The organism is Bacteroides sp. RTP21281st1_H5_RTP21281_210402 (genome assembly GCF_040918965.1).
Taxonomy (GTDB): domain Bacteria; phylum Bacteroidota; class Bacteroidia; order Bacteroidales; family Bacteroidaceae; genus Bacteroides; species Bacteroides congonensis.
In genome coordinates this window covers 346029-403699 of the sequence record NZ_JBCOWR010000004.1, presented here as the reverse complement: position 1 = coordinate 403699, position 57671 = coordinate 346029, and the positions used below count along the sequence as shown (strand labels likewise).

The 57671-nt window shown below is 40.1% G+C and carries 52 protein-coding genes (2 of these 52 cut by a window edge); 18 read left to right on the top strand and 34 right to left on the bottom strand.

Features of this window, described 5'->3' with window-relative positions; all coding sequences use genetic code 11:
* The 24 genes from AB5443_RS08850 to AB5443_RS08735 all read right to left on the bottom strand — a co-directional run.
* On the bottom strand, positions 1-413 hold the 5' portion of the coding sequence (locus AB5443_RS08850) for a chloramphenicol acetyltransferase (protein WP_022137285.1). It extends 211 nt beyond the left edge of the window; only the first 413 of its 624 coding nucleotides appear in the window; it begins with the start codon at positions 411-413; the stop codon falls past the left edge of the window.
* A 124-nt stretch (positions 414-537) separates the two neighbouring features.
* Positions 538-2055 (bottom strand): DUF4301 family protein, encoded by a 1518-nt coding sequence (locus AB5443_RS08845; protein ID WP_368114468.1) that lies wholly within the window; start codon positions 2053-2055, stop codon positions 538-540.
* Positions 2056-2486: 431 nt separating this feature from the next.
* A complete protein-coding gene (locus AB5443_RS08840) occupies positions 2487-3491 on the bottom strand; it encodes a hypothetical protein (protein WP_368114467.1) in 1005 nt (334 codons plus the stop codon).
* Positions 3492-3679: 188 nt separating this feature from the next.
* Positions 3680-4507, bottom strand: coding sequence for a hypothetical protein (locus AB5443_RS08835; protein ID WP_368114466.1), 828 nt, complete (start codon positions 4505-4507; stop codon positions 3680-3682).
* An 82-nt stretch (positions 4508-4589) separates the two neighbouring features.
* Entirely contained in the window at positions 4590-5015 is a 426-nt protein-coding gene (locus AB5443_RS08830) for a hypothetical protein (RefSeq protein WP_048697546.1), read from the bottom strand.
* 484 nt (positions 5016-5499) lie between these two features.
* Positions 5500-6186 carry a hypothetical protein gene (locus tag AB5443_RS08825; protein ID WP_368114465.1) on the bottom strand — a complete coding sequence of 229 codons (687 nt, stop codon included), beginning with the start codon at positions 6184-6186 and terminating at the stop codon, positions 5500-5502.
* Positions 6187-6229: 43 nt separating this feature from the next.
* Positions 6230-6418: a hypothetical protein gene (locus AB5443_RS08820; RefSeq protein WP_008648040.1), complete on the bottom strand. Its 189-nt coding sequence runs from the start codon at positions 6416-6418 to the stop codon at positions 6230-6232.
* A gap of 4 nt (positions 6419-6422) precedes the next feature.
* Positions 6423-7754: a pertactin family virulence factor/autotransporter gene (locus AB5443_RS08815; RefSeq protein ID WP_368114464.1), complete on the bottom strand. Its 1332-nt coding sequence runs from the start codon at positions 7752-7754 to the stop codon at positions 6423-6425.
* A gap of 1 nt (position 7755) precedes the next feature.
* On the bottom strand, positions 7756-10152 hold the full coding sequence (locus AB5443_RS08810; RefSeq protein WP_368114463.1) for a hypothetical protein: 2397 nt from the start codon (positions 10150-10152) through the stop codon (positions 7756-7758).
* A 1-nt stretch (position 10153) separates the two neighbouring features.
* A complete protein-coding gene (locus AB5443_RS08805) occupies positions 10154-11962 on the bottom strand; it encodes a hypothetical protein (RefSeq protein ID WP_368114462.1) in 1809 nt (602 codons plus the stop codon).
* Positions 11963-11968: 6 nt separating this feature from the next.
* A complete protein-coding gene (locus AB5443_RS08800; protein ID WP_032852623.1) occupies positions 11969-12211 on the bottom strand; it encodes a hypothetical protein in 243 nt (80 codons plus the stop codon).
* Positions 12212-12279: 68 nt separating this feature from the next.
* Complete coding sequence (locus AB5443_RS08795) at positions 12280-12576, bottom strand: hypothetical protein (RefSeq protein WP_368114461.1); 297 nt, start codon at positions 12574-12576, stop codon at positions 12280-12282.
* Positions 12577-12626: 50 nt separating this feature from the next.
* Entirely contained in the window at positions 12627-13082 is a 456-nt protein-coding gene (locus AB5443_RS08790; protein ID WP_004308847.1) for a phage tail tube protein, read from the bottom strand.
* Complete coding sequence (locus tag AB5443_RS08785; protein ID WP_368114460.1) at positions 13063-13464, bottom strand: DUF3168 domain-containing protein; 402 nt, start codon at positions 13462-13464, stop codon at positions 13063-13065. Before AB5443_RS08785 ends, AB5443_RS08790 begins: the two co-directional genes overlap by 20 nt.
* Positions 13461-13910 (bottom strand): hypothetical protein, encoded by a 450-nt coding sequence (locus AB5443_RS08780; protein WP_073345687.1) that lies wholly within the window; start codon positions 13908-13910, stop codon positions 13461-13463. The genes AB5443_RS08785 and AB5443_RS08780 overlap by 4 nt, the downstream gene beginning before the upstream one ends.
* Entirely contained in the window at positions 13903-14220 is a 318-nt protein-coding gene (locus AB5443_RS08775) for a phage head closure protein (RefSeq protein ID WP_032855836.1), read from the bottom strand. The genes AB5443_RS08780 and AB5443_RS08775 overlap by 8 nt, the downstream gene beginning before the upstream one ends.
* 11 nt (positions 14221-14231) lie before the next feature.
* Positions 14232-14489, bottom strand: a complete 258-nt coding sequence (locus AB5443_RS08770) for a hypothetical protein (protein WP_008648051.1) — start codon at positions 14487-14489, stop codon at positions 14232-14234.
* Entirely contained in the window at positions 14486-14791 is a 306-nt protein-coding gene (locus AB5443_RS08765; RefSeq protein WP_368114459.1) for a head-tail connector protein, read from the bottom strand. Before AB5443_RS08765 ends, AB5443_RS08770 begins: the two co-directional genes overlap by 4 nt.
* 1 nt (position 14792) lies before the next feature.
* Positions 14793-16010: a phage major capsid protein gene (locus tag AB5443_RS08760; RefSeq protein ID WP_368114458.1), complete on the bottom strand. Its 1218-nt coding sequence runs from the start codon at positions 16008-16010 to the stop codon at positions 14793-14795.
* Positions 16010-16561: an HK97 family phage prohead protease gene (locus tag AB5443_RS08755; protein ID WP_055269423.1), complete on the bottom strand. Its 552-nt coding sequence runs from the start codon at positions 16559-16561 to the stop codon at positions 16010-16012. The genes AB5443_RS08760 and AB5443_RS08755 overlap by 1 nt, the downstream gene beginning before the upstream one ends.
* Before the next feature lie 17 nt (positions 16562-16578).
* Positions 16579-18054 carry a hypothetical protein gene (locus tag AB5443_RS08750; protein ID WP_368114457.1) on the bottom strand — a complete coding sequence of 492 codons (1476 nt, stop codon included), beginning with the start codon at positions 18052-18054 and terminating at the stop codon, positions 16579-16581.
* Positions 18029-19261 carry a phage portal protein gene (locus tag AB5443_RS08745; protein WP_070750236.1) on the bottom strand — a complete coding sequence of 411 codons (1233 nt, stop codon included), beginning with the start codon at positions 19259-19261 and terminating at the stop codon, positions 18029-18031. Before AB5443_RS08745 ends, AB5443_RS08750 begins: the two co-directional genes overlap by 26 nt.
* Positions 19261-20883, bottom strand: coding sequence for a terminase large subunit (locus tag AB5443_RS08740; protein ID WP_368114470.1), 1623 nt, complete (start codon positions 20881-20883; stop codon positions 19261-19263). Before AB5443_RS08740 ends, AB5443_RS08745 begins: the two co-directional genes overlap by 1 nt.
* A complete protein-coding gene (locus tag AB5443_RS08735; protein WP_004308833.1) occupies positions 20883-21272 on the bottom strand; it encodes a phage terminase small subunit P27 family in 390 nt (129 codons plus the stop codon). Before AB5443_RS08735 ends, AB5443_RS08740 begins: the two co-directional genes overlap by 1 nt.
* A 154-nt stretch (positions 21273-21426) precedes the next feature.
* On the opposite strand from AB5443_RS08735, the gene AB5443_RS08730 reads away from it, so the two are divergent.
* From AB5443_RS08730 to AB5443_RS08720, 3 genes are read left to right on the top strand one after another with little or no spacing between them, the layout of a single operon-like run.
* The gene (locus tag AB5443_RS08730) at positions 21427-21723 is read left to right on the top strand and encodes a hypothetical protein (protein WP_062694997.1); all 297 of its coding nucleotides are present in this window, start codon (positions 21427-21429) and stop codon (positions 21721-21723) included.
* Positions 21701-22225 carry a hypothetical protein gene (locus AB5443_RS08725; RefSeq protein WP_368114456.1) on the top strand — a complete coding sequence of 175 codons (525 nt, stop codon included), beginning with the start codon at positions 21701-21703 and terminating at the stop codon, positions 22223-22225. The genes AB5443_RS08730 and AB5443_RS08725 overlap by 23 nt, the downstream gene beginning before the upstream one ends.
* Positions 22191-22478, top strand: coding sequence for an HNH endonuclease signature motif containing protein (locus AB5443_RS08720; RefSeq protein WP_081342067.1), 288 nt, complete (start codon positions 22191-22193; stop codon positions 22476-22478). Before AB5443_RS08725 ends, AB5443_RS08720 begins: the two co-directional genes overlap by 35 nt.
* A gap of 15 nt (positions 22479-22493) precedes the next feature.
* Here the strand turns inward: AB5443_RS08720 and AB5443_RS08715 are convergent, their stop codons facing one another.
* A complete protein-coding gene (locus tag AB5443_RS08715; RefSeq protein WP_070750232.1) occupies positions 22494-23537 on the bottom strand; it encodes a RelA/SpoT domain-containing protein in 1044 nt (347 codons plus the stop codon).
* Positions 23538-23601: 64 nt separating this feature from the next.
* Here AB5443_RS08715 and AB5443_RS08710 point away from each other — a divergent pair, with 64 nt between their 5' ends.
* The 4 genes from AB5443_RS08710 (at position 23602) to AB5443_RS08695 (ending at position 27428) form a co-directional block, all read left to right on the top strand.
* Positions 23602-24096 carry a hypothetical protein gene (locus AB5443_RS08710; RefSeq protein ID WP_368114455.1) on the top strand — a complete coding sequence of 165 codons (495 nt, stop codon included), beginning with the start codon at positions 23602-23604 and terminating at the stop codon, positions 24094-24096.
* A 478-nt stretch (positions 24097-24574) separates the two neighbouring features.
* On the top strand, positions 24575-26389 hold the full coding sequence (locus AB5443_RS08705) for a hypothetical protein (protein WP_368114454.1): 1815 nt from the start codon (positions 24575-24577) through the stop codon (positions 26387-26389).
* 256 nt (positions 26390-26645) lie between these two features.
* Positions 26646-27137, top strand: coding sequence for a hypothetical protein (locus tag AB5443_RS08700; RefSeq protein ID WP_368114453.1), 492 nt, complete (start codon positions 26646-26648; stop codon positions 27135-27137).
* An 18-nt stretch (positions 27138-27155) separates the two neighbouring features.
* On the top strand, positions 27156-27428 hold the full coding sequence (locus AB5443_RS08695; protein ID WP_368114452.1) for a hypothetical protein: 273 nt from the start codon (positions 27156-27158) through the stop codon (positions 27426-27428).
* 54 nt (positions 27429-27482) lie between these two features.
* On the opposite strand, the gene AB5443_RS08690 is transcribed toward AB5443_RS08695, so the two are convergent.
* Complete coding sequence (locus AB5443_RS08690) at positions 27483-29117, bottom strand: tyrosine-type recombinase/integrase (protein WP_368114451.1); 1635 nt, start codon at positions 29115-29117, stop codon at positions 27483-27485.
* Positions 29118-29294: 177 nt separating this feature from the next.
* Here AB5443_RS08690 and AB5443_RS08685 point away from each other — a divergent pair, with 177 nt between their 5' ends.
* Positions 29295-31511 carry a bifunctional (p)ppGpp synthetase/guanosine-3',5'-bis(diphosphate) 3'-pyrophosphohydrolase gene (locus AB5443_RS08685; RefSeq protein ID WP_022137287.1) on the top strand — a complete coding sequence of 739 codons (2217 nt, stop codon included), beginning with the start codon at positions 29295-29297 and terminating at the stop codon, positions 31509-31511.
* Between the two features lie 122 nt (positions 31512-31633).
* On the opposite strand, the gene AB5443_RS08680 is transcribed toward AB5443_RS08685, so the two are convergent.
* The 3 genes from AB5443_RS08680 to AB5443_RS08670 all read right to left on the bottom strand — a co-directional run bounded on the left by AB5443_RS08680 (position 31634) and on the right by AB5443_RS08670 (position 34469).
* Entirely contained in the window at positions 31634-32791 is a 1158-nt protein-coding gene (locus AB5443_RS08680) for an MFS transporter (protein WP_022137288.1), read from the bottom strand.
* Between the two features lie 9 nt (positions 32792-32800).
* Complete coding sequence (gene panB / locus AB5443_RS08675) at positions 32801-33622, bottom strand: 3-methyl-2-oxobutanoate hydroxymethyltransferase (RefSeq protein WP_022137289.1); 822 nt, start codon at positions 33620-33622, stop codon at positions 32801-32803.
* A gap of 199 nt (positions 33623-33821) precedes the next feature.
* Positions 33822-34469: an HAD family phosphatase gene (locus AB5443_RS08670; RefSeq protein WP_277135359.1), complete on the bottom strand. Its 648-nt coding sequence runs from the start codon at positions 34467-34469 to the stop codon at positions 33822-33824.
* A 170-nt stretch (positions 34470-34639) separates the two neighbouring features.
* Between AB5443_RS08670 and AB5443_RS08665 the strand changes: the two genes are divergently transcribed.
* Positions 34640-36007 (top strand): MATE family efflux transporter, encoded by a 1368-nt coding sequence (locus AB5443_RS08665; RefSeq protein ID WP_277135357.1) that lies wholly within the window; start codon positions 34640-34642, stop codon positions 36005-36007.
* Positions 36008-36045: 38 nt separating this feature from the next.
* On the opposite strand, the gene AB5443_RS08660 is transcribed toward AB5443_RS08665, so the two are convergent.
* From AB5443_RS08660 to AB5443_RS08650, 3 genes are read right to left on the bottom strand one after another with little or no spacing between them, the layout of a single operon-like run.
* The gene (locus AB5443_RS08660) at positions 36046-38364 is read right to left on the bottom strand and encodes an ABC transporter permease (RefSeq protein ID WP_368114450.1); all 2319 of its coding nucleotides are present in this window, start codon (positions 38362-38364) and stop codon (positions 36046-36048) included.
* 14 nt (positions 38365-38378) lie between these two features.
* Complete coding sequence (locus AB5443_RS08655) at positions 38379-39053, bottom strand: ABC transporter ATP-binding protein (protein WP_044654743.1); 675 nt, start codon at positions 39051-39053, stop codon at positions 38379-38381.
* Between the two features lie 24 nt (positions 39054-39077).
* Positions 39078-41387, bottom strand: a complete 2310-nt coding sequence (locus AB5443_RS08650; RefSeq protein ID WP_368114449.1) for an ABC transporter permease — start codon at positions 41385-41387, stop codon at positions 39078-39080.
* 269 nt (positions 41388-41656) lie between these two features.
* Here AB5443_RS08650 and AB5443_RS08645 point away from each other — a divergent pair, with 269 nt between their 5' ends.
* The 7 genes from AB5443_RS08645 to AB5443_RS08615 all read left to right on the top strand — a co-directional run bounded on the left by AB5443_RS08645 (position 41657) and on the right by AB5443_RS08615 (position 50402).
* The gene (locus AB5443_RS08645) at positions 41657-42460 is read left to right on the top strand and encodes a metallophosphoesterase (RefSeq protein ID WP_277135353.1); all 804 of its coding nucleotides are present in this window, start codon (positions 41657-41659) and stop codon (positions 42458-42460) included.
* Complete coding sequence (locus AB5443_RS08640) at positions 42441-43244, top strand: hypothetical protein (RefSeq protein ID WP_368114448.1); 804 nt, start codon at positions 42441-42443, stop codon at positions 43242-43244. Before AB5443_RS08645 ends, AB5443_RS08640 begins: the two co-directional genes overlap by 20 nt.
* Positions 43245-43320: 76 nt before the next feature.
* Positions 43321-44664, top strand: coding sequence for a sigma-54-dependent transcriptional regulator (locus tag AB5443_RS08635; RefSeq protein ID WP_368114447.1), 1344 nt, complete (start codon positions 43321-43323; stop codon positions 44662-44664).
* Positions 44661-45974 (top strand): PAS domain-containing sensor histidine kinase, encoded by a 1314-nt coding sequence (locus AB5443_RS08630; protein ID WP_368114446.1) that lies wholly within the window; start codon positions 44661-44663, stop codon positions 45972-45974. The genes AB5443_RS08635 and AB5443_RS08630 overlap by 4 nt, the downstream gene beginning before the upstream one ends.
* Positions 45975-46011: 37 nt before the next feature.
* A complete protein-coding gene (locus tag AB5443_RS08625; RefSeq protein WP_368114445.1) occupies positions 46012-46680 on the top strand; it encodes a Crp/Fnr family transcriptional regulator in 669 nt (222 codons plus the stop codon).
* Between the two features lie 250 nt (positions 46681-46930).
* Positions 46931-48391, top strand: a complete 1461-nt coding sequence (locus tag AB5443_RS08620; RefSeq protein WP_044656557.1) for a potassium/proton antiporter — start codon at positions 46931-46933, stop codon at positions 48389-48391.
* Positions 48392-48737: 346 nt separating this feature from the next.
* Positions 48738-50402 (top strand): long-chain fatty acid--CoA ligase, encoded by a 1665-nt coding sequence (locus AB5443_RS08615; protein WP_368114444.1) that lies wholly within the window; start codon positions 48738-48740, stop codon positions 50400-50402.
* Between the two features lie 229 nt (positions 50403-50631).
* On the opposite strand, the gene AB5443_RS08610 is transcribed toward AB5443_RS08615, so the two are convergent.
* On the bottom strand, positions 50632-52641 hold the full coding sequence (locus AB5443_RS08610; RefSeq protein ID WP_368114443.1) for a glycoside hydrolase family 97 protein: 2010 nt from the start codon (positions 52639-52641) through the stop codon (positions 50632-50634).
* 116 nt (positions 52642-52757) lie between these two features.
* Between AB5443_RS08610 and AB5443_RS08605 the strand changes: the two genes are divergently transcribed.
* Positions 52758-53432, top strand: coding sequence for a response regulator transcription factor (locus AB5443_RS08605; protein ID WP_044654072.1), 675 nt, complete (start codon positions 52758-52760; stop codon positions 53430-53432).
* Between the two features lie 23 nt (positions 53433-53455).
* Positions 53456-54787 (top strand): ATP-binding protein, encoded by a 1332-nt coding sequence (locus tag AB5443_RS08600; RefSeq protein ID WP_368114442.1) that lies wholly within the window; start codon positions 53456-53458, stop codon positions 54785-54787.
* A gap of 96 nt (positions 54788-54883) precedes the next feature.
* On the opposite strand, the gene AB5443_RS08595 is transcribed toward AB5443_RS08600, so the two are convergent.
* A protein-coding gene (locus AB5443_RS08595) for an efflux RND transporter permease subunit (protein ID WP_294543538.1) crosses the window boundary here: on the bottom strand, positions 54884-57671 show its 3' portion. It continues 338 nt past the right edge of the window; only the last 2788 of its 3126 coding nucleotides appear in the window; its start codon lies off the right edge, out of view; its stop codon occupies positions 54884-54886.

The following is a 57671-nucleotide window of genomic DNA, read 5'->3' as shown; positions in this document are numbered from 1 at the left end:
TTGGGATGGAATGTCCCCCCTTTGTTCAGTCCGGTGGTGGCTTGCAGACGTTCCATTTCGGCTTTCGCTTTGCGGATGAAGGTAAGTTCGTCCGGGTCATATTCGAAGGCGGCGAAAGAAAACGTATGGTCGGCACGGCCTACGGTGGCTTCGGGCAGAAGGCTGTCATAGCACACTACCCTATCCCCTTCGATACGGTAGCGGAACTCTTCGACTTTGGCGGCAGCGGTAACAATCCGGTGCAGCACCAAGAGGGAGAAAGATACGCCTTTGTCTTTGGCTTCCTGATATGCGCGGGTGCAGTCTACATTGACCGTCACTCCGAAAAACGGGTCGTCAAAAGCACTGAAGTGCTCGAAATGTTCTTTTCTGTTCCAGGTAGCAATATCAATGATTTTCTCAATCTGATTCATTCTAAACACTCTTTTTTAAATAGCCGGTTGCTTGCGGACGCAAAGCCGCTCAAGCGCAACCGGACTGTTAGTTTGTGGAAAACGGCTGCCCGGTTTTCCCCGACCGGGCGGTCGTCTTTTTACTTTACTGATGTTGCTCGCGCAGCAGGTCGTTCACCGTCTTCACCGGATTGAAGGTAGAGAGGGGAACTTCTACAAATACGGTATTCCAGTCGCTCATCGCACCGTTCCACAAGCCGGGGAGTTCGAGAGCTTTCAGGTCTTTGCCGTTCTTTGATTTGTAGGAGATGAAGCCAGTTGCCTTATCCACGTAGTTCACTAAATCGAATTTATGACCTTTATAGTCACGCACGGCACATACCAGATCTACCGGATTGAAGTGCGTACCGTTCTCGAACATTTCCTTCTTCTCGGGGTCGTTCATGTCGATTTGCGAGCTTTCAAGGATTTGTAGGGAAATCGTTCCGTCACTGTTGTATGCAAGGAACGGGCCACCACCCGGTTCGCCTACGTTCTTCACCATTCCGCAGACACGCATCGGACGGTTCAGTTTGTTCTTCAGATAGATAGCGAGTACGGAATCTTCGAGGTCTTTCGTTTCCGGATTCTTGCAGAAAAGTTTCTTTTGCAGGAACTGGAGCATTTCCATCATTTGGTCGTGCGTATATTTGCCGCTGTCAAGCAGTTCGAGGTACTCGAATGCCTGCTTTTGCAGGGAGACGAGTACGCCGGCAATCAGTTTCTTATAAGTAACGGTGTCTTCCTTCAGTTTGTCGGGAACAACGTTGTCGATGTTCTTGATAAAGATAATATCGGCATCGAGGTCATTCAGGTTCTCAATCAACGCGCCGTGTCCACCGGGACGGAACAGCAGTTTGCCGTTGTCGCGGAACGGTTGGTTGTCCATATCGGCAGCAATGGTGTCGGTACTCGGTTTCTGCTCGGAGAATGTGATGTAGTAATCCACTCCGTAACGTTTGGCAAATTCACCGGACTTTTCTTCCACCAGTTTCTTGAAGAGTTCACGATGCTCGGTAGATACGGTGAAGTGCACGTTGACTTTGCCGCTCTTTCCGGCTGCGTACATAGCTCCTTCGGCAAGATGCTCTTCCAACGGGGTGCGTGCGCCTTCGGGATATTTATGGAATTTGAGCAGACCTTTCGGCAGTGCGCCGTAATTCAAGCCGGCAGTTTCGAGTAATGCGGAAACTACGGCTTTATAGTTACCTTCCTCGATTAATCCGGGGATGTCTTTTCCGGCTGTACGCTGACAAGCTACGTTGAGGTCGTCATAGAAAGCAAAATCCTTGATACCGTCGAAGAATGCTTGTTCAAATTTTGTAGTCGGCGTATCATAGTCGGCAGACAGAAACTCGAAGAGGTTCTTGAACATACGGCTCGCGGCACCCGAAGCCGGTACAAACTTCACGATAGTCTTATCCGTGTTTGTATATGCGTCCCATGCTGCCAAATATGCTTTCTGCTCTTCAGTGCCGGGGGCTAATATACCTTTCTCAATGGAAGCCGCAGCGTCCAGTTTCAAAAAAGGAAAACCTGTCTGGAAGCAAGCCAGTTGCTCGGCTATTTGCTCTTCCGTAATGCCTTTCTTGGCAAGCAACTCTTTGTCCTGTGTCGTTATCATAATATCTATTTTTATTAATTGATGCCCAAAAATACAAAATGTTATTTACTTCTTGCCGAATAACCAAGAAAAAAACTACTTTTCTTTCCATATTTCATTATCAGTCACTTACGAAGAAGTGTTATTCATTTATGTACTTTTCAGCGTTATTTGAACACAACAAAGATAGATAAATATCCGATGTTATCACAGAATTTGTAGAATAAATAGAGTTAACCGATTACAATAATATTACAGACCTTTTGGATATTTGAAATCTTACCAGCCGTGGAAAGTTGGGGAGCGTGTGGTTTAAAGCACTTTCCTGATAAAATTTCACCCCATACCCCTATTGTTGAGACGGACGGCAGATAAACCGATAATAAAGCAACAAAAAAGCCAGCTAACATTACGCTAGCTGGCAACTGACATCAATAACTAAAGATTCCCGTTTATCCTATTCTATTTAACTGTTCCATAAAATTATGTTTCTGTGCTTCTCTCATAATACTGTCTACCACCTCTCTATTTACATCCTTTAACTTTTCAAGGAGTTCTGTATATTGAATCCCTAAATTATTCTTATTTGCAATCCAATCAATGAAGAAACCTTTTGCCAGAAAACGATAGGTAAACCCAGCATCTAATCCAGCTTTAATTATCTTCTCTGCTCTTTCAACCATTTTTTCAGGCTCATTACCTACATACTTCGTAAGAGCGCCTTCTCCATATTTACACGCCTCTGCCAGTATCGATTCTTTTATGTCAGCAGAATAAATCAGATACTTACTAAGCGTCGTCAGCTTAAATCCACCATTCGGTAACATATCATCTGCTTCACCTTTCTTTGTTCTTTGGTGTTGTATATCCATATACTTAACGATAAAACCTAAGATAGCATTATCAGGATACGCTGCACAAGCCTGTTTAGCAAAATCTCCTTTATTCCACTTTACTGACGTATTGTTCATTTCTGATATCATAATCCGTATATCCTCATCTTTAACCAATGGATACATAGCCTTTATCTGTGCAGGAGCTTTAGGCGTAAATTCTTCTGGCTTATCTTCCTTTCTGCTTCCGTTCTTTTGCCATTTCTTCATTGCATTTTCATAATTCTTCTTAGCCTTTGCATCTTTTTCTCGAAGCTCCATTATAGCCCTATACCTGTGCTGACCTTCAATAATAACCAAATAATCATTAGCTTTAGAAGAATCTATTGGAAAACCAGATACAGGGTCTTTCAAAGTTAACCCCTCCTTTACCACATCTTCACCATCAACCACAACAAGCGGAAAATACTGTGTATGTTCTCCAATAGACTTCATTTTGTCATTCAAGTTAGCCTTGTTAATGTCCCGATTGATACCACCAGCAATAAAAGCTACTTTCTTACCTTCGTTCAATTCTCTTGATTCCAGAGTAAAAATTTCATTCTTACATTCTTTTGTAGTCATAATACCTTTGCAGTTTTTAGACTGGTGCGCTCCAGCTTTAATTAATTTTATACTACAAAGATTGCCCTTTTCTTGAGAAGCTAACGGGAATAAAAAAACACTGCTTTCTTATTCCCCTACTTCACAAGTTGTAGAATGAAGTATTTAGAGAATAAGAAAGCAGAAATAAACAATAAAATAAGTTTCAATCAATAATAAAATGCGTTCAAACTCCTTATGTCCTTATCCTTATATTGTTTCAACAGGGACTTCAAGTAGTCATAGTCAACCAACACACTTTCGTTGCTCACGATACCAGTGAAGTATAGTAAATGAGAAATCAGCGTCTTTTCCTTGTCAGACATATTAGCTCCCTTCTTTCTCTTTTCTTTTACCTGTTCTTGATAATTCAAGGCAGTGATAATCATTTGTGAGAAATAATAAGCGAATACGGAGAATGATTCAGTATGTGGATTACTCAAATCAACGTTACCAGTATTCATTTGGTCTGAATTTACTGTTTCCAATCCGTCTGCACAAAACTTCGCTATACTAGCAATAGCCGTCTTATTATCTATCACGATATTCTTCCTACCTATTTTCAAGGTAATACAAATTGGGCTTTTAAAGACTGCACCAAACGGAGTATCTCTTTTATAATCCTCACTGATAGCATTAACAAGTTTTTCTATCTGTTCTTTAGGGGATTCTTTTATTTCTATACCCTCCATACATTTACCCCAACTGCAATCATAACAGAAAAGCAATAGATACCAGAACTTTTCAGCGTCTAAGCCCAATACAGCAAGCAATTCTTGAAGTTCGTTATTCTTTATGTATGAATCAAACGAGAATTTACCTTTCAATATTCCTCTGTTGTATCTTCCTTTAAAAGTATCTGGCGTTTGTGACGGCAACATATATGTCTGTCCTGTTTCTTCGTCATAATCAAAATCAGGGAAATATTCTTGTGTCACTGGATATATATACTCTAGCAACTCGCTATACTGGATTGAGAACTTATCTACTGGCTTCATAGTGTTTTTGTTTGCAATGATAATAAAAAAACAGCAAATGAATTTCTTCAAATGCTGTTCTTTCTATACACGATAGGATGATTTACCTTTTTATCATCTCATAGTTTTCTTCTGAATTCTCATCTGTAGCAGTAATATGTAACTCTGTCTTAGTCAGTTTAGTTATCGTTATCGACTTACCCGCTAACCAACCAGAATCTCTCAAAATAAGCTTATTACCATTAATAGAACTTGCAAAATAATAAGTATGGCTACCGTCACTATATCCTCCATTGCCGTCTGTATCTTCAAAGAAGATATATTCTCCAGAGACATCCTCTGTCCAATTCTCCTTTTGATTATTGTCATCATACTCCCAACCATAACATTTAATCATATCCCAAGTACCTTGAAGATTAGCCAAAGAAATTTCGACTGAATTTTCTTCTTCATCATCGTCACTACAAGAAGTAAAACCTGCACATAAAGCAATAACCAATAAAGTCGCAAAAAATCTAAATGTTTTCATATTCTGTAAATAATCTTTTTGTTAATAATTTAATTTGTAGTATAAGCTGCTCAAAAATTGAGTTGGCTACTTAAAAGATAGTAGCAAAAGTTGTTTCTTAATGTCTGATTCGTAGTTATATATCGTTTTATCTACCCTGTTCCCTTTGGATAGTATTATACAATGAGAAAAGCGTGGGAACTATTGAATATTATCATATTGAGGCTCTGGACTGCCCAAGGTTGAATAATAAACAATAGCCCACGCCAAACGATATATAGACTATCTTAACAAGATAGGTATATAACATTGACGTGAGCGTTCTTGCCTATTATCTTCAACCTTCGAAATTGTCCAGATTCCAATATGAGATAATATCTTAAACGCTCTTCGTTAACTAATATGTCCTTTCAGCCCCAACACATTAGGTATCTGAAATTGCTGCAAAGGTACAAAAAAAAGCCTGTAATCAATCAAGACTACAGGCTAATATTATTCCAATACGTTATAAATCTAATAGTTGCCGAATAATTTCGACTGTTACTTTTTCCTCTTTCTTTAAATACCTATTATATTTAGAGAACAAAACAATACTCCCCACTAGATTACTTTGTACCAACTCAGGTAATATTCTTTCATTACTCTCAATAAATCCAGTTATTCGACAAATCTCCCCACACGAACAATTACCTATTGACTCAAATTCATACCCCATCCATATATATCCTTTATCGGATAATTTTCCCCAATAAGCATAAGACTCTTTATTCTTTATAATGATAACTTTAGGTCGTATGACCTCTTCCATTAATTGTTGAGTAATCCGAAGCTGTCTAACTAGGAATTGTACCCCATCTTTATGTTTCAAAATAACATTTCTGATATACTTTTGATTAGTCTCTCTAAAATAGAATAAATCAAAATATGCTGCACTATTTATATAATCACATTCATTAGATTTAAGCATATTCTTTATTGGAATCCAATAACGTCCTGAATTACAGTTCATAAATTCATAAGGTAGTTCTTGCCCTTTCTTATTATCCGTAAATGAAGGATTAATCCCCGTTATTAGAATATCCTTTTGCTGTATATTATTACAGTACAAATATCCTCTTTCTTTTAATACTTCATTATCAATACTAGCATATTCTTCCCATATTGCAGCTAATTCTTTATTAATGTCTTCCATAAACTTATTATTGATTATAATACAAAGATAAAAGAAAATCGTATTATTTACTCTTATAATGATAATCTATTCCAAATAAAGCTCCAACGAAAGTAAGCACCTCACCAAATGCTACCAGAATAGAACTATGTATGATACCTACAGGTACTACACAGAATCCTGCTATCAGTAATCCTATACCTACGACAACCAGTATGCAGGCTATTATTAATTGTATTTGTTGCTGATTCATAAACTCAAATAGACCTGAATGTTCCTGCAAATGTACCATCACTACTGATTTTAAACTCTGCTACATTATCAATCCACCAACTACACATACCCTTAGTTGAGAAATTATATTTTCTCGCTACTAATTTTAATCGTCTTGGATAATGTCCGATTGAAATGTAGCGTACATCTTGCCCGTTATACATAAACGCATAATTATTTGTACATTCAATCCTTATTAAACCGGGATTTCCCTTAAATATCATTTCAACTTCAAGCCCTATAAATGTATCACTGCAAGGTAATATTATTGTTCTAGGGTCATTATCCTTATTTTTCGTAAAGAAGAAATTCAACCCATCCTTTAAATCAACTTCAAATGCATTTGCAAAATCATAATCATCAATATCTATAGTTTTAAACTCCTTCCTCGTACCATACTTTAAATTTAGATTACCATTTGTATCCCAGCTAATATTTCCATTTGCCAACTTACCAGAACCATCATCTTTCAATTCCCATTTTCCAGATAAGTTTCTTATTGCACCAGACAGATAAGCATTATTAGAATAAAGTCCATCACCAGACAGTTTCCCAAAATCAGTATCAGTAATTCCATCTAGATTACCTATTCTACTGGATACTGTGGAATCTGATTCAGAAGTACAACCTGTACGTATATCAATACAGCCATCATACGGATTCAGCAGGATAGAACTTTGTCTGGCAGCATCAGTAGTATTGGCTATCCTTACTAAAGCATCACCAGTTTCTATATTGCCTAATGCTTCTATTACATTGCAGGCGATAGTTGTACCATCTACAGTAGTAACTTTTAAGACTATTTTCTTTGAAGAAGAATCAAAAGTCTGGCTAAGTAGAATATCATCCACCCTAAAAACGGAATCACTTACAGTTAGTACCATTACATTATTTTCATTGGAAGTTATACCTGTTACCTGTGCTGAATCGGTAACATATAAAATACCATTAGTTCCCCTTACTTCATTACTCGTAATAGTAAAGACATCCAAACCTCCTTTTACTTTCAGATTGTCAAACTCTCCATTCTTGCCAGCGACAGAGTTAAATTTCACATCAGAATCAGTACTTAAATACTGATTTATTGTATCTACATATTCATTCTTATCTTGTTTGTTTTCATTCAAGTATTTACCCATATTGGCAGATAATGCCTTATCTTTACTGGAAGTTTCCAAATCATCAATTACCACAACTTTAGTACCAGCTTCACCTGATACTGTAGACTGTAAAACTGTACTTGAATAACTTCCACCTACATTCTTTAAATACTTGTTCCTGAAATTATGTGGTATATAGTTAGATTTTATTTCCATATTATCGTATTTCGTTCAATTCAACATCACATTTATTATTAATCAAATCGTAGGTGATGGAATTGATTACAAAGTTCTTATTCAAGGTATTCTCTTTCAGGATTGAATTAAGCGATATACCCCTATTCTTTATTGAATTACTGTATCTGAATCGTGGCTTACTATAGTAATTCACATATTTATTAATACAGTGCTCTTCTGCTTTCAGTTTATCCAGTGAAACTGTATCAGTCAACGTATCAACAAAGTAATACTCATCTCCTATCTTAGTAAGAACATAGCTATAGCTGCCTGCGTGTTCATTATAAGTATTGATTCTAAATTCAATATCATCAAAATCATTGACTATATTTTCATCAATTACATTCTCAAACTTCAAGTCTTCATCATACGTTTCATCATTAAAAATATCCTTCACATAATCAGATGTAGTATATTTCAATTTAACATCATTAATATGAAATGAATTACACCTGACAGGTTCTTTATCGGTACGTCTCATAGGAGTAGTTCCAAGTTGATTAGGAGCGTAAAGTTCAAATATCAATTCCCCTAATATCATTTTATCAGATGGCAATGAAACGGCAACACCATCTTCACTTTCTGCCAGATTCATACGCCACGAAACTGTATTAGTCAATGAATAATCTGTATCAAACACCTTATCCCCTACTTTATTCTTATGTACCAGATAAAAACAGTCTTGCAATTTACATTCATCATAGAACCATTTCTCGACAAATACACGCTCATTACTGCTATTCATATATGAATACACATAATTTCTATCTGCATATCCACCGCTATACTTTTCACGTCCAGAAATAGAATCATATTCCCCTTTAGTAACAAATCGCCAGTAGCCGTATTCATCCAGATACTTATACCAAGTTGCACCTGCCCAAGTATTTGGACCGTTACATATCTTATAATAATTCCTTGCAACTTTATTATGATACTCTTGATAATTAACCCATCCATCACCATCATAGTACATCTTATCACCAATTGCAAGTTTACATTTAAACATCGTATCCGTGAATCCTGTGGAATATTTACCATCATAGTATTGTTCATCAGATGTTACAATACATTCTGCTGCATTCCAATCACCAGACAGCCTATAATTTATATCAATAATGAAAGTTCCACCTTTGACTGCTATAGGCAGCTTATTTTTCAATGACAATTGAACTCCGTCTATTGTTTTCCATCCCATCAGACCGTAATCACTTATCGTAAAATACGTCTTCCAATTTAAAGAGGAAGGTTCATTTGCAGTCTCATAGTATGCTGCCTTTTGCCAGTAGCTGCCATTTGATGCAGCATTATCTGGAGTTACTTCTTCTATCGGTTCTATTGGTTTGTTAATTTCAAAAAGATATGGCTTATTCCAATCCCAATTATTCTTCGATTTAAAGAAAGCATTCAATAATGTATAATTCTTACCACTAATATCCCTTGTCGATTCATAATACTTATTTGCGTCTGCATTCTGATTTATAATATCATCCTCATCATTCCATTCAGGAATTATAGTATTATTAGAATTTGAATTGGCAACTACCACCACCTTATTATATAGTTCACCAATAGCTATACTGGCATTACTTTCATAAATATTCTGATTAACATTAATAACGGTGTTATCAAGTGTTACTACCGTATTACTGTCATCTGACAGGGTATATTTAGTATATGAATTGATATTCTTTATTATATCATAATCTACAAAATAAATTGAATCGCCATAATAATAGCAAGTCATACCCAGATACCTTGCAATATATTCCAATATGTCTTTACAGTTCTCTGCTTCATTCGCTTCATCGAAGAAGTTTCTATCTAGGATGAATAGGTTATTTAGTAAATCAGTAGTATCATTAATCTTCTTTGCGTTGTGTACATAGACATTCTTTATTAGTCCGTTGGAATCAATCTGGCTTATGATATGTTTGATTACCTGATAAAAAGACACTATAGACTGTTTATCATTTAGATAAGTGTAGTTATAGCTACTAAGAGATGAAAGAATATCATTAAACTGCAAGGATAACAGATTATATTCTTCATTATAATCCGTACTGTAAAGACAGGGGACTGAATAACCACACCACAATAAAGAACCATTCTTTGAGATGGTACAATATATCTGGTTTCCTAATGCTGTGTAGAGATTAGCCAGTACCTTAGTTGTTAAGACATTAATCTGGCAATCTGAACATTTGATTGGTTTGAATACATCATCATCTGATTCATAGTTAATTGAAACTGCATCAGCAGAACAGAGTAATTCAGAAGCTATCAAAGTACCTCCCGAATCCCTGTATATTTCAATATTGATAGTATTCTCATCTATATCCTTAAAAGATGAGTTATATATTAATTGATAGCCCATTTTACCTTAGTCTGTTTGTTCTATTATTGTGTTGTTTTAAAACTCCAACCAGTGCTTTATCTGAAATCTTAAATTCAACTTCACCTGACATAGCACCTCCTTTTACAGATGAACCACCGTCTAACAGGTTGAACAGATTGGACTGCTGACTTTTATTCAGAATCATTTCACCACTATTCACTCTAGCCAATACCTTATCACCAAAGAAGGAACTGCCATCAACTACACCACCATTGGCAAATTGTGGCATAGTGGCAAAAGCTGCTATTACAGAAGCTACAGCAGCACCAGCCAACAGCCAACCTACTACAGGTGTTTGTGTGGCACTGGCTACGGCATTTCCTATAGATTCCGCTTTCTTTGCAGCAATAAGAGCTTCTATAGCAGGAATAGCAGTACCTATAGCTGTCATTAAATTAGCACTCCAAGTTAACCAAGCAGAAGCACCTTCATTTGTCATTTGGGATATAGAACCCATAACAGTAGCAATAGCTCCTAATGATGTTGCATAATCATTATTGACTTTTACATCTTCTTCTGTTACAAATGGAGAAGTTAGTTTACCAATATCCTTTGAATCAAATCCTTTAACGGATGGAATACCAGCAGGTTTTAATTCTCCCTGCTCCCTACTGTTATACTTAGCGGTAATATTCAGAACTATTTTTTTCTGTTCCAGTTCCTGTATCAGTTTTAGTGCAGATACTCTGGCATCGTCTGTAATGGCAGCAGCATACTTCTTTCTGGCTTCTGTTATCAGCTTATCCAATTCAGCAACAGAACCAGCAGGAATTACTTCTTCTGTTTTTACCTTATTATTTCCTCCAGCAGGTTTAAGACTATTCTGTAATTCCAATGTACGTTTATCAAAATCATACATACGCTTTTTCAAATCATAAGCATATTCATAGTTTTTAATCATTTCACCTCTATTGGCATCATTATCCTGATTCAAAAAGTTCTGCTTTTCAAGTTCTGAATTTTGCAGTTTGAACAGTTCCATTTGCTGCTTGACAGAAGAAAGTTTTTCTCTCATCTGCTTTTTGGTTTCACCTGTCCATTCATTAGTATCACCTCTGGTAGAATTAATCCTGCCTTGTATTTGGTTTATTTCCTTTTCGTATGCCTTTAACTGGTCTTGATACTCCGTTAATGCCTTTTTCTCATTTCTAGATGAAAAATCATTATTATTGATTGATATATATTTATGTATATCATTAATATTAAAGTCTTTTCGTCCTGTTCTAATATTCAATGATTGAATAAGTTCTTCTTCTGCACCTCCCAAAACATCAGTAACATCTATTTTAAAATCGTCTTTCAACTTTTGCAAGTCTTTAAATGCCTTTTCCCGTTCCTGCTTGCTTTTGGTAGTATCTCTGATTATAGATTCATATTTCGTAAACTCCGTTTCAAAGACTTTAGTATTGAATCCCATTGATAACTTAGCATCAGTCAACGAATCACGCAAAGCAGAAAGTTCTTTCAAATTCCTTATTGTAGAAAGAACACCGTTATTAAATGCTTCAAAACTGCCAGCAGACATAGACTGAAAGAATAAATCTACAGTTCCTTTACAGGAATTTAATGTATTGTCCCATTCATCATTAGTAGCCTGTGAGCTTCTTATTATCTTCATAAAAGCGTCACTGGCAGTAGTCGCAATTCCAATACCAGTAGCAAACTTTCCTATAGTACCTACTATATTGCCTGTTATCTGTTGAAACTCCTGTACCTGCCTGCTGCTCTTAACTATGTTATTATTAAAACCAGATGAATCAAGTAATAGTCTGGTTACTAAATCAGCCATATATATTTAGTTTTGTGTGTTTATAAATTGATTAGCTTTAGCCTGTAGTCTGGCTATATCATCCTTACTGATAGAAGTATCTTTTTCTTTGGCTTCATCCCAATCAAACTTCATAATATCAGTAGGTGATAATTGCTTGGTACTGTTAGTTTGAGCTATGATATAACTTATCATTCTAGCCTGTTCCCAGCTTGTTTTATTCTTATATTGCAGATTCTCCAAGACTGCCTTCACCTCATACATTTGCATACTGTCCAGAAAATAATCAGGTGTTATACCTGCTTCCAGAACTATCAAAGCATACAATTCGCTAATCGTTACTTTTTTTTTGAATCCGTTGTTTCACTTATGAATGCAGACTGCTTTTCCATCTCCTTAGAAAGAAAATCCTGTAGCTGGATAACTAAGGCTGGTTCATCATCGCATTCATTAATAAAGTCCTCGAATGTCATTTGCAAATCTGGATTATTGGCTACTAACAGACTATAATAAAACAGGTAGTAATCCGTTAGATTCTCCAATCTGAATATCTTGCCTGTTATCTGTTCAAATACGAACATAGCCCTGATAGTATATCGTATATTATATGCAGTACCTTTAATTTGAATTTCCATAGTATATAAATAAAAAAGGGGAAACTGTAACAGCTTCCCCAGTGAATATATTACGCTACTTTAGGTGATAAAGCACCTGTTCCTTCCAAAGTAACAGAATAAGTAGCATTGTCATTATCTGGAGCATTAGCAGTAATACTGGTGATAACTACCTTGCCTGTATATCCACCGCCAGCAGTCCAACCATCGGCAGGCATACCTGTGTCACTGTCTGCATTAGTGCATACAGCAAAAGCAACAGTAAGTTCTTCCCTGCTTATCCAGCTATTTACTAAAGCATTAAAATCTTCTACACTATATAAATTGTCAGTTGTAAGTGACCAGCTTAATTTGCTTACAGCTTTACTAGTCCACTTACCACCGTCTTTTGATGAAGTTTCCAAAGTGTTTCCTGTTAAGGAAAGCTGGCAACTGGTTGAAAATGCCAATGCTTTATAAGCAGTACCAGCACCAGTTGTATCTTTAAAAATCATCAGGTCATTACCTCTAAGTATTTTGTTTGCCATTTGTGTTTATGTCGAATGTTAAATTCTGAATGAATGTATCTTCTATGTATTCTTCATCTGCGCTAATCATCCTTATGTCATTTATTTCTATTCCTGAAAAGTTACCCCTCCTACCTTCTAAAGCATCTCTTACATAGTCTGCCAGTTCAATGGTATCTATGTAATCTTTAGAAGCTATAACTATATCAACCATAACAGATTCATTAACTGCATAACTGCCTTTAGTGTAGTTTGGTGTGATATTGGTTCTTTTATAAATGATAAAAGGAAAAGTGGTGGATTCTTCAACTATCAAAGGATATATCTTAAAACCTACCTTTTCTTTTATCCTGCTATCTTTCTTTAATAAATGATAGATAGCCTTTCCTATTTGTAAGCTCATTTTTTATTAGCAATCCTTGTTATTGATTCTTCAACCATTTGATTTATATTATCGAAGATGGCACGTTCCGTTTTATCTTTAGCAGTTTTAAAGAAATGTGCAGCCTTCATCCTCCCCCTGTTAGCTCCGTTTTTCCTAAGCTGTCTGGTAGTTGTTCCAAGTTCAAAGAACTTTAATCTAAAGTCCCCCATTATATGAACCTTCGCTTCTGTAGCTTTCTTATCAACCTTTAGTTTTATTCCACTGCCTAAAGTTTTGCCGTTCCATCTATTCTTATGATTTATTGCTTTACCTACTACGCTTCTTAGTTGTGTCTTCGTTTCCTTTTGCAGTATTCTTCCAGCTTTCCGTAGTGCATTCTTATACACATTTTTTTGCTGTCTGCTGTTAAGTTCACTAAACATTCTTAGCACCTGTGAAGCGTCTACAGTTACACCGTTATTCATTAATAAGCTCTCCTATGATTTCTGTAGATTGTTTAGCCCTGTCTGAATTGATAGCCAGTATCCTATACTTCTTACCTTGATAGATAATTCTCATTTGCTCGTTTACCTTATGATAGTACCTGATTGTGAAAGTCAGTGTATAAGAAGTAAATATTTCATTATTCTGATTAACCCTATTACCAGAATTAAACTTAATGTTGGCTCTTGTTTGCAGATAGTCTACCCATTCCATAGAAGTAGCCCCAAACTCATTTTTAACTGGTACTGATTCCTGTAGTAATATTGTCTCTGTCAGTAACCCTGCCCTCATAGTATATAGTATTAATAGCCGTACTGTAATCCAGTTTCACCGCTTATTTTTACTGCACTACATAATTCAGGATTCCAGCCAGGATAAAGAACCGTAGTTATAAACTTCTCTTGTCCAGCAGGTCTAATTTCTACAGTTACTTCATTATCATTGGTATTTTTAATGAGAAAATAAAATTCTGGTGTGAATACATCCTCTGTTATATCATCCATTCTACTAACCTGTGTAGACGTTGCCCTACCGTCTCTATTATGTATATAATCAATCATACTTCTTTGTAGTTTTTATAAAGTGAAATTAGATAGTCAAATGTATATGGCACTTTATTAACGGATGAATAAGATACTGGCTCACGATTGGCATATAGATTACCAATCAGCAGCAGAATAGCGTGAATAACAGCAGGTGGGGTAAATTCCCCATCCACTGCTAATTCATCCAGTTTCAGATTCAAATTACGTGCTACTGCATCCTCTGCAACATCAATTAGTCCAAGTATATATAAATCATCATCCTTGAAAGAATCATCCAAAAGAAGGTACTTCTTAGCTTCTTCCAGTTTGACGTACATATTATTTTAAGATAGCTTTTTGGAAAGAACCTGTTCTTCTTGGTTTTGCATCGAAATATGCATTGATAACCAATCTTACTTTACCGTTAGCTGCTTGTGTGTACGGGTCTACTGTTAAGTCAATCCCACCCCATTGTCCAATAACAAAATCTTCAAAGTGTCCCATTACAACACCCTTACTGGTAACATTGGATGTACAATATACTGGATAACCGTTCACTTCATTTTCTTTCATCAGACAACCAGCACAACCGACACAAGTATGTACACCACCGTCAGTTACATTGTAAAGAGCGTCTTTAGCAGTCGTTTTCAAAATACCTTTTGCAGATGGCGATACAATGAAACATTTGTTTCCTGCTACATTAGCTTCTTCCAGTGCAGTTTCCATATCAACCAATCTCTTATAAGTAATATCCTTTGTTTCAGGAGTAACGCCATTAAAGATACCGGCAGGCATAGTAGCAGAACCAGCAGCACTACCCAAGATTGTAGCTTCCAGTTTGTCTGATATAGCATTTACAATATCACGTTTAAGCATCTCTTCTGCACTGGCAGAATCCTGAATCAGGAATTGTTTGGAAACGTCTACATAAGCGGTTAGTCTCTTTGGTTCTAAGTTTACTTCACTGAAATCACCTGCACCGTCTGTAGCAGCAGATACTTCACCAGCCCAGCTAACATTGCTTCCAGAATAAGCAGGAATAGAAACATTACCTACCAGTCCAGACAGATAACTTGCACCAGCTTTAACCATTACTAAATTAGCTCTCAATGGTTCTAACAGAGCCAGTTTATCTTCTGCTACGGTTTCCTGTCCTGCACCCTCTACAGTAGCTTGCACATCGGCTCTTTCTTCAATCGGTAATACGATTTGTCCAGAATAGTTCTGTCCTGATTTTCTAAATTCTGCAATACCAGCAGATACAACTTCCTGCGCTCTTTCGTCCAGTTGTCTGCTATTGGCTACGTCATTAATAGCCTTTAAAAGTGAAAATTTCTCTTTTTTCATAGATGTATTATTTGTGTTTGTTAGTTTTGTCTCGCTTGCAATCTTTCTTATTTCATTATCTATGTCTTTCAGTTCATCAGCAATAGAATTAAATTCAGCGTGTTCACCTTCATTTAACCGTCTGGTTTCCTTTTCTGCTTTGGAAACTATTTCCTCTGCCCGTTGCTTTAACTGTTCTTTTTTGTCTAACAGTTCTAAAGTGTTCATTATTGTAGTTTGTGTCTTAGCTCCATATAGTAATCAGTCAAATCTTCTTTATCGAATGATTCCAGCTTTCTAAGTGCTACACTCGTATCAGGATACGCTTCTTTATAGACAGGTGATACATCAAACAGTTCTTTGAACTTATTGATAGTCCTGATATAAGAACCATTATCCTTCTTTGTCCAAGTATCAGAATCAATGGTAAAAGCAAAAGATGAAGTAGTAATATCACCTCTCTTTAAACCTTCCAGCAATTCATCTCCTAGATTTGTACAAGGTGCTTCAAAGCTATATTTAAGACCTGTAGAATCAACTTCCAGTTTCAAACTGCCTGCACCGTATTTGGAGCGTGCCAGAATACCCCTGTCCTCATTATGATTCAGCAGGCATAAAATATCTGACTGTTGTAGCACTCCTTCCAGTGCCGTAGGTTCTATAACTTCTGTAAACCCGCCTAAATCTCTAGATTCAGAATTGAATACTATTGCATAACCCTCAACAATTCTGGAATCTTCGTTTCTTTTTTCAATTTTACAATTTCGTGTTTCTTTCATAGTATCGTAGTAATCCCTTATACATATATTACCTTTACTCTAGTATCTCCCAGACAGGGATTATCAGAGCAGTAAACAGTATATTGTTCGTTATATCCTGATTCATTGGTGTAATAGAACTTGGCTACTTCTCTGAATCCTCCTTCAAATCCACCTACACTGAATACGGCTTCTCCATAATGTGAAGGATAAGCAAAACATATATATTCATCCTTGCCTGCATTTACTCTGAAATTCATTTCTGTAGCTTGCCGTAGTTCTTTTGTAAGAGATTCAATAAAGTTGGAATCATAAGTAGTAGAAGCTGATACACCGTAATAAATATTATTCATAAACTTAATATCAATAGTTTTAGATTTGATGGTAATTCCATCATTTACCTTTAATGTAAATGATTTATTGCTGTTGAATGGAGTATCAAATGTGAAAGAACTGCCTGTCACAGGCACATCATTAATAAATTGTTCCGTTGCTGGCTGGCTTAACTTCCAAGTAAGTGTTATACTGCTAATGTTAGTTGCTATTTCCTGTACTGGTGCTACATTGCTAGTAAATGAGGTTATATTAATAGCTTCATACAGCAATGAATCCAATGTGTCTTTCACAGTTGTACTGTCATATCCTACATTTTCAGCAAGTAAATCGGAACTTGTTACGAACTTGGAATCATTTATTAAATCAGACGTGAAATTAGGTATTTCACTAGTATCAGCTTTAGCAGCCAGTGCTTCTTCCAGTTCTTTTAGTTCCTTATTAATACCTGTCGAATCAAAATCAGATAAATTAGTAAGCTTGGTTTTATCTTCATTAGTATAATCATTAGTAGATAATCCTTTGCCAGATTCTTTATCAACCTTTTTTGCCAAGTCTACAACATTGGTAAACTGTGCATCATTGGAAAGCTCCGTTGTATATTTGGGAACTTCATCTTTGGAAGCAAAGTTTCTATCATTCACTAATTGACTAAGTTTAGTAGGTACACTATTTATATTGACATAATTACAGTCATTTTGCAACTCGCTTACTTTGGTAGGTAAATCATCTCTAGTGATAAATCCCATATCATTTATCAACTGACTTAGCTTAATCAGTCTTTCCTTTGATTCAGAACAGCAATATTTAAGACCATCATTATCTGCTACTATGGTATAAGCCCTAATCATTTTATAGCAGTGACTATCATCATTCTTTATAAATGTACAGATAACATTATAGTCTCCCAAAAGCATTTCCTGCTGTTGTTCGGCTGTTACCTCAAACTCAATGCCTTTCACTAAAGTACTGTCATAAAGAACAGCATCCCCTAAATCTTCTTCCCTCTCTTTAAGGACTATATCAACTATTTTGGCATCTGCTACATATTTCTTGGATGGAACTGTAGAATGTTGATACATTACCTTCAAATCAGTAACAGCAGATAAATCTATATAGCCGTTACAGTCCTTTATAGTCCAAGTAAAGCTAAAATCATTCCCCTTGATTATATACCTCATTGTCTTTTTCTGTTTGCTTAGTAACTGCATTATCTAGTGTCTGTACATTCACCTGTACAAATGATTTGTCACCGTTTTCAATAGCTGGTAAATCCAGATTCTTTCTGATTTCATTTGGAGTAATCACACCAATCTGGAACAGCGTATTATAATAACTAGCCAGACTTGCCTTATCTGCTCGAAGAAGAACGGAAGTGTCAAAACGAACATCTATATTATTCCTTTCAGACGGCTTATACAGTTTACGTTCAAATTCCAGTTCTATCTTTTCCAGTAGTGGTGAAAGCGTATCAGTCAAGAAAGCCAGTTGAGTAGCTTCTACTGTACTATAACTGGACTTGGACAAATCAAAAGCCTTGACTGGCGACACACCGAAAAACCTGCAAATATCAATCACATTGAACTGTCTAGTCTCCAATAGTTGTGCATCAGACGGATTTACGGTTATAGGCTGAAAAGTCATATTGCCTTCCATCACAGCTACACCATTAGGAGTACCAGTAATAGAATTAAAAGCACTACTCCAAGCTGTTTTAATGTCCTGCTTCTGTTGTGCCGTCAATGAGGATTCCACTTTAATAATGCCAGCCAGATTAGCACCACCTTTGAAAAATCCTTCTGCGTGCGCTTCTGAATCGGCAGTTAACCCTAGTGTATTTCTGGCGTGTTTTAAAGTACTTATACCTGTAATCCCATCATAACTAAAATTCAGGATATGAATCATATTGATAGCTTCTACCAATTGATTCATCCCTGTAATGTTATACATCTTTTTTCCGTTTTTAAAAGTGACTGATACTGAATCTGATTTTAAGAATATCAGTTCTTTGGCATCACCTTTTTCATCTCTGTTAATAAGAGCATAGCCATTACCTGTAAGAAGTACGCTGGTAACCAGTGTCTTGATAAAAGTAAATCTGCTCATTTGGTCGTTCGGTTCTCTGTTTAATAACCAATATGTAGGATGCTTGGTAAACTTGGTTTTAAAGCCCTCATCATCTACATAATACGGTTCTAACGGTAACTGTGCAACAGAATCACTTATCACGTCTACACATCTGTAAACGGCAGATAACAGCATAGCTTTTGATTCTGAATATGTAGTAGCTGAATTATAAAATAGAGAATCTGAAAGAAAGTTATAGCTGCGTTCTTCTTGTCTGGCTTCTTTCTTTTTAAATGGATTGAAATTGATATTGAGTTTCATTAAAATGTAAATATTTGGTTTGTGTAGTGTGGTACTTGCAAATACATACCTAAAGCCTGTATCATAGATATAGTTCCATCAATCTTCTTTTTGTCTACTTGTTTGTTAGGTTTGATATTGCCGTTATGGTCTGACTTCAAAGTCACATTCCTAAAGCAATACCTGTTTATTTCATTATTGTCTATTGCTGCCTTCCCAGATAATATAAGCCGTTCCATCTCTCTGGTAGGCTTATTAAAGTTGGCTAATGTCTGTGCGTATTCTTCCAGTGGTAATCCTTTTTCTGTAGCACTTATAGCCCACTGTGTAGCATTATACTTATCATATCCTACAGCCTGTATATTAACTATTTCTGAATATTTAAGCATATCAGTAGTTATGTAATCATAGTCAGTAACATTGCCAGCAGTAACAGTAAGTAAGCCAGCCCTTTTCCATAGCTTATAAAGTTCCTTGTCTGTCTTATCTGTAAGTGCCGATTCAGGAAGGTAGTAATGAGTTTTAAAATAGTATTTATCACTATCAACGACTAAATAAGATACAGCAGTTAAATCACTGGTAGCAGCTAAATCCACTCCAACATAACAGGGTAATCCTTTGAATTTTGACAGGTCTACTGCTTGTGTACACTTTATAATACTTTCATCAGACAGCCAGACTGTAGCACTGTCACACCATTGGTTAAGTGTCTTGGTACGTACTCCCACTTCATCAGAAGGATTATTAATAGCCTGCTGTACTTGTCCTTTGATGTATTTGCTGGTAACAGTAATATTCAAATTAGGAGCAACTTTCATCCAGTTCTTTTCACTTCTCCAATCATCAGCAGCATCTAAAGAATAGATGGCAATAAACATTTCATCATCTGCTTTCAATTCATTCAACACTTCTATAGCTACGGTTCTTAATTGGTAACAAGGCAAAGTCTTGTCGAATCCAGCAGTAGTAATAGTACATAAATGTGGATTCTCACGCATACCCATACTGGATTTTATTACATCCCTTACCTTACTTGTCTTGGCAGCGTGGTATTCATCCAGTAAACCGAAACTGGCATTAAATCCATCCAGTTTGCTATCATCAGCAGCAAGTACTTTCAATTTACTATTAGTAGCCTTAAACAGAATATCAGCCCTGTAAGCTGTCAAATATTTGCCTTTGGTATCCAGTCCCTTACTAAACTTGGAACACATATCAAAAGCTATCTTTGCCTGTTCCTTACTATTTGCAGCCAGCAGAACTTCTGCACCATCTTCACCATCAGCAATTAGATAATACAAACATAATGCAGCAGCTAAAGCAGTCTTACCTTGCTTTCTAGATACTTCTATATATGAACTGGTGAATCTCCTAGTTCCTGTACCCTTCCAGTAAAATCCCAGTATATTAGCTATAATAAACTGTTGCCAGCCTTCCAGTATGAAGTTACTGCCAGCGTGCTTGCCTGTATAATGTTTCAAAGTGCCAATAAAACTAATAGCCCTGTCTACTACATCTTCCCTAAACTCCAAATCATCCCTCAATAAGTCATTCTGGAATCTCTTACAAGCCAGTTTTATTGTATCGCCTGTTATTATTTCATTATTAAGAACCTTACTTGCATACTCATAGTAAAGTTTCATCATCTAACTTCTTTCTTACCAGTAACAATGAACTGTTCTAATGGTGTTGATTCCTCGTCGTCCGTTTTATCCATCTTTGGCAATTTTGTACGTGCTTTGGCCGTCAGTCCAAATTCCAACATAACTTTCATAGCCTGTGTTTGTGCATCCTTTGCTACTTTTACCAATGGATGTGGTGCTATATTACCTCTATCACTGGTAACTGTCAAACCGTCTATTTCCAACTGTTTGGATGCCTTGATAAATGTACTGTAATTTCTTGCCAGCATATCTAAGGCAGCATTATCTATATTCTCTAAAACACCTCTATTTTCAAGCTCTGCAAGTACACCTTGTATGTATTCAGCAGCTTCTTTCTCTATACCTTTGGGAATTGAATATTTCTTCATAGTATTACGTTTTTTATTTTCTAAATAGTAAAGCTAAAAAGGTACTCAATTACACATAAAGAGACTATAACACAATTAATTAAGAATGTAATACATTCATTTTGACACCCCGTTTTATTTCAGTAAATTTGTATAGAATTAAAAATCAAACACTATGGAAAGAACGTGTAATTATCCGATAGAAATTAAGTTTAAAATAGACCTGAATACAGAACTGCTACTGAATGAACTATGCGATTTATTAAAGAAAGACAGGTCTAAAATATTAAGATTGATAATCGCTGATTTCTTTGACAGGAATCTGGATTTAATAGACAAATATAAAGAGACAGACAACAAGTTAGATAGGGAAAAACTGGTAGAAGCAATACTGAAAGACTTCTATGGATATAACAGGCAAACAATGAATGATTACCTACGATTTAAAAATGAAAAAGACAATCCCAAGTAAAGAAGTATTGGAGCAGTATATATATGACTATGGAATAGATAAAACAGTACAGATATTTCACATATCAGCAGAAGAACTAGATAAAAAGATTAACTGGAAACCACAATACGAACAATACAGCTACAATCCAACAATAGACAAACCACTATCACCACAACATAAGCAAATTATAGCTATCATAGCTAAGCACTACCCAGATTTACTAAAGCAGTGCACCAACTATTATAAAGACACTATTTATATGTCCCAGAATGTAGAAGATTTACTTCATAAAGCTATAATCAAATGTTTAGAAATAGGACTGGATAAAGTAACGGAAGAAGCTGTTCTGGAATTAGTAAAGATACAGTTCTATACAGCCAGAAAATACGCACAACTGCAAAGTTACACTATGAAGAAAAAGATATTTCCACTGGAAATAGCTACGGAAGATGGAGAATATATAATACCTACAGAATACTACAATAATGCCATATTTAAAGAAAGCGAAGAAACAGCGTAATCCATCAAATAACAGGATAGAAAGACAGAAGATTTATAATACTGACAGATGGCACAAACTTAGAGCTAGCAAACTAATGCAGTCACCATTATGTGAAGTATGCTTATCCAAAGGTGTAATCACTCCTGCGTTTCACGCCCATCATATAGATAGCTTTATGAACTATGAAGGAATGAAACGCAAAGAAGTGGCTTATAATCCAGATAATTTAATGTCGATATGTGAACAGTGCCATCAAAAAGTACATAATTAGGCACTGTCCACAATTTTATTCTTTTATTAAATTCATTTTTTTGCAATTTAAACTAATTCGTCTAAGTGCTTCTATAAATTCTGAAGTATCCAAAAAGTAACTAGGATAAGCATTTCTCAAATCCTTAATAGAAGAAACAGAAACAAATACCACTGCATTTTTATTATCTTCAATACCTTTTTCTAACTCTGAATATTGTAATGATGCATCATTTTCCTCCTCTTGTTCATACGCATAAATATTCACTTTCATTTCCAAGAAATCTATATATATAATATAATACTCCTTATCCAGAAAATTTTGTTCAATTGAATGAACTGTAACCCTAAGAGCTTTAAGAATATCACTAAATTTATTTTTTTGATTTAAGGTATGGCACATAACCATTAACTTCTCCATACCAATCCCTTTATGTTCAATCATTACAGGTAATCGTTCTTTTATAGCAAATAATGAGCTCACTATTTTAAAAAAGCTCAACCATTTATTATCTCCCTGATTAGATTTTAAAGATGTTTGAGTATATAAACCAGCCGTTTCAACAGCAGTAGCCCAGTTATGTTGTAATTTAGTTCTAATCTGTAATTCAACTCTTAAACCATCATACGTTTCATCAGTAGAGTGGTATTTATAAACAAAATGAATACTTCTATAACCGCTAATTTTAGGTTCTGTCACATAATCATTAATTTTTTCAAGGGTAAAATCATCAAACTCTTTATTTAAAAACATTGTCAAAGCCTTATTTAAAGCAGGAACATCCTTTAATACAATTCTAAAACCACCTATATCCTGCATTCCTCCTAATTTCATAGAAGGATTCAAATCCAATTTGTATTGTATAGAAGTTAATCGCTTAAGTCTTTGAGAAGTAAACATTGGTTTTATCTTATTCTCATTTAAAACTTCTACAACTTTATTGCCTAAAGTATTAAGAGGTACTAAATGATTAGTTCTCCAATCATTCACCATTTCAATAGCAGTTGTTACAATGACAGGGTCTTTTGAAGTAAGAATTGTGTCACCAGCCTTATTTATTTGATTTCTTGAATATTTCATAATATAATCAGATTATTATTGACAAAGATACAAATTATACATCGTTCATCAACAACATTTCACAATGAAAATTAAATTAAACATCCAATACATTCAGAATCTTACTAATAACGAAGCGTTCACCTACTTCTGTACACTAGTAACAATAGCCAATAATCCAAATGCAACAATTAAAGATGTAGTACGTACCTGTGGTATAGGCGAAACTACTGTATTCAAGCATTTAAAGAAATTTGATGAGCTAGGATACTTAGTAATAGATAGAACTGGAACATATAACACATACAGCTACACTGAACCTGATAGACTATATATAACCATAGATTCAGACCTGCTTAACATTAATGGCAATAAGAACCAATTAGGAGCACTTATACGGCTTAAATCATATACCAGAATAGGCACTAATATTGTAGACCTCTCACTTAATCGAATAGTCCACGAAGTAAGCATACAGCACGACAGCATATACTTTGCCCTTGAAAACGAGATACTGGAAAGAAATGATAAAAAGACATACTTTACCTTCATTCATCCAGCATTCACGCACATCTGGTAGGCAAATACAGAGCTTAGAAACACCTGTACACTATTTTTAAAATTTGTGTATCTTCCAGTTTTTATAGTCAAAAAGTTTTATTATCTTTGTATCAGCAAATTAGAAGAAGCAGCTACTATCATAAATGCTTCTATTGTTGCGAAATTCTGACTAAAATATGGAACTAGTGAATAATAGTAGCTAGTTCCTTCTTTTCGATTCATTTTTCATAATTCATATAATCCCTTTGGGATTCCATTGTTAAAAATGCAGTTCTTCCCTGCATTTTCTTAAATTAGTAAATTGAAACAGCGAATAATAGGCGTAGTGATACGCTTATTATTTTATCCCAATCCTTACCAAAATTTGCAAATGCTACCTTATACCATACCAAAAAAGTAAGGAACTCAAGACCAAAGATTTTAACCAGATTAGCTTCTAAATTCAGATTTACTACTATTCAGATTACTTACTGCCTAAATTTAATATGTAAAAACCTATGAAAACCTTAAATATAAATTCAACTAATGGATATTTAAACTTACCTGATTTACCACATAATTGTATCTTTAATAAAGTAGTTACTGGCTGTGGTGGTACTACTGTAGTCCTCTTTAATGATGAATCCTATATCATTGCAGTACCTACTACAGAACTTATCGTAAATAAGACGGGCTTAACAGAATCTGGTCTTACTACTATTACCTCCTATGATGGCAAAGAACAGTCTGTATTTGGATTATTCGGTACTTTTACTTACCAAGCCAAAAAAGAGCTAAAGAAATATGCTTCCAGCACTGGAATAAAAAAGATAATGTGTACCTATGATAAGATGGAATATTTAGAACAGTACCTAAATCCTGCAGATTTCAGACTGCTTATAGATGAATATCACATATTACTAAAAGCATACAGTTATAGACAGAAAGCTGTTGACGGTGTACTAGACTGCTTTAGAAAGTACAAATCATTCTGTTTTATGTCTGCCACTCCAATCAGTGCAGATTTCACACCATCCATCCTTTCAGATGTGGAACTGGTAGAAGCTCAATGGGATAACACAGATACCTTAATAGTTAAGTTAGACCAAACCAATCATCCCTATGTAAAGGCAGCCAATTATATAAACGCTTATAAGAAAGACGGCTATCTAGAAATAAACGGTAATAAAAGTACGGAAGCATACTTCTTTATAAATTCAGTTACAGATATAGCTTCTATTTTAGAATATTGCCAACTTGGTAACGAGGAAGTAAAGATTGTATGTGCAGATAATCCGTCAAACAGAAATAAATTAGCAGGATATACTATCAGCAACAGTAGAAGCGCCAATAAACCATTTACTTTCATTACTTCCAAATCATTTGAAGGTGCTGATTATTTTAGTGAAACAGGTATGTGCTTCGTGGTTAGTAATTCCAGCAATACTAATACCCTGCTCGATATATCCACTGACATTTACCAGATAGCTGGTAGAATCAGGACTGAATCCAATCCATTTAGAAACATAATGGTACACATCTTTAACAGCGTGGGAAAAAGGAAGCTAAATCTAGATATTACCTACGAAGAAATGGTACAAAGAATGAATGATGAAATAGAAGGTGCAAACGAATTAATTACTGCTATCAACAATAGTAGCAAGAAAGCTAAAAGTATGGCTGAAAAAATGCTTAACAGTGCCTATGCAGTGTGTGATAAAGAAGGAAACTATTTCCTGAATGATATGCTGGTAAAGTTAGACCTTTATAATTTCAAATTGGAAAAGGTTATCTATAATGATGGTATCGCTTTAAGAAAGGAACACAATGCAAACGGGAATATGACTACTGAATTAGAATATGAAAGACTAAACGAAACAATGAATAAAGCAGGAAAGAAACTATCTTTTAAAGATGCTTTCCTTAGATATACGGAACTACTACAAAATATGGTTATTACTCCAGAAACAGACGAAATAGTTAGAGTACAGCCATTAGTAGTACCTGCTTATCACAAATTAGGAACTGATAAAGTTAGAAGTTTGCGATACATCAAAACAGCTATAGAAAAAGCTCTTATCAGTCTGGAATCGGATAAAAACAGAGATACGAAAATAGTACAAATACTTAGCAAGCAGATAAAGACTGGATTCTTTAGTAATGCTGATATTAAGGACTGTATTAAAGAAGCATACGATATACTAGGTATTATCGATAAAGTCAAAGCTACAGACCTTGATAGATGGTTTGATTGTAAACCCGTCGCTAAGTGGATTGACGGTAAAACAGTCAAAGGATATGAGATTTACAGACCAAAGATAGTATTCAAGTAAAGATACACCAAGACAACATTTATTTAAATAAACAATTATGATTTACATTACACTCATTGCAGCAGCCTTATTATCAACTTACCTAGTAAGATTCACAGTTAAAGAGATTAAGCAACACATCACGAAAGAAGCAGATAGGATTATCAATACAAGACAATAAATATATTAACCTAATTAGCCTGTAATGAGAATGCACAATGGCTAATGTTTATGAATATGTAATATAGAAACAGGCTAGTAATCAAATTACTAGCAAATGGATAACTTTTTAGCAATGGAACGTAAAGGAAGGGACTTATTCAAGTCATTATTAGAAGATGGAAATATAACCAAATACAAGGAATCTACTGGCAGATATAATCCCGTAGATTTCTATTTAATACACAACGAAGATAAGATAGTAGCCGAAATAAAATGCAGGGATATACGGTACGTTAATTATCCCACTCATTTAATGGAAACTGAAAAACTTAAAAGCCTACTGGCTGTCAAAGATACTCACGATTGTAAAGCAGCGTGGTATGTCAACTTCTTTGGCGAAGATATATGCTTTATATATAATGCAGACAAAGTAAAGAACCTACGTTCTGAAACAGCGTATTGCAATTATACTACTGCCAATTACAACTACTACAAAACAACCAAAGGTGTGATTATGATACCTACTAATCTGGCTGGAATCTTTATCAGAAAAAATGGCAGATGGATGAATGGCAGTTTGAAAAATATTACTACCTTTGCTGCATAACCAATTAATAATTATACTATGCAAAAAGAAAGATTAGAAGAAATGAAAAGGAAGTTTGATAATTACTTACAAAGATTTCCAGACCCTGAATCAGGCAGTCTTATAACATTGGACGATTTTAAAGAATACATCTTAAATCCTGACAATAAAGACATCTTAGATTACATTTTTGAGAAATCAGGTTCTGCCAACAGAGATTTCTATTTACAGGAACTCCTTTTTCCAAGGTATTTCTCGGACGAAATTCGTAGACGTATAAACGACATAAACAAAGACTTACAAGGTATTTAAAGTCCTTAGATTAAACCCACTTTGATTAAATTCAAGGTGGGCTTTTTCATAAATCTATTTAAGCCGTACCACTATTCCCAGCTCCAGCAATCTATTCAGTATTTTCTTTACCTTCAAAGATGGTGTTCCAACGTCAAAATTATCCATTGTTCTATTAAGAAAATCTATTTCGTCCTTACTTAAATCGAATTGGCTTATATCCACATCTCTATCTATTCCGTAAGATTCAATATTACTTTCCTGACTATTAAATAACAAGTCATAAGCTATATCATTCTTATGTTTCAAACCAGCTTCAATGCCTTTACTTATTGCTTCTGCTATATTCTCATTACTTGTAGGTACAATGTCATTAGGTTGTTTGACTTTATTAGCTTGATTAATCTTGCTAGCTTCTGTTTCTAGCATCAAGTTAGCTGCATCTTCTGAACTTATTTTAGCATATTTCTTAAATGCCATTTCTGTAGTATGTCCTGTTATTCTCATAAGTATATGACTATCATAACCACGTTTCAGCATATTACTAATGAATGAACGTCTTCCTGTATGTGTACCTATCAATTCATATCTACAATAAGTAGTATTAGTTATTTTTGAACCTCTATCTTCTGTTACAATATGTTTGCCTATTATACCTGCCTTTTGTCCTGCTTCCTTTATGTATTTCAACATAGTATTCTCACGTACTTTGGGTACTTGAAAATTATACTTTTCCAGTATCTCTAAAGCAACAGGAAACAATGGTATTGAAACTTTATGTGTTCTTTTCTTTTGCACAATTTCCAATATCTTCCCATTATTGAAGTCTTTAACAGTACCACCATTTAACAATTGCATATCACTGAACCTCTGCCCTGTCCAACATTGTAATACAAAAACATCTCTAGCCTTTTCTTCTAAGCCTTTGAGTTCTAAAGAATACATTTTGTTTACTTCTTCTTCTGACAAATATATTTCATTATCATCACCTTCCCTACTTTTGGGCTTCTTATACTGATTCAACTTTGCTGCAGAAGTATCTATTAAACCGTATGGCTCTGCTCGCTTGATAATTGAAATTAAAGCAGTTGTCTTATTACCAACAGTACTTGTTTTAGTAGTCTTACCTTTACCTACCTGTCTATTAAACAGATAAGTCTCATAATCTTTGATTAGAGCCAAATTTATATCTGCAAACGTTATATCCTCTCTATCTGTTGCTTTTAAAAATTCTTCAAATACTTTTAAATGTCCCAAATAAATAGCCAATGTATTCCTTTGTCCATCTGATTTTATCGTTTTATCTCGGCAAATAGTCCTACGAAGCCATTGAACAGGCTTTTGCAATTCTTGTTGTTTCACCATTCTATCTTTGTAAATATATTTCTTTAATAAAAATAAGCTATTATCAATCTCATTTGGATTATCGCAAATATAATGTTTAAATTCAATAAAATCAGCTTTGAGTTTATTTATCTCATCGTTTACTATTGCGTTATTTATATTATCCAACTCGGTTAATCTTGGACTTACATACGCTTCCTGCTTTTTAGTATTCCATTGGTCGGGATACACCCTTACTCCTGTAGATAACTTTACCTGCTTTTTATTTATTCGGCATACCAGATATATATTCGTTGGTCTGTCACTTTTCGGCTTCCTCAAATTAAAACTAGCCCTAACTTCATTGAAAAAAATCTGCCCTATCATAATCGGTTCTTTAAAATGGTTCTTTTTTATGGTTCTTCACTTTGGTTCTTTTAGGGCTGAAATGTGACATATTGATAACCAAACCATATTTATAAGTTACTGATAACAAATAATTGTTACTTCCTTTTGAATGTGCAGGAAAAAAACTACTTTTACATCGAATTAACAAGATTGAATATGGACGTCTTTTTTACATCAGAGGAAAAAAAGGAGCTTTTTTCACTCTACCGGCATTTGATGCTATCTGCCGGAGACAGCATTTCCTGGCAGGATTGCCTAAAGTTAAAGAAACATCTAATCAAAGCTGCCCAATGTAACGGGCTGCAACGCAATAACTTCGGGATGAATCCCGTCATCAGAGATTTACAAACGGCGGTTATCGTGACCGAAGAAATTGGAATGAAGGGCTCGTGCCTGATTGGTATCATGCTGCACGAGATTGTGAAAGCGCATATACTCTCCATCGAGGAAGTGAATACGGAATATGGGGAAGATGTGGCGAGTATCATCAAGGGACTGGTGAAAACGAATGAACTCTATGCCAAGAGTCCGGCGATTGAGTCGGAGAATTTCCGTAACCTGCTGCTCTCGTTTGCCGAGGATATGCGTGTGATTCTGATTATGATTGCCGACCGCGTGAACGTGATGCGCAAAATCAAGGATACGGGCAACGAGGAAGACCGGAACAAGGTAGCGAATGAGGCTGCCTATCTGTATGCTCCGCTGGCGCATAAGCTGGGACTTTACAAGTTGAAATCGGAACTTGAGGATTTGTCGCTGAAATATACACAGCGGGATACCTATTATTATATAAAGGATAAGCTGAACGAGACGAAGGCGTCACGCGACAAGTATATCGCTGCTTTTATCGAGCCTATCCAAAAGAAGGTGGCGGCAGCGGGACTGAAATTCGACATCAAGGGGCGTACCAAGTCCATCCATTCGATATGGAACAAGATTCAGAAACAGAAGACTCCGTTTGAAGGGATTTATGACTTGTTTGCCATCCGTATTATCCTGGATTCGGAACCGGAACCGGCGAAGGAGAAGCAGGAATGTTGGCAGGTATATTCTATCGTGACGGATATGTATCAACCGAACCCGAAGCGGCTACGCGACTGGTTGTCTATCCCGAAAAGCAATGGTTACGAGTCGTTGCACATCACTGTGATGGGCCCGGAAGGGAAATGGGTGGAAGTGCAGATACGTACCCGCCGCATGGACGAAATCGCGGAACGCGGACTGGCCGCGCACTGGAGATATAAAGGTATCAAAGGCGAAACGGGTCTGGACGAATGGCTGACTTCGGTGCGGGAAGCGTTGGAGAATGCGGACAACGACTCGATGAAGGTAATGGATCAGTTCAAGATGGATCTTTACGAGGACGAAGTTTTCGTTTTCACGCCCAAAGGGGATTTGTTCAAACTGGCAAAGGGGGCTACGGTGCTCGACTTTGCTTTCCATATCCATAGCAAGTTGGGATGCAAGTGTATCGGCGCGAGGGTGAACGGAAAGAATGTCCAACTGAAGCAGAAGCTGAACAGCGGCGACCAGGTGGAGATTATGACTTCGAATACGCAGACGCCGAAACAGGACTGGCTGAATATTGTGACCACTTCCAAAGCCCGCACGAAGATCCGGCAGGCTCTCAAAGAGATGGTGGCACGTCAACATGACTTTGCAAAAGAGACACTGGAACGGAAGTTCAAGAACCGCAAACTGGAGTATGACGAGGCAACAATGATGCGTCTTATCAAGCGTTTAGGGTTCAAGAACGTGACGGAGTTTTATCAGAAAATAGCTGATGAAGCACTGGATGTCAACGAAGTTTTGGACAAATACATCGAGCAGCAGAAGCGGGATAATGATACGCATGACGAGATTGTGTATCGCAGTGCCGAGGGATATAACTTGCAGGCTACGCAGGAAGAGACGACTTCGAAAGAGGACGTGCTTGTGATTGACCAGAACCTGAAAGGATTGGAATTCAAACTGGCGAAGTGTTGTAATCCTATTTACGGTGATGATGTATTCGGTTTCGTGACGGTAAGCGGGGGAATTAAGATTCATAGGAAGGACTGCCCGAACGCGAATCAGATGCGCGAACGTTTCGGTTACCGGATTGTGAAGGCCCGCTGGGCAGGTAAGTCGGTAGGTACGCAGTATCCTATCACGCTACGCGTTGTGGGACACGATGATATTGGTATCGTGACGAATATCACTTCTATTATATCCAAGGAGAACGGGATTACTCTCCGCTCTATCGGCATTGACTCGCATGACGGCTTGTTCTCGGGGACGCTGACGGTTATGGTCGGCGATACGGGAAGACTGGAAGCGCTTATCAAGAAGCTGAGGACGGTGAAAGGAGTGAAACAGGTAAGCCGGAATTAACAACGAATTCATGCAATAAAAATAGTGACGCTATCCGCATGTGATAGCGTCACTATTTTTGTAGTATAGCGTCACTATCCGGACAGTATAGTGACGCCATTTTCCAGAGGGATTTATCCCTCTTATCTCACTTTCTTTCTTATATAATAAGGATACGTCGCAATGACGAAAAACACTAAAGCGACCGAAGCTACCATCTGTCCGACATGAAGCATCTTGTCGGTATCCAAATCCAGATAGCAAGTAGTGGCGATACCCAAGGAGATTCCGACCTCGCTTGCCAGAAGATGGGTGGTGTTTGCCGTTCCACGCTGGCAATGATGGGAAAGTTTCACAAATATGACCAGAAATTCCGGCAGGATAAGCCCCAGTCCGAGTCCCAAGAGCACGGAAGGAACGGCTACCGAAGTAGTCGCATTCAGCAGGGACATAGCCAGCATTTCCAGTCCGATTCCTACAATGACCAGTCTGAGCGTTTTCTCTTTCATAAAGAACAGGCGTGCCAGAAACAGGGATACGAGGTATCCTACTCCTACCCCTGCAAAGAAAGGTACGGGGATTCCCGTGGTTCCGAGTACAGAGTCGTTAAGGAAAGGATGAACGAGCGGAATCAGTAGTCCCGGCACGAACGTAATCAGAATCATATTGATGGCAGGCACCCAACTCCGCAACAGCAAGAAACGGTCGAAGGAATAGAGCTTGGTGACAATCGGCGCACGGAAAGGCACATAGACACCGGACACTACGAGGATTCCCGCTGCTCCGGTGATAACGGAGACGGACAGCAGGTTTTGGAAGGAATAACTCTGATAGAGCCATACTCCGAGAATGATACCCAGTATCATCCCCAGGCGTGCCACCCATGAGAAACTGACATTCCCCGCACTGCGCAGTGTGGAGTTGGTGATGTCGATTGCCAGGGTGATACCTGCTGTTGTGGCTATGCCGAATGCTAATCCCTGTACGGTGCTCAGTAGGATAAGTTCCGTTATGTTAGTCACAAAAGCATAACCTACCGTTGCCGCTACCATCAGGGCAAAAGAGAATATACACACACTCTTACGTTTGTATGCATCTACGAGGTAGGCATGGAAAGGGCCGATAAGGAACATTCCCAGCGTGAAAAAGAGAAAGATTACTCCTGTCTGTGCGACCGGCACTCCGAGACGGTCGGCCATCTCAACGGAAAGCACCGGAAATAACACATACAAGGATATAAACAACAGCAAATTAGCTACACATATCCGCATAAAATGAACTGTCCACAATTTAACTGCCATATAGTTTGTTTAATATTGTTCCTTCTCGTTGGGGAAGTAGCAATTCTTCACATCGGATACATAACGGCTGATAGCATCGGTCATCACCGTGTACAAATCGGCGTAACGACGCAAGAAACGGGGACGGAAGCCGTTGTTCATGCCAAGCATATCCTGAATAACCAGTACCTGGCCGTCTACATGACCGCCTGCACCGATACCGATAATAGGTATAGTCAGCTCGGAAGCTACACGTTCGGCAAGGGTTGCCGGAATCTTTTCGAGTACGATGGCGAAACAGCCCGCTTCTTCGAGCAAATGGGCGTCGCGAATCAGTTTCTCAGCTTCAGCGTCGTCTTTGGCGCGTACGGTGTAAGTTCCGTATTTATTAATAGACTGCGGCATTAGTCCTAGATGTCCCATTACCGGAATACCTGCGCTGATAATACGTTTCACAGAACCGATGATTTCTTCTCCGCCTTCCAGTTTCAAAGCATCGGCGTGACTCTCTTTCATGATGCGGATAGCGGAAGCAAGTCCTTCCATTTCGTTGCCCTGATAGGAACCGAAAGGCATGTCAACGACTACCATGGCACGTTTCACACCACGTACTACGGACTTAGCGTGATAAATCATTTGGTCAAGCGTGATGGGCAGCGTGGTTACGTTACCTGCCATTACATTGGAAGCGGAGTCGCCTACGAGGATAACATCCATTCCTGCACCGTCTACAATCTGTGCCATCGTGTAGTCATAGGAAGTAAGCATAGAAATCTTTTCGCCTCTCTGTTTCATTTCAACCAAGCGATGAGTAGTCACCTTTCTTGTGTCATCTGATATATAACCAGCCATGTCTTTTTTAAGTTTTAATTATAAATTTATTATTATGTGTTTTGAGCTGTGTCGCTAAACATCAGCAAAAAATCGGGGCAAAGTTATAACATTTAATTCATAACAGAGAAGGAAATACAAAAAATCCTCTCAATCACTCGTCAGGGATAGCTGACGGGCGGTTGGGAAGATGGATGAAGACGTTAAGCGCGGAACGGGGTCAGCGGTGTAATGTCAAGAGTTTATCGTAGGTCATTCCGATAAAGTCGTCCATGATGTAATGGGCTTTTCCGGTGATGGCTTCGCGGGAGTTGGTGGTGGCGAGTCCGATAACGGTTGCGCCTGAAGTCATTCCGGCTTGCAGGCCGTGGAAGGAGTCTTCAAAGACGTATGTGCTTTCGGGGGTGGATTCGAATATTTCCATTCCTAACAGGAAACAGTCGGGAGCGGGTTTGGAACGGGCAAACATCTCACCGGTGAGGATGCGGTCTACCATTCCTTTAAATTCGGGATGGGCATTGTAGACATTCTGCATCTTTTCCTCGTTGGAGCTGGTGACTATGGCTATCTTTACGTCATGACGGCGCAGGTCGGCGATAAAGGCTTCTACACCAGGGATGTATTCGTAGGACATCTGTTTCTCGAAGACGTTAAGTTTCGCTGTGATTTCCTGCTGTGCTTCGGGGAGAGTCGAGAAGTATTTCTCGTAGATTTGCGCCAAGGTTTGTCCTTTTATCCGGCGTCCGAAATCTTCTTCGTTCAGATATTTCAGTCCTTGTTCGTTCCAAAAAACGGTGTACTGCGTCTCTGTATCCATAATGACACCGTCGAAGTCGAACAGTGCCGCAATTGTCTTTGTTGTATTCATATCAAACTTTCTTTTTACCTAAAACGTTAAACCTTGTGTATCAACGGGCGCAAAGTTCCGAATAATCATCGAATCAGGCAAATTATTCGTACCTTTGCAAAGCTAAAAAAAACGTAACATACGTTTTTATCCAACAATTCTACTGGTTTATCCAACAAATCGACTGACGCATGAGCAAGAACGACCCACATATCTTAGGAAAAGAGAGTATCGGCAAACTGCTGTTACAATATTCCATTCCCGCTATTATAGGAATGACGATTACTTCCATCTATAATATTATTGACAGTATTTTTATCGGGCATGGGGTCGGCCCGATGGCTATTGCGGGACTGGCTATCAGTTTCCCGCTGATGAATCTAGTAGTGGCTTTCTGTACGTTGGTGTCGGCAGGCGGTTCTACGCTTGCTTCTATCCGTCTGGGGCAAAAGGATATGAAGGGGGCTACGGAGATTCTGTCACATACGCTGATGCTCTGTATCACGAATTCTTTCTTCTTCGGGATATTGTCTTTCATCTTTTTGGATGATATATTGACTTTCTTCGGGGCGAGTCCTGATACGTTGCCTTATGCACGTAATTTTATGCAGGTTATTTTATTGGGAACTCCCATTACTTATACAATGATAGGATTGAACAACGTGATGCGTGCTACCGGCTATCCGAAGAAGGCGATGCTTACTTCTATGGTGACGGTGGTGGCTAATATCATCCTCGCCCCTATCTTTATCTTCCACTTCGGATGGGGAATGCGCGGAGCTGCTACGGCAACGGTCATTTCGCAGTTGATCGGCATGGTGTGGGTGGTGAGCCATTTTATGAAGAAAGACAGCACGGTGCATTTCGAAGGGAAGGTATGGAAGATGAAGCGGAGAATCGTGGAGAGTATTTTCGCTATCGGTATGTCGCCGTTTCTGATGAATGTTTGCGCATGTGCCATTGTCATTATTATCAATAACAGTTTGCAGGAATACGGAGGCGATATGGCTATCGGCGCGTATGGTATCATCAACCGATTGCTGACGCTTTATGTTATGATTGTATTGGGATTGACGATGGGCATGCAGCCGATTGTCGGTTATAACTTCGGGGCACAGAAGATAGACCGGGTAAAGCAGACGTTGAAACTGGGGATTATCTCGGGAGTGGTTATCACTAGCAGCGGTTTCCTGATTTGTGAGTTTTTCCCGCATGCGGTGTCCGCGCTCTTTACGGATAATGATGAACTGATCGGGCTTGCCGTAGAAGGACTGCGCTTAACGGTATTGATGTTCCCGTTCGTAGGGGCACAGATTGTTATCGGCAACTTCTTCCAAAGTATCGGCAAGGCGAAAATCAGCATTTTCCTTTCGCTGACAAGGCAGTTGCTTTATTTGTTGCCTTGCCTGTTGCTTTTCCCCAATTGGTGGGGATTAGGATTGAAAGGGATTTGGATTAGTATGCCGGTATCGGATGCATTGGCGTTTATTACGGCGGTTGTCAGTCTGATGATTTATATTAAGAAGGTGTCGAAACAACAGAGTGTAATAGCAGAATAAGGCTGTTCCTGCCCTATTCTGCTTTCGTCCTGTAACTTCTATTCCGCTTTGATGCTATTTACCGGATTCTCATTGGCGATATGCCATGCTTTCAGAACAACACAAATTACAATCAGTAATTGAACAAAAAGGGCTGTGCCTACAAAAAGCAACGGATTCAAATCAATCTGTTCGGCAAACTGGTCAAGCCATGCCTGTCCCGCAAAATAAGAGACAACCGTACCTATCAGGATAGAAATCACAGAAACATACAGGATGTCACGTGTCAGCAACCGCAAAACATGGGAAGCCTCGGCACCGTTCACTTTACGGATAGCTATCTCTTTGCTGCGGCGTTGGGTTTCATCGTTCACGTAGCCTATCAGTCCCATGATAACAATCAACAAAATAAAGCCGGAAGTAATCCAGACGGAATTACGGAAGCGGTACACATTCTTGTACATGTCTTTCACCATACTGTCCACCAAGACAAAGCGTAAGGCTACATTCGGGAACGTACTTTCTACAAATTCGTTCAGGCGTTTCAGGTTTTCGTCATAAGGTTCTTTCAGGCGGACATCGAACGCATGGTTTGCATTTTCATCTCCTATCAGGACAATGGGAGATTGAGATGCATAAAAACTTGTATTACGAATATCACGGAAAACGCCGACAATCGTTCCCCGAACATCATTCAACTTCTTACCTACCGCTCCGTCCGTCCATCTCATCAGGCGCACCAATTCCTCATTGACCAACAAATCATCCTGCTTCTTTATCGTAGTTCCTTCGATAATCTTGATTCCCATTACTTCGGGATAATTATAATGGCAGGAATTAAAATTCAGCGTAGCAATGCGTTTGCCGTCATTCCCTATCAGTCCTCGCGTCCAGTACTCGCCAAGCACACCATTCACGGCAACTGTCACGCCCTCTACCATCGGCTGGCGGCGAAACTCGTCTTTGATATGTTCTACCGATTCTTTCGGAAGCCATGTCTGTGCCTGAGCTAATCCGGGCACGACAATCCCCATATCCCTGTTCATCAAATGGCTGTACTGCAATAAAGTGACCAACAACAATCCCAAAACAAAAGAAACTCCTGTGAACTGTACAAACAGCAACGAACGTTTCCACCCTTTCTTCCCGTCAGTATAACGACGGAATACTTGCGTGACAGGGATACGTGAAAATAATCGTCCCGGTATGCCACCCGCCAAAATAAAAAGCACGAGGATAGTAAGCAACGGCACCCACAACGTTTGCCAAGTAAAAAGCGAGGAAAGACGGACGGAAAGTAAATCTTCAATCAAGCCGCGTGTATTGATTATCAGCAGGAAACTAATCAACACAGAAATGATGACAAGGATTCCCGTCTCTGCCAAAAACATATGGAAGATGTTTGCCGAACTGGCTCCATTGCATTTATGCACTCCTACCCCTTTCGCACGCCGGCTCAAAGTGGCAATGGATATCAGCATATAATTCATAATAGCTACAAAGAAGATGGCAAAGCCTAGAAATCCATAAATAACCAATCGTTTCTGTACGTCGGGAGAATCCAAATGGCGTTTCACTAACGGAATGATACTAAAATTCATTTTCCAGCCATCGAATTCCAAAGAAGTATATTTCCCGATCACCCGCTGGATATTAGCATTCACCTTATCAATATCCGACGCGTCACGTAAACGAAGGAACGCATAAAAAACGTCATTCCCGTTCCAACCGGCTCCTGAATAATATCCCCCATTCTGATGGATGGAAATTACGAAGTCATGAGTAAGCATCGTGTTTTCCGGTACGTCCTTGTATATGCCGCGAATGGTCAGTTCTTGTTGCTTCTGAATAGAAAGCACTTTCCCGACAGGATTTTCATCACCAAATATTTCATGCGCAAAACGTTCCGACACAAAAACACTTCCGGGCATAATCATGTCTTTCGGATTTCCTTTCAGCACGGGGATGCCGAAAGTCTGGAAAAAACAAGTATCCGCATAGATATAATTTATGTCGGACAAAAGTTTGTCTTCCTTATAGATATTAGCTCCGCCAAAAGGAAAGACACAACTGGATATCTCAATTTCTTCCGACATTTCTTGTGCCAAAGTAGATGCTACCGCATCGAAAACGGTATAGTCATAATTGGTTCCACCCTCATCACCTGCCGTTTCGCCTGTGTTGAGGTTGGTTATCTGACAACGCACGAGAGCCAGACGTTCCGCGTCCGGATAGCATTGTTCAAAATTTAGCTCGAAAGCTATCTGCGAGAAAAGCAGAATACCAATGGTAAGACCTAAAGAAAGGGAGATTACTCTTATGACATTCGACCCTCGTTCGCGTAGTAACGTACGTATAGTATAGTAGATTTGTCTCATTACTGTTTTTCCGTTTATGCTGTTACACTTGCTACAATACTACCATCGAACAAATGTATGGTGCGATGGGCAAAACTCGCATCGTGCTGTGAGTGCGTCACCATAATAATGGTAGTTCCTTCCTTATTCAGTTCCGTCAGTAGATTCATCACTTCCGCGCCATTCTTTGAATCAAGATTACCTGTCGGCTCATCGGCAAGAATCAGCTTCGGGTTAGTCACTACGGCGCGGGCAATGGCTACACGCTGTTGCTGACCGCCGGAAAGCTGTTGCGGAAAGTGCTTGGCGCGGTGGCTGATATTCATTCTTTTCAGGATGTCTTCCACCATGCGGCGACGTTCGGAAGATTTAATGCCCAGGTAGGTCAAAGGGAGTTCCACGTTTTCGTAGACGTTCAGTTCGTCTATCAGGTTGAAACTTTGGAATACGAAACCTAACTTGCCTTTACGTACATGAGTGCGCTCTTTCTCTTTCAGTCCGGCCACTTCTTCGCCTACCAATCGGTAAGAACCTTCGGTGGGATTATCCAACAGTCCGAGGATATTCAGCAAGGTAGATTTACCACAGCCGGAAGGCCCCATAATGGCTACAAACTCTCCTTCTTTTACGTCAAGGCTTACGTGATTCAAAGCTACTGTCTCCACTTCGGAAGTACGGAATACTTTACTGATGTTGTTTATTTCAATCATAATCTTTTTATTTTATGTTTTTAATTATTCGCTTTTAATACTGTTTACGGGATTTTCATTGGCTATGTGCCAGGATTTCCAAACGACACAGGCAACGATGACAAGCAGGTTGACTATCGCTATCAGGACATAGGCCGCCCAACTGACGGGTACGTGTTCGGCAAACATATCCATCCACATATCATTAACATACCAGGAAGCTATCACACCGATAACAACTGCAATAACGGCTATATAGAGCACGTCTTTCACCAGCATTTCCAGAATACCGGATGCTTCGGCACCGTTGACCTTACGGATGGCAATCTCTTTGGAACGGCGACGGACTTCGTCGGTGGTATATCCTATCAATCCCATCAGCATCACAAAAAACATGGTTATCGCTGCCAGCATAGTGGCGTTACTGAATACACGGACTGAATTATAACTGTCTTTTATCATTTGTTCCATCGGACGGAAATCAATCGTTTTATCGGGGAATGCTTCTGCCGATTCTTTATTCAGTTTCTGAAGGTTTTCCATGAATGGTTCTTTCAGCCGGATGTGGACACAAGAACCAAATTTCTTGGTGACCATAATGGTGATAGGTTGTTGCGGGTTAGTGAAATTTCCGATACGGAAATCTTTGAGAACTCCCACTACCTTGCAGACATAACCGGAGTTGTAGACGGTACGATTCAGCAGGTCGTTTCCCCAATGCATCCATTCGCCAAATGTCTCATTGATTACCGTTTCTTCACGGTTGCGCGGCATACGTCCTTCTTTCATAACCATCCCCATCATTGCCGGATAATCTTCCATCATATCACAATAACGGGATGAAAAAAGTGACTGTCCACCTTCATTTTGAATCATTGTCCCGCTATAACTATACACCGGATGGGTATCGGCACTGGACACCGCCTCTACATACGGCAAACCCTTAAAGAAAGTCAGGGCATAATTCTGATTCTCGTCATTTCCAAAACTGGCACTGGCTACAACAACACGTTGCGGGTTATATCCAAGCTCTTTGTTCAGTACATAATAATATTGCAGCATCACTACATACATCAGTCCACAGATAAAGGCTACACCGGCAAACTGCACGAACAGTAACGGCCGTTTCCAACCTTTCTTTCCTTCGGTATAGCGGTGAAATACTTGGGATACAGGTATCTTGGCAAACAAACGACCGGGCAATATTCCGCCTATTACGAACAGTACGATGACAATTAGCAAAGGTACCCAAAGACGGTCTAAAGCGAACAGGGCGCTTAGCTCGACAGACGCGGTATCTTCAAAGAATTCACGGAAGTTCAACAAGATTAAGCCCATCAGCACCAATGCGAGTAGAATAATGACGCCTGTTTCCAACAGGAACATACTTAATATCCTGCTGCTGCCTGCACCGTTGCACTTATGTACTCCGATGGCTTTGGCACGTTGAGAAAGTGAGGAAATGGAAATCAAGACATAATTCAAGGTAGCGATAAAGAGAATGATGATTCCCAGGATTGACATGATATTCCGCATCCGCTTCACATCCTTATACTCGCGATAAACATCACGAATAGGTTTCACGAAAGCTGTATAGCCTACCACCTTTTGATCTTCCGCAGGACGGTATTTCTTTATCATTTCATCTATGCGGGCATTTACCACCGACTTGTCGGCTCCCGGACGGAAGCGGATAAAGGCGAGCCAACTATCTCCCCCTCTCCATGAGTAATTTCCCCAATTACGAGTCCAGATGGTAGGTAAGGAAACCACGGCTTCCGGTCTTACAGTGGAATTCTCCGGGATATCGGCAAAGGTTCCTTTTACCGTTAACTCTATATCCTTGTTGTAGGTGATTACTTTCCCTATCGGGTTTTCCTTATCAAACATCTTCCGTGCCAGGCGGTCGCTCAAAAAGATAACGTCTTTCTGCATCAGTTCTTTTTCAGGGATACCACTCAGTACTTCAATCCCCATCGTCTTGAAGAAAAGTGAATCGGCTACAAGCTTACGAGCATCGAAACGGACACTTCCATTATAAAGAGGGGCTCCCATCCAGTCACAATAACTGGTAGCCGCTTCCACTTCCTTGGGAAAATTCTCCAAGATAGCACCTGCCACCGGGCCGCAATTCTTATCTTGCGGCTCAAAAGTCTGTCCGTTCGTGGAAAAGACGGAGAAAATCTGATATAGGTTATCATACTCCTTGAAGCACTTATCGAAACTCTGTTCAAAAGCTACACGGGCAAACAACAGGATACTCATTGTCAATCCCAATGCCAAAGAAAGGATTTTGATAATGTTTGAACCACGCCCCCGCAACAAAGTCCGAATTACATAATAGAGTTGTTTCATATTTTAGATGTTTTTCTGTTTTTTCTCTATTTATTAAACGCAGAAAGCGTGCCAAAAAGAATAACAACTCATTATCAACTGTTTACCTTTTAGAGTCTTGCAGATACTGTCTAATTATTAGACGATGCTGTCTAATAATTAGACAACAGATTACTGTTCTATTTTACACATTTATTGTTCGTTCACTCCTCATTCACGTTTTAGCCGTTGTCCATCCAAACAGAAAACTATATCTTTGCGTAAAGTTTTCTAAACTATAATATTTAATTATGATGAGAAAGAATTTATATGTACTCTTGTCGTGTCTGTTCCTCTCCGGATGTGGTATGATAGATTATCATCCGTACGATGTCCGCATCAGTGGCGAAACTAATGTCAATGCACACAATATCGAAAAGATAGAAGCGAATTGCAAAGGGAAGACTACACTACGCTTCGTAACCATGGGCGATTCACAACGTTGGTATGACGAAACGGAAGATTTCGTGAAAGCGATTAATAAACGGAATGATATTGATTTCGTCATTCACGGCGGAGATATGAGTGACTTCGGGGTGACGAAAGAATTCCTTTGGCAACGTGATATTATGAACGGGCTAAACGTACCTTACGTGGCTCTGATTGGGAACCATGACTGTTTGGGTACGGGGGCGGAAACATACAAAGCTGTGTTCGGTGCTACGAATTTCTCCTTTATTGCAGGCAATGTGAAGTTTGTCTGCCTGAATACCAATGCACTGGAATATGATTATTCAGAGCCTGTTCCCGATTTCACTTTCATGGAGCAGGAAATAACGAACAGAAGCGATGAATTTGAAAAGACAGTAATTAGTATGCATGCGCGTCCTTATACGGATGTATTCAATGATAACGTGGCAAAAGTATTCCATCGTTATGTCACTCAATACCCGGGCATACAATTCTGCACGGCCGCGCACACCCACCATCATCGGGACGACGTGATTTTTGATGATGGCATACATTATATCACCAGTGACTGCATGGATTACCGCAGTTATCTGGTGTTTACCATAACTCCGGAAAAATACGAATATGAACTGGTTAAATACTAAATATATCTTACGGGCAGGAGTGCTGTCGGCGCTCCTTTCCTTCCCCTTACTGGTTTCAGCCACTTGCAAGACGGATACTCTCATTAATACGTTTAAAATGGAATCACTCCATTTTGTTATTAAGGATGATTCGATTATTGCCTTTCATACAGGGGATTCGGTCTTTACTGTTATCAAGGCGGATTCTGTATTGCCTGCCACACCCAAGCATGTCAAGCATTCCCGTTATGACAAACGGGTACACCGTTTGCGCAGGAACTGGGAACGAATCATCCCGACTCATTCCAAGATACAATATGCCGGAAATATGGGATTGCTTTCTTTCGGCACAGGCTGGGATTATGGTAAGCGGAATCAATGGGAAACGGATGTTTTGCTCGGATTTATCCCGAAGTATTCTTCTAAAAAGGCGAAAGTAACCCTGACGCTCAAACAGAATTATATGCCCTGGAGCATCAATATAGGGAAAGGATTCTCTACGGAACCTCTTGCCTGCGGTCTTTATATGAATACGGTATTCGGAGACCAATTTTGGGTAAATGAGCCCGACCGCTATCCAAAAGGTTATTATGGCTTTTCAAGCAAAGTACGTTTCCATGTCTTTATGGGGCAGCGGCTGACTTATGATATTGACCCGCAACGCAGATTCCTGGCAAAGTCCGTGACATTTTTCTATGAAATAAGTACGTGCGACCTGTACTTGATTAGTGCCGTACAGAATAGCTATCTCCGTCCGCGTGATTACCTGAGCCTGTCTTTCGGATTGAAGTTCCAATGGCTGTAAATTTAATTTTGAAATCCAAATATTGAATTATCAACTACTTTTTTCGTAAGTTTGCGCATTACAAACTTACACGAAAATGGGTAAATCAGGAACAATCATCATTGTAGACGATAATAAAGGGGTGCTGACCGCAGTACAAATCCTTTTAAAAAGCTATTTCTCAAAAGTCGTTACACTCTCCTCTCCCGTCACGCTGACAAGCGTCATTCGAGAAGAGATGCCGGAAGTAATATTGCTGGATATGAATTTTACATCGGGCATCAATACCGGTAATGAAGGATTGTTTTGGTTGCAAGAAATAAAGAAAGTACGTCCGGGGCTTCCGGTCGTACTTTTTACGGCTTACGCGGATATTGAACTGGCTATCAGGGGGATAAAGGAAGGGGCAACCGACTTTATCGTGAAGCCCTGGGATAACCAAAAGCTAGTGGCAACCCTGCAAACCGCAGCCGCGTCTACACTCCGCGAAAAGAAAACGAGTGTAAAAGAAGAACCGATTCATCCGACTATGTACTGGGGAGAAAGCAAAGTGATGCAGCAACTCCGCACGCTGATTGAAAAGGTGGCTGCCACCGATGCCAATATCCTGATAACCGGTGAGAACGGAACGGGAAAGGAGATGCTGGCACGTGAAATTCATTCCCTGTCCAACCGGAAACATAAAGAAATGATTGCTGTTGATATGGGGACTATCACGGAGTCCTTGTTTGAAAGCGAGCTTTTCGGGCATATAAAAGGCTCTTTCACGGATGCACACGCTGACCGTACAGGCAAGTTCGAGTCTGCCGACAAAAGCACCCTGTTTTTGGATGAAATAGGAAATCTGCCTTATCATCTGCAAGCCAAACTGCTGACTGTCATCCAACGCCGAAGCATTGTGCGTGTAGGAAGCAACACTCCTGTTCCCATTGACATCCGGCTGATATGCGCAACGAACCGGAATCTGCAAGAGATGGTAGGGAAAGAAGAATTCCGGGAAGATTTGCTGTATCGAATCAATACCATTCATGTGGAAATTCCCCCTTTGCGGGAACGGAAAGAGGATATCATTCCACTTGCGGAAAGGTTTATCGTACGGTTCTGCAAGCAATATGACAAGGCTGTGATGGCATTTGCGCCCGAAGCAAAAGAGAAACTGACAGCGCATCCCTGGTATGGAAATATCCGCGAACTGGAACACGTGATTGAAAAGGCTATCATTATCAATGACAGTCCGTTGATTCCTGCCGGGCTGTTTCAATTATCCGTTCCACGTACGGCAGGGATTCAGGAGAAAAGTATTTCCACACTGGAAGAGATGGAGATACAGATGATACGGAAAGCCCTGGACGCCTGCGCAGGAAATCTATCGGCAGTTGCCGGCCAACTGGGAATCACCAGGCAGACTCTTTATAACAAGATGAAAAAGTTCGGATTATGAGAAAGTTTTTCCGACAACTTAGTTACCGATATTGGTTCAGGATAGTACTGACTGTCTGTGCTTGTCTGCTGACTACCTGGTTTGGTTTTCAGAAGGAATATATAGGATTCGGCATCTGCGCCATTCTGCTGATTCTTAGTATCATATGGCAAATGCGGCTATACCGCCATCATATCAAGCAAGTACTTTTCATGATTGATGCTTTAGAGAATAACGACAATACTTTTCGTTTTCCCGAAGAAGACGGAACAATGGAAAGCAGGCAAATTAATGTAGCGCTCAACCGGGTTGGACATATCTTATATAATGTAAAGTCGGAAACAGCGCAACAGGAAAAATACTACGAACTGATTTTGGACTTTGTCAGCACCGGATTGTTAGTGCTTAATGACAATGGGGCAGTCTATCAGAAGAACAAAGAAGCTCTGCGACTTATAGGATTGAATATATTCACGCACGTCCGCCAGTTAAGTAAAGTAGATACCGTATTGATGAACAGGGTGGAAAATTGCCGTCCCGGAGACAAGCTGCAAGTAACTTTCCATAATGAGCGGGGAACGGTCAACCTGTCCATACGCGTATCTGAAATCAATGTGCGCAAAGAGCATCTGCGCATCCTGGCACTGAATGACATTAATACCGAACTGGACGAAAAGGAAATAGATTCATGGATTCGCCTGACGCGTGTACTTACGCATGAGATTATGAATTCGGTCACTCCCATCACTTCCCTTTGCGACACGCTCCTTTCCATGTCGGAGAGCAAAGACGAAGAAATCAGCCATGGATTGCAGACTATCAGCGCTACGGGAAAAGGACTGCTCTCTTTTGTAGAATCTTACCGGCAGTTCACACGTATACCGACTCCCGAACCATCTTTATTCTATGTAAAGGCATTTATAGAAAGAATGGTCGAACTGGCCCGCCATCAGAACCCGTGTGACAATATCATCTTCCATACGGAGATTTCTCCTGCGGACTTGATTCTATATGCAGATGAGAATTTGATTTCGCAAGTGGTTATCAATCTCCTGAAGAATGCCATTCAAGCTATCGGTAGCCAACCGGATGGAAAAATTGAGATTCAGGCTTATTGCAATGAAACGGAAGAAATACTGATTGAAATAAAAAACAACGGCCCTGAAATCCCGTTAGAGATAGCGGAGCATATATTCATCCCTTTCTTTACCACCAAGGAAGGGGGTAGCGGAATCGGATTAAGTATCTCCCGTCAGATTATGCGCCTTTCGGGCGGAAGTCTTACGTTACTGCCGGACAAGGAAACCAGGTTTATCCTTAAATTCAAATAATAACAGCCAACTATAACCCCAATAATAATAGCCGATTATGATACCTACACTCATCAGTAACCCGTTATTCCGTGGTATTACTCCTGAAAGGCTTTCCGCCGATTTGGAAGCAATCAGTTTCCACACCCGTTCTTATAAGAAAGGGGAAATACTCGCCCGGCAGGGAGATGTGTGCAACCGCCTGGTCATCCTGACCCAAGGAAGTGTGCGCGGTGAAATGATTGACTATTCGGGACGGCTTATCAAAGTGGAAGACATAGCTGCGCCAAGAGCCCTCGCCCCTTTGTTTCTTTTTGGAGAAGAGAATCGCTTTCCGGTAGAAGTGACTGCCAACGAACCGACGGAAGTTATCGAACTTCCCAAATCGAGCGTCCTGAACCTGTTTCGTAAGAACGAGCAGTTTTTGGAAAACTATATGAACCTTTCCGCCAATTATGCACGGACGTTATCGGATAAGCTGTTCTTCATGTCCTTCAAGACGATTCGGCAGAAACTGGCTTCTTATCTGCTCCGGTTGCATAAACAACAGCAGCAATTACATATCACTCTCGACCGTTCGCAACAGGAATTGAGTGATTATTTTGGAGTTTCCCGCCCTTCTTTGGCACGCGAGCTGGCTCATATGCAGGAAGATGGTTTACTGACAGCCGACCGGAAGCATATTACGATTCTCCAAAAAGAATCGCTTATCCGGCTCATTCAATAAAAATCACCCGCGCTACCGTTCATCAATCTGTGGTGCGGGTGATTCTTTTCCTTTCTCCAAAAGCGTAAGATTATTTGAATCTATAAGTATATTGTAGATAATTGAGTGTAAAATTAATCTTTTTAGACTATTTAACTACCTTTTTTGACAAAAATACATCCAAATAGGGGTTTTATTTGTTGTTAATAATGTGTAACTTCGCACAGTGAAAACCAATACGACAATTTTATAACTTTATAATATATTGCCTATGATATTTACAGCAGAAAACACCTTACTTATCGGTTCTATCTTACTTTTCGTCAGCATTGTCGTTGGAAAGACCGGATACCGCTTTGGAGTACCCACCTTATTACTGTTCCTTGTAGTGGGAATGATATTCGGAAGCGACGGTTTCGGACTCCAATTCCATAATGCCAAAGAGGCGCAGTTCATCGGTATGGTCGCCTTGAGTATCATCCTTTTCTCGGGTGGTATGGACACGAAATTCAGAGAAATAAAACCTATATTAGGTTCCGGTATCGTGCTTTCCACTGTCGGAGTGCTATTAACAGCCCTATTCACCGGACTCTTTATTTGGTGGTTATCCGGCATGAGTTGGACGAACATTTATTTACCTATCACTACTTCCCTGCTACTGGCAGCTACCATGTCATCTACCGACTCAGCTTCGGTGTTCGCCATTCTTCGTTCACAAAAGATGAACTTAAAGCACAATCTCCGCCCTATGCTGGAGTTGGAAAGTGGAAGTAATGACCCGATGGCATATATGCTTACCATTGTCCTGATACAGTTTATCCAATCGGCAGGCATGGGAGTCGGTGCTATCGCAATGTCCTTTATCATCCAGTTTATTGTAGGTGCCGCTGCCGGATATTTACTCGGCAAACTGGCTATCCGCATGTTGAATAAGCTTAATATTGACAATCAGGCGTTATACCCTATCCTGTTACTGGCTTTTGTTTTCTTTACTTTCTCCATCACCGACTTACTGAAAGGTAATGGATACCTAGCTGTATATATCGCCGGTATAATGGTAGGAAACAATAAAATCATGCATCGTAAGGAAATCTATACGTTTATGGACGGACTGACCTGGTTGTTCCAAATCATTATGTTCCTCTGCCTGGGATTGCTTGTCAATCCGCACGAAATGTTGGAAGTAGCTGTCGTTGCCTTGCTGATTGGCGTATTTATGATTGTTATCGGTCGCCCGCTAAGCGTATTCCTCTGCTTGCTCCCGTTCCGTAAAATAACGATGAAATCACGTCTCTTCGTGTCGTGGGTAGGATTGCGCGGGGCAGTTCCTATTATCTTCGCCACCTATCCGGTGGTTGCAGGAGTCGAAGGTTCGAATATTATCTTCAATATCGTGTTCTTCATTACCATTGTCTCACTGGTTGTGCAGGGTACTACCATTTCTTTTGTGGCACGTTTACTGCATCTCTCCGAACCACTGGAGAAAACAGGCAATGACTTCGGTGTCGAACTTCCGGAAGAAATAGACTCCGACCTCAGTGACATGACAATCACCCGGGAAATGCTGGAAGAAGCGGATACATTGAAAGATATGAATCTTCCCAAAGGTACACTGGTAATGATTGTGAAACGTGGAGATGAGTTCCTGATTCCCAACGGAACATTGAAGTTGCACGAGGGGGATAAACTATTGCTCATTTCCGAGAAATCCAAAGAGGAAGCAATAGAATAGGTACAATTTATGAATAGATTTGCCAGAACTTCGTTATAACTAATTATTTAGGCACGGATTACGCAGATTACACGGTTTTGACTAATTTTATCTTTTGAAACCGTGAACTTCGTGTAATCCGTGCCTTATTATTATAATAAATATTTGATTTATCTAATACTTCTCAACGTTTCAAATATACCCGCCAATCAGCTTTAAGGAAGAAACAGGAAAAGCCCGCCGTCAGCCCGAAAGGAATTGTTCGGTCAGTCTCCGTTAATTAACCGTAAAACTTGAATTTAAAATTCGGTTTACACATATGAAGTATTAATTTTGCGCAGTTTTAAACTAAATGTGCAAGAATCGAATGGAACAAGAACATCAGTTCATTGATTATATTGAGCAAAGTATTATCAAAAACTGGGACAGAGATGCCTTAACTGACTATAAAGGAATCACCCTTCAATATAAAGACGTAGCGCGTAAAATCGCTAAATTTCACATCGTACTGGAAAGCGCCGGAATTCAGCCGGGAGATAAAATAGCAGTCTGCGGACGCAACAGTGCCCACTGGGCAGTTACTTTCTTAGCCACTATCACTTATGGAGCCGTTATCGTGCCTATCTTGCATGAATTCAAGGCGGACAACATTCATAATATCGTCAATCACTCCGAAGCCAAACTACTTTTCGTCGGCGACCAGGCTTGGGAAAATCTGAATGAGGATGCCATGCCCTTACTGGAAGGTATTGCTTTGCTGACTGACTTTTCAGCCTTGGTATCACGGAACGAGAAACTCACTTATGCCTTCGAACACCGGAACGCTATTTATGGCCAGCGGTATCCCAAGAATTTCCGATCGGAACACATCTGTTACCGGAAAGACAGGCCGGAAGAACTGGCGATTATCAACTATACTTCAGGCACTACGGGATATTCAAAAGGAGTCATGCTCCCCTACCGCAGCATTTGGTCGAACGTGGCGTATTGCTTCGAGATGCTTCCGCTTAAGCCGGGAGACAACATCGTTTCCATGCTTCCTATGGGACATGTATTCGGTATGGTGTACGACTTTCTGTACGGATTCTCGGCAGGTGCGCATATCTACTTCCTGACGCGTATGCCGTCTCCGAAAATCATCTCCCAGTCTTTCTCGGAAATCAAACCAAGAGTAATCTCTTGTGTGCCTTTGATTGTAGAAAAGATTATCAAGAAGGATATTCTGCCTAAAGTGGACAGCAAGATCGGCAAGTTATTGCTCAAAGTGCCTATTGTCAATGACAAGATCAAGTCTTTGGCACGTCAGGCCGCTATGGAAATATTCGGTGGTAACTTTGACGAAATCATTATCGGCGGCGCTCCTTTCAATGCCGAAGTGGAAGCTTTCCTTAAAAAGATAGGATTCCCCTACACTATTGCTTACGGTATGACCGAATGTGGGCCGATTATCTGTTCCAGCCGTTGGGAAACGTTGAAGCTGGCTTCCTGCGGAAAAGCAACGACACGCATGGAAGTGAAAATCGACTCACCGGATCCCCAAACCCATGCCGGAGAAATCATTTGCAGAGGAGCCAATATGATGTTGGGATACTACAAAAATCCCGAAGCTACTGCACAAATCATAGATGTATACGGCTGGCTGCATACGGGCGACCTCGGAACAATGGATGAAGAAGGATACATAACGGTTCGTGGCCGTAGCAAAAACCTGCTTCTTACTTCGAGCGGACAGAACATCTATCCCGAAGAGATTGAAAGCAAATTGAACAATATGCCGTATGTTTCGGAGTCCATTATCGTCTTGCAGCATGAAAAACTGGTAGCTCTTATTTATCCGGATTTCGATGACGCTTTTGCGCATGGATTGCAGCAGGCGGATATTCAGAAAGTAATGGAACAGAACCGTATCGAACTGAATCAGCAACTTCCCAACTATTCTCAAATAAGCAAGATTAAAATTCATTTCGAAGAATTTGAAAAGACGGCGAAGAAATCAATCAAACGCTTTATGTATCAGGAAGCGAAAGGATAATGCAGTTGGACATAGATATTGCCTCACAATTAAATGATAATTTATGAGTTCACCACAGAGGACACTGAGGACACAGAGGTTTACTATTTTTGAGTAACACAGAGTCTCACGTATTTATAACCGTATTTATCTCTCTGTTTTACTTGCGGAAAGAAAGAGAGAAGAACTCTGTGTCCTCCGTGTCCTCTGTGGTGAAATATAAATTCCCATTTATAATACCAATTTTGAATTAAAGCGGCATGAACGAAACAGCCTGTCCACCGCCGGCAGCCATCCGCACAGTCAATGTATTTTCGGAAGTCACCGTCTGCTCTGTTATCTGATAATCCGTAGGATTCGTTTTCCAGTCCGCAGCTTCTCCATCGGCATAGATGATAGCTTTATACTGTTTTCCCGGTTCCAGGAAGTCCAGTTTTATCTCCAGTGTACGCGGTTTCTCATCGGTAGCTGCTCCTAAGAAATAATTGCCTTTTGCTTTACGCACGACTGCTACAAACTCTCCCGGCTCTCCTGCCAATGCTTTCGATTCGTCACAATCCGGATTAAAATCACGGAAGAACTGGAAAGCAGGATGTCCCTCGTAATGTTCTATCATGTCAGAAGCCATTTGCAGAGGAGAATACAGAATTACCCAGTTAGCGAGCTGTTTTGCCAAAGTTGTATTCACACGGCTGTTTCCCTTATCCTGGTCGTTCCATTTCTGACGACGGGGAGAATCTTTTGTCTGTAAGAACAGAATGTCAAAAGTTCCCGGAGTGTAATCCATCGGGCCGGACAACAGACGGGTAAACGGCAGCATCACATGATGGGAAGGCGGGTTGCCTTCGCTCCATGCATTCCATTCCATCCCTCTGGCACCCTCGCGAGTCATCATATTAGGCCATGTACGGCGGATTCCGGTATCCTTAATCGGTTCGTGCGCATCAAGCGTCATTTTATGGTGGGCAGCCGTTTCCACCACTTTCTGATAGTGGTTGACTCCATACTGTCCGTGATGTGAAAGTCCGTCCGGAAAAGCTCCTGCATAACCGGTTTTCAGAATCGTAATGCCATGGTCGGTGTACCATTGCATTGCACGATCCATCTGACGCTCATAGTTAGGGATATTTCCACCTGTCTCATGGTGGCCGATGATTTCAATACCTTTCTCTTTGGCATAACGGACTATCTCGTCAATATCAAAATCGGCATAAGGCTTCGTAAAGTCAAAGTTCTGCATACCGCCCCAACTTTCCCAGCCTTCGTTCCAACCTTCAAACAAGACGCCTTCTATATTATTGGCGGCTGCGAAGTCGATATATTTTTTAGCATTGACCGTAGTGGCTCCGTGACGTTCGTCCATCTTCCAGGTTTCTACGCCGAGATGCATTCCCCACCAGACTCCGACATACTTCAACGGGCGAATCCAGTCGGTAGTTTCCAGTACACAAGGGTCATTCAGATTCAGAATCAATGAAGAATTGATAAGTCCGACAGCTTCGGGAGCAATCTGAATGGTGCGCCAGGAAGTGGTAAAGTGGTTGCCTTTGCGCACTTTGATACCATCGGGCCATGGGGTAAGCTCCGCTTTCAATGTATAGTTACCTGCCTGCTTCAAGGTCATTTCGGAGAAGTCATACAAAGCCGCTTCATGGATGCTTCCATACACGCCGTCCGCCGTTTTGAAAGTAAAGGGAGTATTGGCTGTTTCCACCTCGGAGACAGGTTGTTGCTTATATAGTAATTCATAAGTTTCCGCACTGGCAGGAATCGACCATGAAGTACCGTCCTGGCGGAACCGGAAAGTGGTCAGTTCATCCGTTATCATCAATGAATCCACCGTGGGGACGTTGTATTCATAGCGGAACCCTACTCCATCATCGAACACACGGAAGCGGAGCGTCAGTTCCACCTGGTTCCCGTTAGTCAGGTTGACTGCCATTTCATTGTAATGGTTGCGGTTGGTTTTATTCTCGCCCCAGGGTTGTGTCCAAGTCTCGTCCTTGCTGGTAAAAGTCGTATTCTTTATTTGAAATCCTTCTCCCAAGAAAACGCCGTTGCCTTCCGTGAATCCCATTGCCGAATTTTCAATTAATAAGGAATCACCTACCGAAACATTATAAAGTGGTCTGCCGTTTTCATCTACTGTAAAAGACATTTTAATATGACCGTCCGGTGATTTGACTTCTGTTTTCGGACTGCTACACGCATAACATCCCAGCATACACAGAAAAGCTCCGACTAAATAATTTATTTTCATAGCATATCTCTTGTTTATATATAGTACAATTCAGAAACAAGAAACACTTAAATGTAAGGCGATTTTCTTTCTCCAAATGCAAAGAAAAAGTATCTTTGCACGTAAACAGTACGATTATGGCAAAGATACTATTGGTGGAAGATGAAATAAATATCGCCTCTTTTATTGAACGGGGACTGAAAGAATTCGGACATACGGTAAGCGTTTGTCACGATGGCAATACCGGTTGGAAAATCCTTCAGGAAGAACCTTTCGACCTTTTAATACTGGATATTATCATGCCGAAAATAAATGGTTTGGAACTTTGCCATCTCTATCGCCAGATGTTCGGTTACCAGACTCCCGTTATCATGCTGACGGCCTTGGGCACAACTGAGGATATTGTCAAGGGACTGGACGCGGGAGCGGATGATTACCTTGTCAAGCCATTCAGCTTCCAGGAACTGGAAGCACGCATCAAGGCATTGCTGCGCCGCGGCAAGGAAGTTGCCGCCAACCAACTGACTTGTGATAATCTGATATTGGATTGCAACACCCGGAAGGCTAAAAGAGGAGATATAGACATCGAGCTTACGGTCAAGGAATACCGCCTGCTCGAATATTTCATGACTCATCAGGGGGTAGCCCTCTCACGCATCACCCTGCTCAAAGACGTATGGGACAAGAACTTCGACACGAATACCAATATCGTGGATGTTTACGTCAATTATCTCCGTGTAAAGATAGACCGTGACTTCGATAAGAAACTGATTCACACGGTAGTGGGATTAGGATATATAATGAATGCTTAAACACATCACCAACCGCCACGGGTATGAAAGTAGGTTCTAAAATAGCTCTTTTCTATACATTAGCCAGTGTGCTGACTACTGTTATTATCATTGCTGTATTCTATATCTTCAGCACGCAGTATATCAACAGGCTCTATGCTTCCTACCTTCGTGAAAAAGCCTACCTGACCGCACAGAAACATTGGGAGAAAGACGAAGTGGACGAACAGAGTTATCAGATTATCCAACGCAAATATGACGAACTTCTACCCGAAGCCCATGAGATTCTCTTGAATATGGACAGCCTTTCCGAAGTATGCGATACACTGGATAAATATCTCACCCAACAGCAACAGGCTCTTCTTATAACAGGCGAAGACAGCATCCCTTTCTCCTTCAAATATAAAGACCAACTGGGTGCAGCCCTCTATTATCCCGACAATGAAGGCAATTTCATCGTTCTTGTCATGTCCCGCAATGCTTACGGAACGGAGATTCAGGAACATCTGCTGCTGCTTTCCATCTTCCTGGTGCTATTCAGTTCCATCCTAATCTACTTTATAGGGAAAATCTATTCGGGACGCATCCTTGTTCCCCTTCAGCATATATTGAAGGAACTGAAAAGAATACGCGCCAACAGCCTCAACCGGCGACTAAAACAAACCGGAAACAATGATGAACTGGAAGAAATCATAGTCACCCTGAACCATATGCTCGACCGCCTGGACAGTGCTTTCAAAGCAGAGAAATCCTTTGTCAGCCATGCGTCACACGAGCTGAACAACCCGATAACCGCCATTCAGGGAGAATGTGAAATCAGCCTGCTCAAAGAAAGAAGCACCGGAGAATATGTGGAAGCCCTGCAACGTATTTCGTCAGAAAGCAAACGGCTGTCCAACCTAATACGCCATCTCCTTTTTCTCTCCCGACAGGATGAAGAACTGCTGAAAACTAACATCGAAGAAATCTCCCTTCAGGACATGCTGACCGATTTAACGGCTGACAACGACAGAATCCGGCTTCATACCCGGGAATCGGGCGCACCGGCTGCTGTACAAGCAAACTCCTACCTGCTAAAAATAGCCTTGAAGAACATCATAGACAATGCATGCAAATATTCTGAAAAGGAAGTAGACATTATCCTTTCCCGGATAAACCGACAAGTCGTGATTGAAATAGAAGACCGGGGAATCGGTATCCCGCAGGAAGAAATAGAGCATATCTTCCAGTCTTTCTACCGGGGCAGCAATACCCACGACTATGCAGGACAGGGAATCGGCCTTAGCCTGACAATGAAAATTATATCTGCCTACAACGGCAAACTGGAAATATCTTCCGAAATAGAAAAAGGGACAAAAGTACGGGTGATTTTTTAATTCACCCCCTTTTTTATCCCTTTCTCACTTCTACCTACTGAAAACATACAATTTAATCTATGAGAGTTTTTTTCATAGAATAGATAATGAAATTATTTATATACGTCTTTGCAATAACTTACCGTTTTTATCATACAGCATCCGTTCATATACCACTTCCACAATAAGAGGGAAAATAAACAAGGCAAAGAAAGTGGCTCCTATCAATCCGCCAATGATAACAATCGCAAGCGGACGCTGGGATTCCGAACCGATGCCGTGGCTCATGGCGGCAGGCATCAAACCGATAGCCGCCATCGCCGCCGTCATTATCACGGGACGGATACGCGAGCGGACTCCTTCTTTCGTCGCTTCCTGCAACGGAGACCCCAGCTTCAGGTTCGCTTTTATATCGGATATCATAATCACCCCATTCTGAATACAGATACCAAACAGGGCTATGAAGCCGATACCTGCCGAAATAGAGAAATTGAAACGGGTTATCAGAAGTGCCGCAATCCCCCCGACAGCCGCAAACGGGACATTCAGCAATACCAGTCCGGCATCCCTCGCATTAGAGAAAAGGACAAACAGAATGATAAAGATAATAGCGATACTGACAGGCACCACCTGCGCCAACCGCTTCGTTGCCCGTTGCTGATTCTCAAAGTCGCCCGTCCATTTCAAAGAATATCCCGCAGGTAAATGTACGGACGCATTCACCTTTTTCTGCGCTTCCGCAACTGCCGTACCCATGTCCCGTCCCCGCACGGAGAACTTAACCGCACAGAAACGTGCATGGTTATCACGGAAAATCAATAACGGGCCTGTAATAGTCGTGATATCCGCCAGTTCCTTGACAGGCACCATTGTTCCATCCATTGCCGGAACCAATATCTTGCCTATCTCCTCTTCATTCTGACGGAACTGTTCGCTATATCTCACCATGATATTGAATTTCCGTTCATCTTCATAGAGCAGTGAAGCTGATTTACCGCCGATAGCCATTTCGATAATCGACTGCACATCTTCCTTGGCTACTCCGTAGCGTGCCAACTGCCGTTCATTCAATTCGATACGAAGTTCCGGCTGACCGATATTCCGGATTACTCCCAAGTCTTCAATCCCCTGCACCGTACTGAGAATCTTCTCAATCTGAACCGCATACTTTTCCGACTCATATAAATCCTTGCCGAAGACTTTCACGGCAATAGAACCCTTCACGCCCGAAGCCGCTTCTTCCACGTTATCGGTAATCGGCTGCGAGAAGTTAAAGTCAATGCCGGGATAGATAGACAAATCGTCCTGCATCTTGTCAATCAACTGCAACTTGGTCAACTTGCTGTCCCATTCCTTTTCGGGGTAAATATCGACATGAAATTCTATATTATAGAATCCGGTAGCATCCGTACCGTCATTCGGCCGTCCGGTCTGCGACAATACTTGCCGCACTTCGGGGAATGTCAATAACTTCCTTCTCATTTTATTGGCAAGCGTCACTGATTCATCCAATGAGATACTTTGCGGCAAAGTGGCGCGGATATAGATAGAACCCTCATTCAACTGCGGAAGGAACTCCGTACCCAGGAAAGAGAAAAGCCATAGGCCGACACCCGCTATCACCGTAGCCAGTCCGATAGTGAGCTTTCTATGCGCATAGAAAGTATCAAAGAGAGCCGAGCATTTGGTATTGATAAAATGGACAAAACGGTTATTCTTTTCACGGACATTTTTCTTCAACAGCATGGAAGACATGACCGGCACTAAGGTAAGCGTAAATATCAGTGCCCCCAAGAGTGCAAAACCCAGCGTATATGCCAAGGGTGAGAACATCTTTCCTTCCACTTTCTGGAAAGAGAAAATAGGAATCAGTGCCGTGATAATAATCAATTTGGAGAAGAATACCGCTTTCGCCTTGTCCTTTGCCGTATTACGGATCAGTCCCATTTTGGACATGACGTTGAAAGCAGGCATTCCCACTTGCCTTGCCTTCTTGTCCAGGGCGACAAATACCCCTTCTACCATCACCACCGCCCCGTCAATAATGATACCGAAGTCGATGGCTCCCATAGAAAGCAGATTGGCGGACATTCCCATTGCACGTAAACAGATGAATGCGAATAACAATGCCAATGGGATGACAACAGCAACAATCACAGTAGTCCGCCAGTCTGCCATGAAAATTAAAACAATAAAGGTAACCAACAATATTCCTTCAATCAGGTTATGCGTCACCGTCCTGACAGCCAGGTTCACCAAGTCCTCACGGTCATAGAACGAGACTATTTGCACATCTTTCGGAAGCACATTCTGATTCAAATCTTCTATCTTGTCTTTCAGGTTGGCGATTACCTCGCCCGGGTTCTCCCCTTTCCGCATCACCACGATACCTTGAACTACGTCGTCCTCATCCATTCGCCCTACCTGTCCGAGACGGGGCAGGCATGATTCGTGTACTTCGGCAAGGTTCTTTACCAGAATCGGAGTACCATTGATATTCTTCACTACGATATTCCGCAGTTCGTCCAGGTCGTTAATCAGACCGATGCCACGAACCACATAGGCTTGTGAGCTTTTCGTAATCACGTCTCCCCCTACATTGATATTACTCTTGGCTATCGCGTCATAGAGTTCGAGGGAAGTAATGCCGTAATTAATCAACTGGTGAGGATTCACACTCACCTCAAAAGTTTTCACTTCACCACCGAAGCTCACAATATCCGCCACACCGGACACCGAACGGAGATTACGCTCGATTACCCAATCCTGAATGGTCTTCAAATCCCGCACACTGCGCTTGTCGCTACGCAGCGTATAGCGGAAAATCTCTCCGGTAGGGCCATACAAAGGCTGTACTTCCGGTGTCACCCCATCGGGCAAATCGGCATCATTCAACAAATTATAT

What these genes read in the sequence shown, in the direction of transcription:
- AB5443_RS08760 (WP_368114458.1), bottom strand. Translation starts at nt 16,010, where the DNA reads ATGAACACTTTAGAACTGTTAGACAAAAAAGAACAGTTAAAGCAACGG.
- AB5443_RS08625 (WP_368114445.1), top strand. Translation starts at nt 46,012, where the DNA reads ATGATACCTACACTCATCAGTAACCCGTTATTCCGTGGTATTACTCCT.
- AB5443_RS08695 (WP_368114452.1), top strand. Translation starts at nt 27,156, where the DNA reads ATGCAAAAAGAAAGATTAGAAGAAATGAAAAGGAAGTTTGATAATTAC.
- AB5443_RS08745 (WP_070750236.1), bottom strand. Translation starts at nt 19,261, where the DNA reads ATGAAACTCAATATCAATTTCAATCCATTTAAAAAGAAAGAAGCCAGA.
- AB5443_RS08775 (WP_032855836.1), bottom strand. Translation starts at nt 14,220, where the DNA reads ATGAGGGCAGGGTTACTGACAGAGACAATATTACTACAGGAATCAGTA.
- AB5443_RS08805 (WP_368114462.1), bottom strand. Translation starts at nt 11,962, where the DNA reads ATGGCTGATTTAGTAACCAGACTATTACTTGATTCATCTGGTTTTAAT.
- AB5443_RS08755 (WP_055269423.1), bottom strand. Translation starts at nt 16,561, where the DNA reads ATGAAAGAAACACGAAATTGTAAAATTGAAAAAAGAAACGAAGATTCC.
- panB (WP_022137289.1), bottom strand. Translation starts at nt 33,622, where the DNA reads ATGGCTGGTTATATATCAGATGACACAAGAAAGGTGACTACTCATCGC.
- AB5443_RS08615 (WP_368114444.1), top strand. Translation starts at nt 48,738, where the DNA reads ATGGAACAAGAACATCAGTTCATTGATTATATTGAGCAAAGTATTATC.
- AB5443_RS08820 (WP_008648040.1), bottom strand. Translation starts at nt 6,418, where the DNA reads ATGAATCAGCAACAAATACAATTAATAATAGCCTGCATACTGGTTGTC.
- AB5443_RS08730 (WP_062694997.1), top strand. Translation starts at nt 21,427, where the DNA reads ATGGAAAGAACGTGTAATTATCCGATAGAAATTAAGTTTAAAATAGAC.
- AB5443_RS08840 (WP_368114467.1), bottom strand. Translation starts at nt 3,491, where the DNA reads ATGACTACAAAAGAATGTAAGAATGAAATTTTTACTCTGGAATCAAGA.
- AB5443_RS08640 (WP_368114448.1), top strand. Translation starts at nt 42,441, where the DNA reads ATGAACTGGTTAAATACTAAATATATCTTACGGGCAGGAGTGCTGTCG.
- AB5443_RS08735 (WP_004308833.1), bottom strand. Translation starts at nt 21,272, where the DNA reads ATGAAGAAATATTCAATTCCCAAAGGTATAGAGAAAGAAGCTGCTGAA.
- AB5443_RS08785 (WP_368114460.1), bottom strand. Translation starts at nt 13,464, where the DNA reads ATGAGCTTACAAATAGGAAAGGCTATCTATCATTTATTAAAGAAAGAT.
- AB5443_RS08650 (WP_368114449.1), bottom strand. Translation starts at nt 41,387, where the DNA reads ATGAAACAACTCTATTATGTAATTCGGACTTTGTTGCGGGGGCGTGGT.
- AB5443_RS08835 (WP_368114466.1), bottom strand. Translation starts at nt 4,507, where the DNA reads ATGAAGCCAGTAGATAAGTTCTCAATCCAGTATAGCGAGTTGCTAGAG.
- AB5443_RS08670 (WP_277135359.1), bottom strand. Translation starts at nt 34,469, where the DNA reads ATGAATACAACAAAGACAATTGCGGCACTGTTCGACTTCGACGGTGTC.
- AB5443_RS08645 (WP_277135353.1), top strand. Translation starts at nt 41,657, where the DNA reads ATGATGAGAAAGAATTTATATGTACTCTTGTCGTGTCTGTTCCTCTCC.
- AB5443_RS08620 (WP_044656557.1), top strand. Translation starts at nt 46,931, where the DNA reads ATGATATTTACAGCAGAAAACACCTTACTTATCGGTTCTATCTTACTT.
- AB5443_RS08725 (WP_368114456.1), top strand. Translation starts at nt 21,701, where the DNA reads ATGAAAAAGACAATCCCAAGTAAAGAAGTATTGGAGCAGTATATATAT.
- AB5443_RS08750 (WP_368114457.1), bottom strand. Translation starts at nt 18,054, where the DNA reads ATGAGGTATATAATCAAGGGGAATGATTTTAGCTTTACTTGGACTATA.
- AB5443_RS08815 (WP_368114464.1), bottom strand. Translation starts at nt 7,754, where the DNA reads ATGGAAATAAAATCTAACTATATACCACATAATTTCAGGAACAAGTAT.
- AB5443_RS08655 (WP_044654743.1), bottom strand. Translation starts at nt 39,053, where the DNA reads ATGATTGAAATAAACAACATCAGTAAAGTATTCCGTACTTCCGAAGTG.
- AB5443_RS08845 (WP_368114468.1), bottom strand. Translation starts at nt 2,055, where the DNA reads ATGATAACGACACAGGACAAAGAGTTGCTTGCCAAGAAAGGCATTACG.
- AB5443_RS08825 (WP_368114465.1), bottom strand. Translation starts at nt 6,186, where the DNA reads ATGGAAGACATTAATAAAGAATTAGCTGCAATATGGGAAGAATATGCT.
- AB5443_RS08800 (WP_032852623.1), bottom strand. Translation starts at nt 12,211, where the DNA reads ATGCAAATGTATGAGGTGAAGGCAGTCTTGGAGAATCTGCAATATAAG.
- AB5443_RS08605 (WP_044654072.1), top strand. Translation starts at nt 52,758, where the DNA reads ATGGCAAAGATACTATTGGTGGAAGATGAAATAAATATCGCCTCTTTT.
- AB5443_RS08665 (WP_277135357.1), top strand. Translation starts at nt 34,640, where the DNA reads ATGAGCAAGAACGACCCACATATCTTAGGAAAAGAGAGTATCGGCAAA.
- AB5443_RS08765 (WP_368114459.1), bottom strand. Translation starts at nt 14,791, where the DNA reads ATGTACGTCAAACTGGAAGAAGCTAAGAAGTACCTTCTTTTGGATGAT.
- AB5443_RS08705 (WP_368114454.1), top strand. Translation starts at nt 24,575, where the DNA reads ATGAAAACCTTAAATATAAATTCAACTAATGGATATTTAAACTTACCT.
- AB5443_RS08830 (WP_048697546.1), bottom strand. Translation starts at nt 5,015, where the DNA reads ATGAAAACATTTAGATTTTTTGCGACTTTATTGGTTATTGCTTTATGT.
- AB5443_RS08690 (WP_368114451.1), bottom strand. Translation starts at nt 29,117, where the DNA reads ATGATAGGGCAGATTTTTTTCAATGAAGTTAGGGCTAGTTTTAATTTG.
- AB5443_RS08610 (WP_368114443.1), bottom strand. Translation starts at nt 52,641, where the DNA reads ATGAAAATAAATTATTTAGTCGGAGCTTTTCTGTGTATGCTGGGATGT.
- AB5443_RS08780 (WP_073345687.1), bottom strand. Translation starts at nt 13,910, where the DNA reads ATGAATAACGGTGTAACTGTAGACGCTTCACAGGTGCTAAGAATGTTT.
- AB5443_RS08795 (WP_368114461.1), bottom strand. Translation starts at nt 12,576, where the DNA reads ATGGAAATTCAAATTAAAGGTACTGCATATAATATACGATATACTATC.
- AB5443_RS08635 (WP_368114447.1), top strand. Translation starts at nt 43,321, where the DNA reads ATGGGTAAATCAGGAACAATCATCATTGTAGACGATAATAAAGGGGTG.
- AB5443_RS08770 (WP_008648051.1), bottom strand. Translation starts at nt 14,489, where the DNA reads ATGATTGATTATATACATAATAGAGACGGTAGGGCAACGTCTACACAG.
- AB5443_RS08790 (WP_004308847.1), bottom strand. Translation starts at nt 13,082, where the DNA reads ATGGCAAACAAAATACTTAGAGGTAATGACCTGATGATTTTTAAAGAT.
- AB5443_RS08720 (WP_081342067.1), top strand. Translation starts at nt 22,191, where the DNA reads ATGCCATATTTAAAGAAAGCGAAGAAACAGCGTAATCCATCAAATAAC.
- AB5443_RS08810 (WP_368114463.1), bottom strand. Translation starts at nt 10,152, where the DNA reads ATGGGCTATCAATTAATATATAACTCATCTTTTAAGGATATAGATGAG.
- AB5443_RS08740 (WP_368114470.1), bottom strand. Translation starts at nt 20,883, where the DNA reads ATGAAACTTTACTATGAGTATGCAAGTAAGGTTCTTAATAATGAAATA.
- AB5443_RS08600 (WP_368114442.1), top strand. Translation starts at nt 53,456, where the DNA reads ATGAAAGTAGGTTCTAAAATAGCTCTTTTCTATACATTAGCCAGTGTG.
- AB5443_RS08660 (WP_368114450.1), bottom strand. Translation starts at nt 38,364, where the DNA reads ATGAGACAAATCTACTATACTATACGTACGTTACTACGCGAACGAGGG.
- AB5443_RS08700 (WP_368114453.1), top strand. Translation starts at nt 26,646, where the DNA reads ATGGATAACTTTTTAGCAATGGAACGTAAAGGAAGGGACTTATTCAAG.
- AB5443_RS08630 (WP_368114446.1), top strand. Translation starts at nt 44,661, where the DNA reads ATGAGAAAGTTTTTCCGACAACTTAGTTACCGATATTGGTTCAGGATA.
- AB5443_RS08710 (WP_368114455.1), top strand. Translation starts at nt 23,602, where the DNA reads ATGAAAATTAAATTAAACATCCAATACATTCAGAATCTTACTAATAAC.
- AB5443_RS08715 (WP_070750232.1), bottom strand. Translation starts at nt 23,537, where the DNA reads ATGAAATATTCAAGAAATCAAATAAATAAGGCTGGTGACACAATTCTT.
- AB5443_RS08680 (WP_022137288.1), bottom strand. Translation starts at nt 32,791, where the DNA reads ATGGCAGTTAAATTGTGGACAGTTCATTTTATGCGGATATGTGTAGCT.
- AB5443_RS08685 (WP_022137287.1), top strand. Translation starts at nt 29,295, where the DNA reads ATGGACGTCTTTTTTACATCAGAGGAAAAAAAGGAGCTTTTTTCACTC.